This is a genomic window from Salinarimonas chemoclinalis (assembly GCF_041514305.1).
Classification (GTDB): domain Bacteria; phylum Pseudomonadota; class Alphaproteobacteria; order Rhizobiales; family Beijerinckiaceae; genus Salinarimonas; species Salinarimonas chemoclinalis.
Window position 1 is genome coordinate 619412 of record NZ_JBGMWH010000001.1, and the last position, 54579, is coordinate 673990.

Consider the following 54579-nt stretch of genomic DNA (forward strand, 5'->3'; position numbering starts at 1 on the left):
GGCACGACGTCCGTGGTGACTTCGGCTGGTGGAGACGCTGTCCTTTCCTGTAGGGGAAGGTGGCGCGAAGCGACGCGTTCCGCGAAGCGGAAAAGCACCGTGTCCGCTGCCGCCGTCGCTCTTCGGCTTCGCCGAACGCGCGTCCCGCGCGCCCCATCCGTCTCGGCTGCGCCGAGACACCTTCCCCTACAGGGAAGGACAGGGTTCGCCGGCGCTCTGCGCCCGCCTCCCGGGGACGGCTCGTCCGGAGCCGGGGGAAGCGCAGGACATGTGTTCATCGGCGAGCCGGGAGGGAGAGGGGAGACGCGGTGCGGCTCGCAGCGCGCGCTCGCGCCGAGCGACCGCCGGCTCAGCCCTCCTCGAGGTCGGTGTCGAGGATCGCCATCTGGAACTGGTACGACCGGTCCTCGTCCTCGTCGTCGAGGAAGAGCACGCCGATGAACTCGTCGCCGATGTAGACCTCGGCGGAATCGTCCTTCTTCGGGCGGGCGCGCACCGTGATCGCGTGGTTGGCGAAGGTGCGGCGCAGGTAGCTCTCGACTTTGGCCAGCTCGGATTTCGTCACGCGGGAACCTCGTCTCGTTTCATGGCGGTCGTCGCCCCGGCATGACACGGCGGGCGCCGCCGGGCAACCCGGCGGCTCACTCGGGCGAGAGGCTCTGCGCCAGGATCTGGTCCATCGTGCGCGAGGGCTCCGCGCAGCCCGCCTCGCCCACGACCTTGGCGGGCACGCCCGCCACGGTGGTGCAGGGCGGCACGTCCTTGAGCACGACGGAGCCCGCCGCCACCCGGGCGCAACGCCCCACCTCGATGTTGCCGAGGATTTTCGCGCCCGCGCCGATCAGCACGCCGCGGCGGATCTTCGGGTGGCGATCCCCGCCCTCCTTGCCGGTGCCGCCGAGCGTCACGTTCTGCAGCAGCGAGACGTCGTCCTCGACGACCGCGGTCATGCCCACGACGAGGCCGGTCGCGTGGTCGAGGAAGATGCCCCGGCCCATCCGGGCGTTGGGGTGGATGTCCGTCTGGAACACCTCGGAAGAGACGCTCTGCAGGTAGAGCGCGAAGTCGACGCGCCCCCGCGTCCACAGCCAGTGCGCGAGGCGGTGCGTCTGGATGGCGTGGAAGCCCTTGAAGTAGAGCATCGGCTCGATCAGCCGGGTGCAGGCGGGATCGCGGTCGGCGACCGCCAGTATGTCCGAGCGGAAGGACTGCCCGATGTCGGGGTCCTGCCGCAGCGCCTCGCGGTAGGTCTGCTCGATCAAGGTCGCCGACAGCGCCGGATGCGCGAGCCGCGCCGCGACGCGGTGGATCACGGCGCCCTCGAGCGACGAGTGGTTGAGGATGTTGGTGAGCAGGAAGTTCGTCAGCGACGGCTCCTCCCGCACTACGGCCTCGGCCTCGCGCCGCGCCCGCGCCCAAACCGGGTCGACGGTGCCGACGACGGGATCGATCTCGTTGGTCTTGACGCGCGGCTGGCTCATGCTCTCGCCCTCTAACCGGAGACGTTCCCCAGAGGTAGGAACGCCGCCGCCGGGAGGAACCCCCGGCGGGGAAGATCTTGCCAGAGCGGGAGCGGGGCGTCGAGGCGGGGGTGTGCCGGAGGGCGGGCGGCATCGTCATCCCGGATCGCCTTCGGCGTCCGGGATGACAGTCCCCGCCCCGAACGACCCTCAGTCGTCCTCCTCCTGCTCCTTCACCGACGACACCTGCCGCGAGACGTAGAGCTGCTCGCCCATCAGCTCCATCAGGTCGAACTGCGTCTCGACGAAGTCGATGTGCTCCTCCTCGTCCTTCAGGATCGAGCGGAACAGGTCGAAGGTGCCGAGATCCCCCGCGTCGCGGGCCTCCTTGGCGGCCTTGTCGTAGTACGCGCGCGCCTCGTTCTCCATCTTCAGCTGCGTCTCGAACATGGCGCGGATCGTGTCGTCCTGGCCGATCGGATCGAGGTCGTGCACGTTCGCCGTGCCCTCGAGAAACAGCAGCCGGTCGAGGAAGCGGTGGAAGTGGCCGCGTTCCTCCTCGATCTCCTCGCCCATGCGGTCGGCGAGCTGGTCCACGCCCCAGTCGCGCAGCTTGGCGGCCTGGAGCTCGTAGGTGTTCACCGTGGTCAGCTCCATCGTGATGGCACGCTGGAGGTGCTTCAGGGAAACGTCGGGACCTTTCATGGGGGCGCTCCTTCTCGGGTTCGGTCTCTCGCGAGGAGAACCCGAGCGGCGCGGGGCCGGTTCCGGAGCGTGGCCGGACGCGATGTCGCGTGCGGGCCCGCCCTACGTCAGGCCCCCGTCGACGACGAAGTCCTGGCTGGTGCAGCCGCGCGAGGCGTCGGAGGCGAGGAAGAGGGCCATCTCGGCGACGTCCTCCCCGTCGAGCGCCCGCGGCAGGCATTGCTGCGCGATGATCCGCGCCTCCTCGTCGGGCGAGATCCACAGCCGGCGCTGCTTCTCGGTGAGGATCGCGCCCGGCACGATGGCGTTGACGCGCACCCCGTCGCGTCCCCATTCGCGGGCGAGCTGTCGGGTGAGGCCGCGCACGGCGGATTTCGCGGTGGCGTAGGCGGTGAGGTCGGGCACGCCCAGCCGATACGAGGTCGAGCCCAGGTTGACGATGGAGCCGCCATGGGGCGGCTTCATGTGCCGACGGGCGGCCTTGGCCGCGAAGAACTGGTGCTTGAGGTTCACCGCCATCGCCGCGTCCCATGCGGCCTCGTCGACGGCATCGACCCCGGTGCGGCGGTCGTTGGCGGCGTTGTTGACGAGCACGTCGAGGCGACCGCCGATCGACGCGGCGTGGTCGACCGCCGCCTCGAGCGCGGGGATGTCGGTGACGTCGACGCGCAGGAACGCGACGCGCGCCCCCGTTTCGGCGGCGAGGCCCTCGGCCAGAGCGCGGCCGCGGGGCGCGTCGACGTCCACGAAGACGGTGGTCGCGCGCTGCCGCGCGAAGGCCGCGACGATGTCGGCGCCGATGCCCGTGGCGCCGCCCGAGACGAACACCGTCTTCTCCGCGAGGTCCGGGTAGCGGGCGAGGATGGCCATGGCGGCGGGCTCCGGGGCGGGGCGGCGGCGAGGACCGAGACGCTAGACGCGGGCGCCGCGATCGTCAAAGCTCCGGCCGAACGCGCCCATTCCGGAGGTCCCCCATGCGCACGCTCGAGGCCCGTCTCCTCGTCGAGACGGGCGCCTTCCTCGCCGAAGGCATCCAGTGGAACGCCGAGCAGGGACGGCTGTGGTGGACCGACATACACGGCCAGCTGCTGCTCTCCTGCGATGCCGAGGGCGGCGACCTGCGCAGCCTCGCTCTGCCCGAGCGGCTGACCGCTTTCGCCTTCGGCGAGAGCGGCCTCGTCCTCGCCGCCTTCGCGAGCGGGCTCTTCGTGCTCGATCCCGACAGCGGCGCGCGCCGGCGGCTCACCACGTTCGAGCCCGGCCTGCCGCAGACCCGCCTCAACGACGGGCGCTGCGATCCGTCCGGGGCCTTCGTGGTGGGCGGCATGGACGAGGTGGAACTCCAGCCCGTCTCCAGCGTGCTGCGCTTCGATGGCACGAGCGAGACCACGCTCGTCACCGGCATCGCCATCACCAACGCCATCGCCTTTCCCGAGGGCGGCGCCGCGATGTATCTCGCCGACAGCCCGACGCGCACGATCTGGCGCTATGCGCGCGACCAGGGCACCGGCGCCCTCGGCGAGCGGCAAGTCTTCGTGCAGGTGCCCGAGGGCGAGGGCGTCCCGGACGGCGCCTGCATCGACGCCGCCGGCGCGCTCTGGAACGCGCGCTTCGACGGCGGGCGTGTCGAGCGCCTCCTGCCCGACGGCGCGCCCGACATCCGGGTGAGCCTCCCCGTCTCGCAGGTGACCTGCTGCTGCTTCGGCGGGGAGAACCTCGACCGGCTCTACATCACCACGGCCCGCGAGGGCATGACGCCCGAGGCCTATTCCTGCGAGCCGCTCGCGGGTGGGATCTTCGTGTGCGACCTCGCGGGGGAGGCCATCCGCGGCCTGCCGGAGCGGCGATTCGCGGGGGCGTTGTCGCTGGAGGGGTGAGCGCCTGTCATCCGGCTGTCATCACACCGCGGGACACGGCGCGATCAACCGACGGGCGACACGGGAGAGACGATGGGCGGGCTCGATCTGCACGGGGTGACGAAGACGTTCGGTGCCACCCGGGCGGTGGACGACGTGAGCCTCGTCGTGGAGCCGGGCGCGTTCCTGGCGCTGCTCGGCCCGTCCGGCTGCGGCAAGACCACGCTCCTGCGCCTCGTCGCCGGCCTGGAGCGGCCGAGTGCGGGGCGCATCGCCATCGCCGGCCGAGTCGTCGCCGACGGCGGGCGTTTCGTCGAGGCCGAGGAGCGCGGGCTCGGCATGGTGTTCCAGTCCTACGCGCTGTGGCCCCACATGTCGGTCGCCGACAACGTGGCCTTCGGGCTGAAGGTGCGCCGGCTGCCCGCGGAGAAGCGCCGCCGGCGGGTCGCCGACGCCCTCGCCATGGTGGGCCTTTCCGATCTCGCCGACCGCAAGCCGGCCCAGCTCTCCGGCGGCCAGCGCCAGCGCGTCGCGCTCGCGCGCTGCCTCGCGCTCGAGCCGCCGCTCGTCCTCCTCGACGAGCCGCTCGCCAACCTCGACGCGCACCTGCGCGAGACCATGCAGCGCGAGTTCCGGCGGCTGCACGGGGAGACCGGCGCGACCTTCGTCATCGTCACCCACGACCAGGCCGAGGCGATGGCGCTCGCGGACACCATCGCCGTCATGCACGAGGGCCGCCTGCAGCAGGTCGCGACCCCGCACGACCTCTACGCCGCGCCGGCGACGGAGATGGTGGCGCGCTTCATCGGGCGCGGCGCGCTCGTGCCGGTCGCGATCCTGGAGTCCGCCCGCGAGGGCCGGCTGACCGTCTCGCTCGCCGGCCGCACGCTCCCCGCCCGGGGCACCGCGACGGCGCCGGGGCCGGGCCGCCTCGTCCTGCGCGCGGAGACGCTCGCCCTGAGCGACGCCGCCGACGCCGTGCCGGCCCGCGTCGTCGACGCGGTCTATCGCGGCGGCTTCCACACGCTGGAGATCGCCATCGACGGCATCGAGGGCGTGCTCGTCCAGGTCCAGTCCCGCGAGGCGCCGGAGCCCGGGACGCCGGTGGGGCTCGCGATCGCGGACGCGTGGGCGCTGCCGGCATGAGCGTCCGGGTCACGGCGATCTCCGGCTTCGGAGCGAAGGGGCCGGCCTGCTTCCTCGTCGAGATCGCCGGGGTGCGGCTGCTGCTCGATTGCGGCGAGGGGCCGGATCGCGGCCTGAGGCCCGACCTCGCCGGCATCGGGCCGATCGACGCCGTGCTCGTGAGCCACGGGCATGCCGATCACGTCGGCGCCCTGGAGCTCGTCGCGCCCGACGTCCCGCTCCACGCGACGAGGACCGTGATCGCGCTCGCCGGCCACCCGGCGCTCGCCCGCGCCCGCGACCTGCCGCTCGCGGGCGAGACGACGATCGCCGGCGTGCGCGTCGAGACGGGGCGGGCGAGCCATGCGCCGGGAGGGGTCTGGATGCGCCTCGGCGGCCCCGACGGTGTGCTCTACACCGGCGATTTCACCGCCGAGAGCCGGGCCTGGCGGCTCGACCCGATGCCCCCCGCCCGCATCGTGATCGCGGACGCCGCCTACGGCACCTGGGACCGGCCCCTCGCGGAAGCGGCGGCGCCGATCCTCGCGCGCGCCCGAGACGGCGTGCCGCTGCTGCTGCCGTGCCCCGCCGACGGCAGGGGCCTCGACATCGCGCTGGCGATCGGTGAAGGGGCGCGCGTGCGGCTGTGCCCGGCGCATCGGCGCGTGGCGGAGGTGGCGCTGGCGCAGGGTCTCCTGGCGGACGCCGGCTCGGCCGGCGCCGTCGTCCGCCTGCTCGATGCGCAGGCGACGCTCGCCGAGGGGAGCGCGCCGGACGGCGTGATGATCGCCGCCGGCCCCAACGCCGAGAGCGGGGTCGCGGGGGCGCTCTTCGCGCGAGCGGATCGCGCCGGAGCGCAGGCGATGGAGACGATCTTCACGGGTCACGTGGCGCGGGGCACGCCCGCGGCCGAAGCGGTGGCGCGCGGCCGCGCGCGCTTCCTGCGCTGGAACGTGCATCCGCGGCTCGCGGACCTGCGCGCGCTCTGCGTGGCCACGCGCCCGGAGCTGCTGATGCCCGCCTTCCTTCCGGCCGAGGCGGTGCCCGCCCTCGCGCGGGCGCTCGAAGGCGCGTCGCCCGGCCTGCGAATCGCCGACGGGGCGCGCATCGCCTTCGACCGAGCCTAGCCTTCCTCCCGCGCCGCAACCGCCGTGCCCGGCACGATCCGGTCGCTGGCGTGCAGGATCACGGTCTCGCCGGGCGCGAGGCCCGAAAGCACCTGGGCCGCGCGCATCGTGCGCTCGCCCAGCGTGACCGGGCGCACCCGCGCGACGCCGTCCTCCACCACGAACACGGCCCAGTCGCCTCCCTCGCGGAAGAGCGCGCCCAGCGGCACCTGGAGGACGCCGTCCTCCTGCCAGACGACGATGCGCGCCACCACGCGGTAGCGATGCCCGAGCTTGCCCTGCGCCGCCGCGGGATCGAGGAGCGCGAGCACGACGCGTACGCGTTGCTCCTGGATGCCCAGCGCCGAGACCTCGGTGAAGGCGGTGGGCTCGACCCGCACGACCCGCGCCTCGAGCGTCGGCTCGCCGCCCCAGTCGTCGATGATCGCGGGTGCGCCGGGCGCGACCCGCACCGCATCGCGGGACAGGAGGTCGACGACGACCTCGAGCCGGTCCGGATCGCCGACCTCGACGAGGGGCGTGCCGGGCTGGACCACCTGCTCGCTCTCGACGAGAACGGAGAGCACCCGCCCGCTCACCGGCGCGCGGACCTGGATGCAGCAGGTTGCGGAGGCGTCGCTCTCGCCGCCGGGCTGGATCAGGTTCGCCCGCGCGCTCTCGAGCTCGCGAACCCGCACCTCCCGCGTCGCCTCCGCGGAGGCGAGCGCGCTTTCGGCCGAGCGCACGGCGAGGCGGACCCGGTCGAGCTCGCGCGCGGAGATCGCCTCGCGGCGCGACAGCTCCTCGGCGCGGGCGAGATCGCTCTCTGCGAACTCCAGCTCGGCCGCCGCCTGGCTCACCTGCGCCTGCGCCAGCGACACCGCGGAGGCCGCGGCCTCCACGGCCGCCTCGGCGACGCGCTGTGAGCGCACGTCGAGGAAGGCGGGCGCCATCGGCTCGATCACGGCGAGGATGGTCTCACCCGCGACGACGACGTCGCCGACGCGCCGCGGCGAGCGCTGCAGCGTGCCGCCGGTGGGTGCGGAGACGGTGTAGACGTCCTCGATGCGCGCGATGCCCTCGTCCTCCACGTGCACCGCCATCGGCCCGGCGGCGATCACGGCGAGGTCTGCGGGGATCGGCCGGGGCCACAGGGCCCAGGCGCCGGCGACGGCGAGCGCGAGGAGTACGATCGCGACGAGGAGGCGCTTCATCCGGTCATTCTCGGGTCTTGAGGACGGCGATGAGGTCGAGCCGATCGATGCGCCGGCGCACGATCAGCCCGGAGGCGAGGGCGGCGCCCACGACGACGAGGCTCGCGTAGGCGAAGACCTCCCGGTTCACGACGAGGGGCACGCGGTAGAGCTCGCTCTCGAAGCCCGCGGCCATGGCGACCGCGAACCCCCAGCCGATCAGCCAGCCGAGCGGCTGGGCGAGCAGCACCAGGATGGCGAGCTCGGAGAGCAGGATCCAGGAGATCTCGGCCCTGGTGAAGCCGAGCACGCGCAGCGAGGCGAGTTCGCGGCCCTGCTCGGAGAGCGAGATGCGGGCGAAGTTGTAGACGACGCCGAAGGCGATGATCGCGGCGAGCCCCGCGTAGATCGACACCATCATCAGCAGGTTCTGCGCCAGCGTCTCGCGGAATTTGGCGAGCGAGACGCGCTGGAGCGCGACGAAGCTCGCGGCCGGGATGGCCTTGAGCTCCGCGAACAGATCCTCGCGCCGGCTTTCGTCGAGGGAGAGGTGGACGCCCGAGACGAGCGCGCCCTCGCGCATCAGGCGGTTGACGGTGCCGATGTCGGCGTAGGCCATCAGGCCGAGATAGCCCTCGACCACCATGGCGACGGGCATCTCGACCGTGCGCCGGTCCCCGGCCATCAGCTCGACCTCGACCACGTCCCCGGTCTCGACGCGCAGGATTGCGGCGAGCTGGTCGGAGAGGGCGAGCCCGGTCTCGGGCATGCGCACGGGGGCGAGGTCGCTGCCCAGCACGCGGCTGAGATCGGCATCCTCCGGCTTGCCGGTGATGGCGACCCGCCGCTCGACGTTGGCGGCGCGGATCTTGACGGGCACGGAGCGGTAGGGCTCCGCCGTCATGACCCCCGGCAGCCGGGCGATCTCCTGGACGGCGGAGGCCTCGCGCTCGCCGACGAAGGTGATCGTCGCGTCCTGCCGGTCGGAGCGGTGGAACTGCACGTCGATCATGAACTCGATCGAGCCGAAGGACCAGAACGAGCCCACCAGGATCGCGGTCGCGAGCGAGATGCCGACGAGCCCGCCGAGCGAGCGGCCGGGATAGCGCACGAGGTGGCGCATCGTCATGACGCCCGACTGCGGCATGCGCAGCGCCGCGTGCAGGCGATCGAGCAGCGTGCGCCGGTAGCGCGCCGGCGCCGGCGGCGTCATCGCCACTGCCGGCGCGAGCCGCACCACGCGGGTCACCGCGTCGAGCGCGCCGACGATCGCGGCCGCGAGCGTGACGCCGACCGCCACCAGGTAGACGGACGGGCTCATCTGGAAGATCAGGAAGGGGAAGTGGAAGAAGTCGCCGTACATCCGCGTCAGCCCCGTGCCGAGCCACGTCCCGGCCGCGGAGCCGAGCGCCGCGCCGATCAACGCGACGGCGGCGACGAACTTCAGGTAGTGCATCCCCACGGCGAGATTGGAGTAGCCGAGCGCCTTGAGGAGCCCGATCTGCTCGCGCTCGAGCGTGATCAGCCGCGCCAGCGTCATGTTGACGAGGAAGGCCGCCACCACGAGGAAGATCGGCGGCAGGATGCGGCTCATCGCCTCGAGCTGGGTCAGCTCCGCGTCGAGGAAGGCGTGGGAGAGCTGGTCCTTGCGCCCGTGCGCGCCCTCGCCGCCGTAGGGGGCGAGGATGCGGTCGATCTCCTCGATCACGGCGCTCTCGGAGGCGCCGCGCAGGAGCCGCACGCGCAGGTCGGAGAAGGCGCCCTCGAGGTCGTAGGCGGCGGCGAGCGCGGCGCGGGACATCCACACGACGCCGAAGCGTCGGTCGTCCGGCATCAGGTCCCAGGGCCCGAGCGCGTAGACGAACTCGGGCGAGAGCGCCGTGCCGACGATGACGAGCTCGCGCTTCACGCCGTTGAGGATCGCCTGGAAGGTCGAGCCGATCTCGTAGCCGTGCGCCTGGGCGAAGGGCTCGGACACGACGACCTCCCGCGTCGCCCCCGGCAGCGGCGTGCGGCCCGAGCGCAGGGTGATCAGGTCGAGGGTCTGCTCGCCCAGGTCCGGCAGCGAGACGAAGATCGCCGAGGCCGGCTCGGGGATGTCCGGCAGGTCGAGGAGCGCGATCTTGCCCACCCGGGTCTCCACCGCGAAGACGCCGTCGATCTCGGATATGCGCGCCGCGATGCGCTCGGGGGCCCGGGTGACGCCGGCGAAGACGTCGGAGAAGCGGTTGCGCTCGTAGTAGGCGGCGCGGGTCTCCGAGAGCGAGGCGTGGGCGCCCACACCCAGGATCAGCGTCGCGACCCCCGCCGCCATCACGAGCGCGATGGCGAGCGCCTGCGGCCACAGCCGCACGAGATCGCGCAGGAGCTTGCGGTCGAGGGCGCTCATCGAGGTTCGCTCCCGCTCACCAGCTGATCTCCTCCGGCCGCAGCCGCGCGGCGTTCGTCTCCACCGCCTGGATGCGCCCGTCGGCGAAGCGCACGATGCGGTGGGCGATCGCCGCGATGCCGGCGTTGTGGGTGATCACCAGCGTCGTCGCGCCGAAGGATTCGTTCACGCGGGTGAGTGCGTCGAGCACCTTCACCCCGGTCTTCGAATCGAGCGCGCCGGTGGGCTCGTCGCAGAGCAGCACCTCGGGGCGCTTGGCGATGGCGCGGGCGATGGCGACGCGCTGCTGCTCGCCGCCGGAGAGCTGGGCGGGGAAGTGGTCCATCCGGTCGCCGAGCCCGACGATGTCGAGCGCCTCCTCCGGGCGCATCGGGGCGCGGGCGATTTCGGTGACCAGCCGCACGTTCTCGCGCGCCGAGAGGCTCGGCACGAGGTTGTAGAACTGGAAGACGAAGCCGACGTGGTCGCGCCGGTAGGCGGTGAGTGCCGCGTCGCTGGAGCGGGCGAGATCCCGGTCCTGGAACCAGGCTTCGCCGGAGGTCGGCCGGTCGAGGCCGCCGACGATGTTGAGGAAGGTCGACTTGCCCGAGCCCGACGGGCCCAGCAGCACCACGAACTCGCCGGCCCGCGCCTCGAAATCGACCCCGCGCAGGGCGTGTACCTCGACCTCGCCGGTGCGGTACACCTTGGCGAGGGCGCGTGTGCGAAAGACGAGCGGGGGATCGGTCTCGACGTTCATGAATGGCGAGAAATACCGCTTTACGGGCTCTCGCAATGATCCTGATCAATGCGAGAGGCGCTTCTCGCGCGTTTCTCGCGCTTTTCTCCCGAAATCACAGTTTCGCCGTTTTCGCGCCCCGAGCGCGCCCCGATGGGCTGCGACCAATGATCATGCCTCGCTGGTTCGTGGTTTCGGTCTACCGGACACGTCAGCCCCCCAGCCCCCCGGTTCATCGGGGTCACGAACGCAAACAGTCAGAGGCGGGCCGTCCTTCGGGACGGCCCAATTTTTTCGTCCCCACGCCTTCGGGCTCCCGCCGCGCCGCGATCACTCCCCCTCGCCGCGGCCGTCGCGCTTCTCGAGCCGCAGCGCCTTGCGCCGGAGCGCGTCCATCAGCCGACGGCGCTCGAACATCGCGACGACGACGAGCGAGACGGCGAGTGGGATGAGGAGGTAGAGCACCCGGAACAGCACGAGCGCGGCGATCAGCTCGGCGTCCGGCACGTCCGGCATCGCGGAGACGAAGACGAGCTCGAACACGCCGAGCCCGCCGGGCGCGTGCGAGATCAGCGCCGCCGAGAACGAGGCCAGGAACACGGCGAGCACGACGAAGAAGCCGGGATTGGCCTCCCAAGGCAGCAGGAAGTAGACGATCGCCCCCGTGAAGAGCAGGTCGAGCGTCGAGGCGGCGAGCTGGCGCAGCGTCACCGCCGGGCGCGGGTACTCGAGCCGAAAGGCGCGGACCCGCAGCGGCGGCAGGCCCAGCAGCGAGCCGATCAGGTAGAGCGCCACGAGCGCGACGAGCACGGCGCCGACGGCCCGCGCCAGCGCCTCGATCTCCATGAAGCGCGGCAGCACGCCCGTGAGGCGCGCGAGCACGTGGGGCTCGAAGATCAGGACGAGGCCCGTCAGCAGCACGACGCCGAGCAGGAAGGTGAAGGTGCACAGCCCCACCAGCACGGCGATCTGGCTCGCGGTGAGCCCGCGCGAGGAATAGGCGCGGTAGCGCACCATCGCCCCCGAGAGCACGGAGGCGCCGATGTTGTGCGGGAGAGCGTAGGTGGTGAAGGAGGCCAGCGTGATGAACGTCCATGAGATGTGCGTCACGCCCAGATGCAGCAGCGCGATCCGGTCGTACCAGGCGAGCGCGGCGTAGCCCGCGATGGTGGCCGCCGCCGCGGCGGCGAGCTGCCAGGTCGCGATCGCGGCCATCGCGGCCAGAACGTCCTGAGCCGAGATCGACCGCAGCTCCTGGGCCAGAAGCCAGAACGAGAAGGCCACCGCGACGAGACCGACGACCGGCCAGACGTAGTCGAGCACGCGCTTCATCGGGAGCGCGCCCCCGCGCGGCGGGTCGCCCTCACAGCCCCTCGGCCTCGAGCCAGTCGACGAGGCGCCGGCCGAGAGTGTCCGCGCAGACGTCGAGCATGGGGAAGTGGCCCGACGGATCGAGCGTCTCGTGGCGGGCGGCGTGGTAGAAGGCCGTGCGCAGGGTGCAGGCGCGCCAGACGAGCCGGTCCTGCGCCGCGCCGACGACGAGGGTCGGCAGGCGGGTGAGGAAGGCCGAGAGAATGGGTCCCGGCACGTTGGCGGCACCGAGTGCGCGAGGCGCCTCGGGCGTCATCATCGCCGCGTATCGCCGCGCGCGGGCGGGCGGCAGGCCCTCCGAGAACAGGAGCGTGCGCGCCTCGCCGGCGATCGCGCCCGCCAGGGCCTCCGCTCGCGGCGCGGCCGCGCCGAGGAAGGCGTCGAGCCAGACGACCGGCTCGGTCAGCGCCGTGCGCAGGTTGACCGTGGCGAGCCCCTCGGGCGGCAGCGAGCAGACGAGGGCGAGCCCGCGCATCTGCGCGCGCCCGATCAGCCGCTGCGCGAGCAGCCCGCCGAGCGAGTGCGCCACGACGACCGGCGCCTGCGGCATGCGCTCCAGCGCGAACCGCACGTCGGCGAGGTAGTCCTCGAGCGTGGTCTCGCGCAGCCGGTCGCGCCCCTCCGAGCCGCCGTGGCCGCGCAGCGAGAGCGCGAGCGAGGCGCGCCCGCGCCGGGCGAGGAAGGGGCCGAGGTGCTCCGCCCACATCCAAGCACCGCCGAAGGCGCCGTGGATCAGGAGGAGCGGCGCGCCCACGCGCGGTCGGTCCGGTGCGGTCTCGACGAACTCCAGCGCCGGCCCGTCGGGCCGCGGCACGACGCGCGTCTGCACGGTGTAGCCGCCCTGCGGGCCGCCACGATCGGTGGGTGAGGCTTGGCTCGGCATGGCGCGTCGACCCTCCGCGGGTCCAGTGCGGTGCTGCGCTGCACGGGAGATAGCGTGTCGGCGTGGCGAAGTCATCAGGATCCGGACGCCCGATCGGCGCGATCACGCGAGGCCCGCGAGGGCCGCCATCAGCGGTCCCGCGAGCCAGAACACGCCGTGCGTGAAGGCGTGGGCGAGGATCGCGTGCTCGAGCGCATGGCGCCAGTAGAGCCAGCCGTAGAACGTGCCGAGCAGCGCGTTGATCGCGATCGTGCGCACGACGAGGACGAGGTTCGGCTCGACCGAGGCGGCGAGCGCCGGCAGGTGCGCCGCGCCGAAGACGAGCGCGACGACGACGATCACCCCCCACATCACTGCGGCGTCCCGCGGTGCCGCACGCCCGCGCGTGACGCGCAGCACGGCCCAGGCGAGCCCCGTCATCAGGCCGTAGCGCAGCATCAGCTCCTCGGTGACGCCCCCATAGAGCAGCGCCGACAGGCGCGGGACGAGCGCCAGGTCCGGCCCGGGCAGCCCCGCGAAGGCGTCCGGCGCCGCGATCCGGAACAGCACGTCGAGGACGAGCGCGACGAGGGCGAGCGCGGTCGTGAGCGCGAGCGTGCCGGCCACGTTCGGGAAGGCGACGAGCGGCGGCGGCTCGCCCCGCAGCCGCGCCGTGAGCCAGGAGCGTAGCCCCACCTTCTCCGACGCCGCGACGCCGATCGCGACGGCGACCGCCAGCAGCACCGCCGGCTGCGCCACGAGCAGCGCGAGCAGCACTGTGTCCGAGACCTGCGGCGCGCCCTCGACGGTACGGAGGGCGTCGAGCCCGATCCGCGCGGCCATGGCGAGGATGCCGAGGAAGCCGAGGGCGAACCAGGCGAGGAAGGGCAGAGCGAAGCGCATCGAGACGGACCCGGGTGGGGGAGGGGGACGAGGGCGGGCGGATCATGCGCCGAGCGAATTCGCCCGGCCCTCGGCAACGGCGACGATGTCGGCTCGGTTCGCGAGCTCCTCGAAGAGGGCCCGGTCGGCGCCGGTGAGCCAGACCTGGCCGCCGAGGCGCAGCAACGCATCGTAGAGGGCCGCGCGTCGGCGCGGGTCGAGGTGGGCGGCGACCTCGTCGAGGAGGACGAGGGGCGCGATGCCCGTCATCGTCGCGACGAGGCGCGCGTGCGCCAGCACGAGACCGACGAGGAGCGCCTTCTGCTCGCCGGTGGAGGCGAGGCCCGCGGGAATGTCCTTGGGCCCGTGGCGCACGGCGAGGTCGCTCGCCTGCGGCCCGACCAGCGTGCGCCCCGCCGCCCGGTCGCGGCCGCGGCCCTCGCGCAGGAGCGCGCGGTAGCGGTCCTCCGCATCGACCGCGGGGAGCGTGGCGACGAGATCGTCGATCTCGCCCTCGAGCCCGAGCCGGGCGAAGGGAAAGGGCGAGGCGGGGTCGTGCGTTTCGGCGACGAGGCCGTCGAGCCGCCCCACGGTCTCGCGCCGCGCCGCCGCCACCGCGACGCCGAGCTCGGCCGCCTCGCGCTCGACGGCATCGAGCCAGCGCCGCTCCCCGTTCTCCTCGAGCAGCCGGTTGCGGGTGCGCAATGCCCGCTCCAGCGCCGAGACCCGCGCGCCGTGCTCGGCGTCGACCGCGAGCACCAGCCGGTCGAGGAAGCGGCGCCGGTCGCCCGCCGGGCCGCGGAAGAGTGCGTCGAGATCCGGCGTCAGCCAGACGAGCCGCACGTGCTCGCCGAATGCGGCGGGCGAGGAGGCGGGCGCGCCGTCGATCCGGCAGACGCGCGCGCGCGCCTCGCCGGCGCCGGTCGTGGCGGTGCCGAGCCGATGCGTGCCCCATGCGCTCTCGATCGTCAGCGACGCCGAGAACCCCGGGGTGCCGTGCCGCGCCATGGCGGCGAACTCCGCCCGGCGCAGGCCGCGGCCGGGCGCGAACAGCGAGATCGCCTCGATCAGGTTGGTCTTGCCCGCGCCGTTCTCGCCCACGAGCGCCACGACCGACGATCGCGGCGCCAGGTCGAGCGTCGCCCAGGAACGGAAATCCTGCAGGAGGAGCCGCGCCACGCGCGGGCCGGCTCCCGTCTCGTCGGTCATGCTCGTCTCGCTCCCGCGCCGCCCGCGCCGGGAAGCGGGGGCCTCGCCCTCACACGCGCATCGGCATCAGAACGTAGAGCGCCGGCGCGCCTTCCTTGTCCTGGATCAGCGTCGGCGAGCCGGGATCGGCGAGCTTGAACAGCGCCGTGTCGCCGTCGAGCTGGCTCGTGATGTCGAGGAGGTAGCGGGCGTTGAAGCCGATGTCGAGCGGGCTCGCTTCGTACTCGACCTCCACCTCCTCGGTGGCGGACCCCGAGTCGGGGTTGTTGACGGACAGCGTCACCCGCCCGTCGGCGATGGCGAGCTTCACCGCGCGCCCGCGCTCGGACGAGATGGTGGAGACGCGGTCCACCGCCTTGGCGAACTGCTCGCGGTCGACGACGAGGGACTTGTCGTTGCCCGACGGGATGACGCGCTGATAGTCCGGGAAGGTGCCGTCGATCAGCTTCGAGGTGAGCACCACCGAATCGAACGTCACGCGGATCTTGGCCGGCGACAGCTCGACGCGGATGAGCTCGCCGCCCTCCTCGACCAGCTTGAGGATCTCGGCGACCGCCTTGCGCGGCACGATCACGCCGGGCATGCCCGCCGCGCCCTCGGGCGCGGGCATCTGGGCGCGCGCGAGGCGGTGCCCGTCGGTGGCGACCGCGCGCAGCACGCTCTCGCCCTCGCTCTCGATCGTGTGGAAGTAGATGCCGTTGAGGTAGTAACGCGTCTCCTCGGTGGAGATCGCGAACTGCGTCTTCTCCACGAGCTTGCGCAGGTCGCCCGGCTTGACCGCGAAGGCGACGCTCATCTCGCCGGCGGCGAGATCGGGGAAGTCGGTCTCCGGCAGCGTCTGGAGCGTGAACTTCGAGCGGCCCGAGCGCAGCACCATCTGCCCCGCCTCGCCGGTCGCCTCCAGCGAGACCTGCGCGCCGTCGGGCAGCTTGCGCACGATGTCGTAGATCACGTGCGCCGGCACCGTGGTGGCGCCCGGTTGCGTGACGTCGGCGCGGATCGTCTCGGTCACCTCGATGTCGAGGTCCGTCGCCTTGAGGCCGAGACCCTCGCCGTCGGCGCGCACGAGCACGTTCGACAGGATCGGGATCGTCGAGCGCCGCTCGACGACGCGATGGACGTGACCCAGCGCCTTCAGCAGGGAGGCGCGCTCGACGGTGACCTTCATGGCGAAACCCGATTGTCGGCAATGGCCCACGCGCCGCCGACGGCGGCGCGGGCGCGGAAAGCAGGGAGGGCAGATTGGCGAAGCCGTCGCGTTAACGCAAGCGCCGCGATGGCGCGATGCACAGGCGCGACAGGACGAGCCGCGCCGCCTGGGACGAGCGATCGGGAACTCCCCTCTTCCGTCCGGCCCCCTGTCCTTCCCCTACAGGGAAGGACGACGGTTCTACCACGCGCCGCAGGATCCATGCTTCGGCGCGATGAGCCGCAGATGGTTGAATCGACCACCTCATCCGGGAGAGGGGAGACCGGCTGCGGCCTTCATGGGTGTCGAGATCCGTCAACCTTCCAGAATCGCCAGAAGCCCCCGCGCCCCGGCCAGCAGGAAGGCGGCGTCCGACGCCGTCGCCACGAGGTCGAAGCCCTTCGCCTTGAACCCCACGGCACGCGCGGCGTCGTAGGCGTAGATCCCGATGCGCTTGCCGGCGGCGCGGGTGCGCGCCAGCGCGTGGTCGAGCGCCGCGTCGACGGCCGCCGACGCGGGGGCGACGCCCGCGCCGTCCGAGAGTGCGACCGAGAGGTCGGCGGGACCCATGAAGACGCCGTCGAGCCCCTCCACCGCCAGGATCTCGTCGATCGCGTCGAGCGCGGCGCGGGTCTCGATCATGGCGAAGGCGAGCGTCTCCGCATTGGCGCGGGCGAAGTAGCCCGGCGTGTCGAGCCCGGTCAGCGCGAGCGCCGTCGAAGGTCCCCAGGAGCGGCTGCCGACGGGTGGATACTTCGTGTGCGCGACGAGGGCGCGGGCGTCGGCGACCGAGCCGATCATCGGCGCGATGATTCCCGCCGCGCCGGCGTCGAGCAGGCGCGAGGCGGTGGCGAAGCCGCCGACGGGCACGCGCACCAGCGTGGGCATGCCGCGCGCCGCGACGAGCGGGATCGTGCGCGCCGCGTCGGCGAACTCCACGAGCCCGTGCTGCATGTCGAGCGTGATCGCCTCGAACGCCTCCTGCGCCAGCAATTGCGCGATCACCGGCTCGGGCAGGGCGCACCAGGCGGAGACGACGGGGGTGCCCGCGCGCAGGCGCTCGGCAAGGCGGAACGGGGCGGGTGGGCTGTCGGGCACGGGGACGCTCCTGCGGCGAGAGGTCGCGAAACCTATCCCGCCTCGCACACGAAAAGGAAGCCGTGCACATGTGTCGCCCGTATGCGCCTGGACGCGCGCGCCCTCGCGAAGCTTTGACTTGCGCGGGCGCGGTTCCGGTCCGACCGTGCCGCACCCTCGAGAGGAGACGCCTCATGCTGATCAAGCGACCCCGCGGCTGGGAGTTGCCGGAGAGCGCCGCGACGCCGGAGCGGGTCTGGCTGAGCCGGCGCAGCCTGATGCTGGGCGGCGCCGGGCTGATCGGGGCGGCGACGCTGCCGGGCCTCGCCCGCGCGCAGGCCGCCGACCCGACCGCCGATCTCTACCCCGCCCCGCGCAACGAATCCTTCGTGCTCGACCGGCCCGTGACGGATGAATCGATCGCCGCGAACTACAACAATTTCTACGAGTTCGGCTCCTCCAAGCGCGTCGCCGCGGCGGCGCAGGCGCTGCGGACGCGCCCCTGGACGGTCGTGATCGACGGGCTCGTCGAGGAGGAGCGCACGCTCGATTTCGACGACCTGATCCGCACGATGACGCTCGAGGAGCGGCTCTATCGCCTGCGCTGCGTCGAGACCTGGGCGATGGCGGTGCCGTGGACGGGCTTCCCGCTCGCCGACCTCGTCGCCATGGCGCGTCCGCTCTCCTCGGCGCGCTATCTGCGCTTCGAGACCTTCCTCGACCCCGAGGTGGCGCGCGGGCAGCGCCAGACGTGGTACAGCTGGCCCTACGTCGAGGGCGTCACCATGGCGGAGGCCACGAACGAGCTCGCCTTCCTGGTGACGGGCGTCTACGGCAAGCCGCTGGCGAACCAGTTCGGCGCCCCCTTGCGCCTGGCGCTGCCGTGGAAGTACGGCTTCAAGTCGATCAAGTCGATCGTGCGGATCAGTTTCACCGCCGAGCGGCCGGTGTCGTTCTGGGAGCGGCAGGGGCCGACGGAATACGGCTTCTGGGCCAACGTGAACCCCGAGGTGCCCCATCCGCGCTGGAGCCAGGCGCGCGAGCGCATGCTCGGCACCGACGAGGAATTCCCGACGCAGCTGTTCAACGGCTACGGCGAGTGGGTGGCGGGGCTCTACGCGGCGATGGAGGACGAGCCGCTCTTCATGTGAGGACGGCGCGCGGCCTAGGCGACGCGCAGAAAAAAGGCCGCTTCCGACATGCGGAAGCGGCCGTGAAGTTTGTCGAGCTTCGACTGGGAGTGTCGAAACCCTCCAGAGGGGAACGGCCGAAATGGAACACCGCCGGGAGGACTAGCGGCTCCATCGCCTTCAGCCACTGCCGATATGGAGGGCACGGTGCCTTTTTGCAATGCACACCGATGAGACACACCCTTGCATCCGTTGCATGTCTCCCGCGGCGGATGGGCGCAATCCGCTCGCAACGTGCATTGCTCCCCGGCTCTTGGTTGTCGAAGCGTAGGGTACGCACGTTCCACGGGGGTCAGTAGGCCCAGCGCTGAGCCTTCGAGACGAGGAAGTCGCGGAACACCTGCACGCGCGCGACCTGGCGCATCTCCTCGGCGTAGACGAGGTACGAGTCGAGCGAGGGCATCTCGACGTCGCGCAGGATCTGCTCGAGGCCGTTGTTCTGGTCGGCGACGTAGTCCGGCAGCACTGCGATGCCGGCACCGCTCTCCACGGCGGTCTTCAGCCCGGATATGTTGTTGATCACGCAGTGATAGGGTCTCGGGTTGCGCACGTCTCGCCCGGCGGTGGAGAGCCAGTGCACCGCGAGCAGGTACGAGGGCTGGTCGCCGCCGAAGGCGAGGAGGCGGTGCGAATCGAGATCCGCCAGCGTCTTGGGCTCGCCGAACTGCTTGATGTAGCTCGTCGAGGCGTAGATGTGGAAGTGCACCGTGAAGAGCCGCCGTTGGATCAGGTCCGGCTGGGTGGGCTGGCGCAGGCGGATCGCGACGTCCGCCTCGCGCATGGCGAGATCGAGCTCCTCGTTCGACAGGATGAGCTCCACGCGGATGTCGGGGTAGAGGTCGAAGAACTCGGGCAGGCGCTGCGTCAGCCACAGCGAGCCGAGCCCGACCGTCGTCGTCACCTTGAGATCGCCCGAAGGGCGCTCGGCGGTGTCGGTGAGGCGTGCGCGCGTGGTCTCGAGGCGCATCTTCATGTCGCGTGCGGCGCGGAAGAGCAGGTCGCCCTGCTCGGTCAGCAGGAGCCCGCGCGCGTGCCGGTGGAAGAGCGGCGCCCGCAGGTCGCGCTCGAGCGCGCTGATCTGGCGGCTCACCGCGGACTGGCTCAGCCCGAGATCCTCCCCGGCCCGCGTGAACGATCCCGCCTCCGCGACGGTGAAGAAGATCCTGATCTTGTCCCAGTCCAACGCCACGCCCTCCGGCGGCCGCCGCCGGCCGTCGGCGCGGGGAACACGGCTGCCCAGTTCGGCGCCATTGTCACGATTCGGAAGCGCCGCCGCAAGGGGAGGCTTGCGCGGGGTGCATGGGAAGGGTTGCCGAGCGGTGTAGACGCCCGGCGAGAGTCTCAGATCGCCGCCGCCGGGTCGCGCGTCTCGCCGTCCTCCGCGGGCACGTCCGCCTCGTGGCGCCGCCTGCCCCGCAGGCCGTCGCGGCGCAGGCGGCGGCCGCCGTCGAGGAGGGCGTCCGCCAGCGCGCGCACGGGGGCGAGCATGCGCTCGGCGTCGCCCATGCGCTCCATCGTGCGCTCGCCGCGCTTCAGCTCGCGGTCGAGGCGGGCCATGGTGCGGGCGAGGTCGGCGCCGTCGTCGTCGTACCAGGTCTCCATCACGTTGGCGAAGACGAGCACCGCGCCCTGGATGCGTACGGGCCCGAGCGAATCCTCCGTCGGGATGCCCGCCGCCACCAGCATGAAGCGCTGGGAGTTGAGCGCCACGCGGTTGAGCGCGGCGAGCGTCAGCGGGTCGCGGCGCACCGCGAAATTGATGCGCCTGAGCGCCGTCTTGTAGGGCGTCAGCGCATCGATCCGGCGCATGTAGACGTCGAACAGCCGCTCGCGCGCGGGCTCGTCCGCGAGTTCGTCGGTCGTGCCGTCCAGCACCTCGATGTCGATCCGGCGGGCGAAGGCGGCGAGCACCGCGCCCTTGGAGGGGAAAGCCTCGCGGAAGCGCGCGAGCGTGATGCCCGCGGTCTCGACGATGTCGCCGATCTCGATGTCGTCCCAGGGGCGCTCTGCGGCGAGCGCCATCAGGGCGTCGATGATCGCCTCGCGGTCGGGCTTGTTCGCGGCGTCGGGCATCTCGTCCTCCTCGGGCTCGTTGCGCAAGATAACGCACGAGCCGCCGCATGGAAGCGTCGGGACGCCGCAGAACACGCTGGAGGGAGCTCACGGCCCGCGATCGATGCGGATGGTCTTCGTGCGCGCGGTCTCACCGCGCACGATCGCGAGCGCCGAGCGCGGCAGGCCGAGCGCCTCGGCGAGGAGCGCGATCACGGCGGCGTTGGCCTTGCCGTCCTCCGGCGCCGCGGTGACGGCGACGCGCAGCGCGAGGCCCCCGTCGGTGTCCCGCTCGGCCGTGATCCGGGCCGCGGACGCCTTGGGCGTGACGCGCACGACGAGCGTGTTCCCGACCTCCTCCGCCCAGGGTGCGCGGCGCCTCGCCATCTCGAGCCTCCGTGCGGCGCAGGCGGTCGACCACGCCTCAAGCCCGCGCGGTGGTCGTCGCCCCCGTCTTCCCCCGCACCGCGACGTAGATCGCCGGGATGACGAGCACCGTCAACAGCGTGGACGAGATCAGCCCGAACAGGAGCGAGATCGCGAGGCCCTGGAAGATCGGGTCGAACAGGATCACGCCCGCGCCGATCATCGCCGCCACCGCGGTGAGCAGGATCGGCTTGAAGCGCACCGCGCCGGCCTCGATCAGCACGTCGACGAGCGTCCGCTCGCCGGGGTCGGCGTGGCGGATGAAGTCGATGAGCAGGATCGAGTTGCGCACGATGATGCCGGCGAGCGCGATGAAGCCGATCATCGAGGTGGCCGAGAACGGCGCGCCGAACAGCCAGTGCCCGAACACGATGCCGATCAGCGTCAACGGCACGGGTGTCAGCACCACGAGCGGCGCCTTGAACGAGCCGAACTGCGCGACGACGAGGATGTAGATCGCGAGAAGCGCCACCGCGAAGGCAGCGCCCATGTCCCGGAACGTGACGTACGTCACCTCCCACTCCCCGTCCCAGAGCAGGACGGGAGCGCTGTCGTCCAGCGGTTGGCCGGCATAGGCGACGGTGGGCTTCGGGAGATCGCCCCAGTCCATGGCGTCGAGCCGGTCCTGGACCGCCAGCATGCCGTAGAGCGGGGCCTCGAAGGCGCCGGCGAGTTCGGCCGTCACCATTTCGGCGGGGCGGCCGTTGCGGCGGAAGATCGGGAATGAGGCGCGCTCGTTCACGATCGCGACCACGTCGCCGAGCTCGACCACGCCCCGGTCGCCCGGCAGCAGGTTCGTCGGGATCGGCGTCGTCAGCGAGGCCTCCCCCACCTGCCGCTCGGCCTCGGGCCGCGCCAGCACGATCGGGATCGGCGCGCGGCCTTCGCCGCGATGCGAGTAGCCGACGACCTGCCGGCCGAAGAGCGCGCCGATCGTGTCGAAGACGTCGCGCTGCTCCACGCCGTGGAACTCGAGCGCGTCGTCGACGAGGGCGAGGCGCACGCGCTCCGGCGGCACGCCGAACGAATCGTCGACGTCGACGACGAAGGGCACCGCCTCGAAGGCTTCGCGCACCCGCGCCGCCACCGCGCGCCGGGTTTCGGCGTCCGGGCCGTAGATCTCCGCCAGCAGCGTCGCCAGCACCGGCGGCCCCGGGGGCGGCTCGACGACCTTGACCGTCGTGCCCGCGGGGACCGCGACGGCGGCGAGCCGCTCGCGGATCTCGAGCGCGATCGCGTGGCTGGCGCGGTCGCGGTGCTCCTTCGGGCCGAGGTTGACCTGGATGTCTCCCATCTGCGGCTCGGCGCGGACATAGGTGTGCCGCACGAGACCGTTGAAGTCGAAGGGCGCGGCGGTCCCGGCATGGGTCTGCATGCCGACGATCTCGTCCATGCCGGCGAGCGCCCGGGCGAGCGTGGAGAGGACGCGGTTCGTCTCCTCGACGCTCGCGCCCTCGGGCAGGTCGACGACGACGGACAGGGTCGACTTGTCGTCGAAGGGGAGCAGCTTCACCGTGACGTCGCGGGTGTAGAACGGCGCGAGCGAGACGACGGTGGCGACGCCGACGAGCGCGAGGAACAGGATCGCCCGGGCGCGGCTCGCCAGCAGCGGCCGGGCGACCGCGGCGTAGCCGCGCCCCAAGGCACCGCCATGGTGGGAGGCGCCGTGTTCCGGCGCGTCGTGGCCGCCGTCATGCGCGCGGCCGAGCTTCACCATCAGCCAGGGCGTGACCATCACCGCGACGAAGAACGAGAAGATCATCGCCGCCGAGGCCACCGCCGGGATCGGGCTCATGTAGGGGCCCATCAGCCCGGAGACGAAGAGCATCGGCAGCAGCGCCGCCACCACGGTCAGCGTCGCCACGATGGTGGGGTTGCCCACCTCCGCCACGGCGTCGATCGCGGCCTTCGCCTTGCCGCGGCCGTCGCGCATGCCCCAATGCCGGGCGATGTTCTCGATGACGACGATGGCGTCGTCGACGAGGATGCCGATGGCGAAGATCAGCGCGAACAGGCTCACGCGGTTGAGCGTGTACCCCATCAGGTTCGCCGCGAAGAGCGTGAGCAGGATCGTCACCGGAATGACGATCGCCACGACCAGCGCCTCGCGCACGCCGATCGCGAGGCCCACGAGCAGGATGATCGAGACCGTGGCGAGCCCGAGGTGGAAGAGCAGCTCGTTCGCCTTCTCGTTCGCCGTCTCGCCGTAGTCGCGGGTGACGCGCACGGCCACGCCCTCGGGGATCAGCGTGCCCCGGAGGCTCTCGACGCGCGCGATCACGGCATGGGCGATGTCGACCGCGTTGGCGCCGGGGCGCTTGGCGACGGCGAGGGACACCGCCGGCGCGGCCGCGATCTCCCCCGCCCCGTCGCGGGCGAGGTCGAAGACCCGTGTCTGCGTGGCATCGAACGCGTAGCCGATGTCGGCGACGTCGCGGACGTAGACCGGCCGGCCGTCACGGGTGGTGACGAGCAGGTCGCCGATCTCGGCTGGGCTCGACAGCGTCTCGCCGGCGACGAGCGCGAGTTGATCGCCGTCGACGCGCACGCGGCCGACGGGGAAGGCGCGGTTCGCGCCCTCGAGCTCGGCCGTGAGCTGCTGGAGCGTGACGCCCATCGCGGCCAGCCGCGCGGGATCGGGCGCGACACGGATCTCGACCGGCCGCTCGCCGACGAGGTAGGTGAGCCCGACGTCCTCGATCTTGGAGACCTCGACACGCACCTCGCGCCCGATGCGCGTGAGGTCGCTCGCCGTGACGCGGTCGGCGGCCTCCGGCTCGGGCGTCAGCGTCAGTACCACGATCGCCACGTCGTCGATGCCGCGCCCGACGATGAGCGGCTCGGGGATGCCGACGGGAATGCGGTCCATGTTGGCGCGCACCTTCTCGTGCACGCGCAGGATCGCGTCGTCGGCATCGGTGCCGACCGCGAAGCGGGCGGTGACCATGGCGCCGTCGTCCACGGTCTGGGAATAGACGTGCTCGACGCCGTCGATCGACTTGACGATCGTCTCGAGCGGCTCGGTGACGAGCTTCACCGCGTCCTCCGCGCGCAGGCCCGCGGCCTGGAGGTGGATGTCCACCATGGGCACGGAGATCTGCGGCTCCTCCTCGCGCGGCAGCGTGACCAGCGCGACGAGGCCGAGCGCCAGCGAGGCGAGCAGAAGGAGCGGCGTCAGCGGCGAGCCGATGAACGCGCGGGTGAGGCCGCCCGCGATGCCGAGCGTCTGGGGCTTGGTACTCATTGCGCGACCTCGTCGCCGGCGCGCAGGCCGGACACGATCTCGACGGCGCCGCCGGGGAGGCGCTCGCCGAGGAGAACGACGACCTCGCGCGGTCCGCCCGGGCTGGCGAGTGTCACGAAATCGATGCCGCCGCGGGTCTCGACGGCATCCGACGGGACGGCGAGCGTCTCGCGTGTGGCGACGGGGACCTCCACCAGCATGCGCGCGCCGACGAAGAAGCCGCCGATGTCCGCGACCTCCACGTCCGCCTGCACGCGGCCGTTCTCGATCTGCGGGTAGACCTTGGCGATGACGCCCCGCCGGGCTCCGTCGTCAGACGCGATGGAGACGCCGGCGCCCTCCTCGAGCAGGTCCGCGTGGCGCTCGGGCAGCGAGAGCCGCAGGAAGAGCCCGCCGCCGGCGATAATCACGACCGTCTCGCCGGGCATGACGACGGAGCCCGGCGTCGCGTGCGCCGCGACGACGCGGCCGGCGATCGGCGCCACGACCGCGCCTTCCGCCGCCTGCTGGTCGAGGACCGCCCGGTCGGCCTCGGCGGCGGCGATCCCGCTCTCGACGACGCGGACCTGCGTGCGAAGCTGGTCGACGCGCTGCGGCGTGGAGACGCCGCGCGAGACCAGCTCGTCGGCCCGCCCGAGCTCGGTGCGGGCGTTGTCGAACTCCGCCTGGAGCGCGCGCAGCCGCGCCTCGAGCGCGTCGCGCTGGAGCGCGATCTTCTCGTCGACGACGCGGCCGATCCGTTGGCCGGCCGCGACGACGTCGCCCTCCTCGACGTCGCGCGCGACGAGGGTGCCGCCGATCCGCGCCCGCGCCGGCGCACGCTGGCGCGCCTCGACCGTGCCGTAGACCGCCTTGGTCTCGACGATGGTGACCGGGGCGAGCGGCGCGGCGAGGGCTCCGCCCGTCGCTTCGGCGAGCGCCACGACGAAGGCTACGGCGAGCGCCGCCGCGGGCGGCGACGGGAGGAAGGGACGGTGCATGGCGGGCCTCGACTCTCAATAAGTTAGATAGTTCTAATATAAAACATCGGCTCGCCGTTCAAGTGCCGCAGGGTCCGTGTGAATGCGAAGCCGCTTGCCCGGCCCGGGGCGGTCGGCTATGCAGAGTGAGTTAGTAGACCGAATTTCAATCCGGGGGATGATCGGCGCCTCGGCGCCGTGCGGCACGACCGAGCGGAAGCCCAGGGCGGTCCATCGCCCCGCGTGCGGAGACGGGCTCCCACGCCCAGGTTCTTCTCGAAAGACTCGGGCGAGAGCCTCGCTCGATCGTACGGAGGACCAGCGAATGTCGTGGCTTCTGCCGCGCGTGCGCGCGTCCATCAGCTGGCAGGTGGTGCGGAAGGCGAGATGGACGCTCGCCTTCCGCCTGGCCATAGGCAGGTAACGAAAGGAGGGGGGAGGGGAGACCCTCCCTCCTCACTCCGTCCTCGAGATAGCATATCCGTCGGCTGCCGCAACATCGCCCCGCCGGCACGTCCCCTTGCGCGACGTGCATTCGCGCGACCTTTCGCCCGTCGCGCGGCTCCGCTAATCTCGGCGGCTCGCGCACGTTCCGGGAGCCCCTCCGCGCATGGTCGACATCGCCACCCGCGTCTACAATCACACCTGGAAGATCGATCCGATCGTCCGGTCCGTGCTCGACACCGACTTCTACAAGCTCCTGATGGCGCAGACGATCTTCCGTCGGCATCGGGACGTGCGGGTCACCTTCGGCATCCAGAACCGCACCACGTCGGTGCGCATCGCGGACCTGGTCGACGAGGGCGAGCTGCGTGAGCAGCTCGATCACGTGCGCTCGCTCTCGCTCACGCGCGGGGAATCCACCTGGCTGCGCGGCAACACGTTCTACGGCGTGCGGCAGATGTTCTCGCCGGACTTCATCGCCTGGCTCGAGGGCTTCCGTTTCCCGGACTACCATCTCGAGAAGCACGACGGGCAGTACGTGCTGACCTTCGAGGGACCGTGGATCGAGACCACGATGTGGGAGATCCCGGCGCTGGCCATCCTCAACGAGCTGCGCTCGAAGGGGGTGACGCGCTCGAAGGGCAAGTTCGAGCTCCAGGTGCTCTACGCCCGCGCGATGACGCGGGTGTGGGAGAAGATCCAGGCGTTGAAGCAGCTGCCGAACCTCTCGGTCGCCGATTTCGGCACGCGCCGGCGCCACGGCTTCCTGTGGCAGGACTGGTGCGTGCAGGCGATGACCGAAGGGCTGGGCCCCTCCTTCTCGGGCACCTCGAACTGCCTCATCGCCCTGCGGCGCGAGGTCGAGGCGGTAGGCACGAACGCCCACGAGCTGCCGATGGTCTACACCGCGCTCGCCGCCGAGGACGACGAGGCGGCGATGGCGCGCGCGCCCTACGACGTCCTCGCCGACTGGATGCAGGACTACGGCGGCAACCTGCGCATCATCCTGCCCGACACCTACGGCACGACGCAGTTCCTGGCGAACGCCCCCGACTGGGTTGCGTCCTGGACCGGCATCCGCATCGACTCGAAGGAGCCGATCGAGGGCGGGGAGGAGGCGATCCGCTGGTGGGAGGCGCGCGGCCAGAACCCGCGCGAGAAGCTCGCCATCTTCTCCGACGGGCTCGACATCGAGCCGATCATCCGCATCCACCGGCGCTTCAACGGCCGCATGCGCCTGGGCTTCGGCTGGGGGACGCTCTTGACGAACGACTTCCGCGGCTTCGTCGCCGACGATCGGCTGGACCCGATCTCGATCGTCTGCAAGGTCGTGTCGGTGAACGGGCACCCGGCGGTGAAGCTCTCGGACAACCCGACGAAGGCGATCGGCCCGCCCGAGGAGGTCGAGCGCTACAGGCGCGTGTTCCACACCGAGCGGCAGGTGGCGCAGCCGGTGCTCGTGTAGGCACGGCTGCCGCTCAGCGCAGGCCCGCGAGCCGCGCGAGCAGGCCCTGGAGCGTCGCGAGCAGCGCGGCGAGTTCCGCCTCCAGGGCGGCGAGTTCGCCCGCGGCGGCCGCCCCGGCGTTCGCGGCGCTCGGCATGCGCGCGACCGCCGCACCGACCCAGCCGAGCTTCTGCATCGCGTCGGTGAGCCGCGCCAGCATCATCGCGAGCCGCGCCGAAGACCCCCGCACGTCGGCCTCGCGGGCGATCACCGCGAGCTCCCCGGAGATCTGTGCGAGCACGCTCGCCAGATGGCGGGCGGTGGCCAGCTCGATCCCAGAGATCGTCGCGAGCAGCGCCGTGATCCGCGCGATCGTCGTGCGCGCGTCGGCGATGGCGCGCGCCGTGTGCGTGATCTGCGCGCCCACCAGCGCCGCCGAGAACCCGTGGGACGCCGCCGGTTCGGTCGCTGCGGGTTCGGGAGGGCGTACCGTCTCCAACGTCTGCATGGTCTCGCTCCCTCCTGCGGGCAGGAAACAATATCGGATTATGCTGTATGCGTAGAGATGATGCAAACGACATGAGCCGAGGCTTGCGGCCCGTCCCGCGCGCCGCCGCCGCGACACTCGCGGCGCCGCGCCGCACCATTGCCTTGAACCGAGCGCCACCTCGTTGCGTAGACGCCTATCGAGTGCGCAGGGAGCCAACGGGCATGGACGTCCTGGTCGGACGAATGGGAGAAGACGAGCCGGAATCGGCCGCGAGGAGGTCTGCGGGCGACCCGCTGCCGCGGACGCTGGCGGCGCTCGCCGGCGGCCTCGTGGTGCTCGTCGGGCTCGGCGCCGCGGTCGCGACGATCGCCGCGCCGTCCGCCCTCGCCGTGGCGACCGCGCTCGGGCTCTACGCCGCCATCGCCGTCGTGGTGGCGGCGCGGGTGCGCCCCTACCATCCTCATGCACTATTCGGCGCGGCGAACGGCGTCACCCTCGTGCGGGCGGCGATCAACTGCCTGCTCGCCGGCATGCTCGTCGATGTCGAGCGCCTCACGGCGCCGGGGACGCCGCTCGGCCTCGTCGTCCTGGCCCTGGCCCTCGGGTCGCTGGCGCTCGACGGGTTCGACGGCTTCTTCGCCCGGCGCCTGCGGCTCGAATCGCGCTTCGGTGCGCGCTTCGACGTCGAGGTCGACGGGCTCCTGCTGACGCTGCTCTCGGTCGCCGCCTGGCGCCTCGACAAGGCGGGCGCCTGGGTGCTGCTGATCGGGGCGACCTACTACCTCTTCCTCGCGGCCCGGCGCATGCTGCCCTGGCTCGAGGGGCCGCTCGCACCCTCGTTCCGGCGCAAGGCCGTTTGCGTGCTCCAGGGCGCGATCCTCATCGCGCTGATGCTGCCCGGAGTCCAGCCGCCCGCGAGCGAGGCGATCGCGGCGGTGGCCCTCGTGGCGCTGGCCTGGTCCTTCGGCGTGGACATCCGCGACCTCTGGCGCGTGCACCGCCTCAGCGACGCCGGCGCAGCCCGAGGAGAGCGAGGCCCGGCAGGCTCCCCGCGAGGCTCGTCAGGCCATACAGGATCGCGACCGCGAGGGCGTGGGACGCATTGACGCCCGCCAGCGGGAGCAGAGCCGCCGCCGCGCCCTCGCGAACGCCCCAGCCGCCGATCGAGACGGGGATGAGCATGGCGGCGAGCACCAGCGGCGCGAGCGCGATCCAGGCCAGCGCCGGGAGCGCGATGCCGAGCGCCGCGCCGGCCAGGGCGAAGACGCACACGTAGCTCGCCACGATCGACAGCGACAGCAGGAGCTGCGGCAGCCAGATGCCGCGCGCCCAGAACACGCGGGCGATGTCCGGCCCGAGGTCGGCGAGGGCCTCCCGGATACCCCTCGGCCCGATCCGGCTCGCGGCGACGATCGCGAGGGCGATCGCCGCGGCCACCGCGAACGGGATCGCGATCAGGAGGCCGATCCCGTCCGGCGTGGCGCGCGAGAGAGCGAACGGCGCGAGCGCGAGGCCCGTCGCCGCCACCGCGAAGAACACGACCTGGCCCGCCGCGCGCTCGAGCACCACCGAGCGCACCACCGGGCGCCAGCGCGGCGATCCGTCGGCGGCGCGGTCGCGGTTGCGCACGGCGCGGATGGCGTCGCCGGCGACGCCGCCGGGCAGGACCTGGTTGAGGAAGCTCGCGACGTAGTACTCGCGCACGGCGGTCCCCATCGTCAGCGGCACGCCGAGCCGCCCGGCGGTGATGCGCCAGCGCACCCCCGAGAGCACGATCTGCGCCTGGACCAGCACGAGGCCCAGCACGAGCGGCCCCGGCGTGGCGCGCCCGAGCGCGGCCAGCGTCTCGCGCCCGTCGACGAGCCGGAACACGAGCACCATCAGCGCGACGAGGGCGAGCGCCCGCAGGCCGACCCGCACGCGCCTGTCACGCAGGAGGCCCCCGACGCGTCCCCCGAGAGCCGAGCCGCCTTCCTCGTGGACAGGCGCCGGCTCGCGCGGCGGATGGGTCGTCGGGTGATCGGCCATGGGAAAGTTCGTCTCGTCGGGGCGGGGTGGAAAGGAGATACGGCCGATCGTCGTTGAATGATGTGTTTCATCGTGCTAGCGAAATGAAACACATCGATCGGGAGCCGGCGGAGCCGGATCGTCGCGCATGATCTCTTCTTCCTCGACACGCGTCCTGCACCGGACGCTCTCGCATACCTATCCCGTCGCCGTCTCGGGGGAAGGGATCACCATCCGCGACCGCGAGGGGCGCGGCTACATCGACGCCAGCGGCGGCGCGGCGGTCTCCTGCCTCGGCCACGGCCATCCGGAGGTCGGGGCCGCGATGAAGCGCCAGATCGACGCGCTCTCCTACGCCCACACCAGCTTCTTCACCACCGAGGTGGCCGAGGCGCTCGCCGCCCGGCTGGTCGCCGACGCGCCCGAAGGCCTCTCCCACACGTACTTCGTTTCCGGCGGATCGGAGGCGATGGAGGCGGCGCTGAAGATGGCGCGGCAATATTTCGTCGAGACCGGCGAGCCGCAGCGGCGCGTCTTCGTCGCGCGGCGCCAGTCCTACCACGGCAACACGCTGGGCGCGCTCGCGGTCGGCGGCAACGCATGGCGCCGCGCCCAGTTCGCGCCGCTGCTGGTGGAGGCCCACCACGTCTCCCCCACCTACGCCTATCGCGACCGGCGCGCGGACGAGACCCTCGAGGCCTACGGCGCGCGCCTCGCCGACGAGCTCGAGGAGACGCTCCTGCGGATCGGCCCGCAGAGCGTCATCGGCTTCGTCGCCGAGACGGTGGGCGGGGCGACCGCGGGCGCGCTGGAGCCGCCGCCGGGCTACTTCGCGCGGGTGCGCGAGATCTGCGATCGGCACGGCGTGCTGCTGATCCTCGACGAGGTGATGTGCGGCATGGGCCGCACGGGGACGCTGCACGCCTGCGCGCAGGAGGGCGTCGCCCCCGACCTGATGGCGATCGCCAAGGGCATGGGCGGCGGCTATGCACCGATCGGCGCGACGCTCGTCTCCGAGCGGATCGTGCGCGCCTTCGAGGCGGGCTCGGGCCTGTTCCAGCACGGCCACACCTATCTCGGCCACGCCGTCGCCTGCGCCGCCGCGCTGGCGGTGCAGACCATCATCGCGCGCGACGGGCTCCTCGCCAACGTCCGCGCCATGGGTGCCGCGCTGCGCGAGGACCTCGTGGCCCGCTTCGGCGCGCACCCGCACGTCGGCGACATCCGCGGGCGCGGCCTGTTCCAGGCGATCGAGCTGGTGGCCGACCGCGGCACGAAGGAGCCCTTCGACCCCGCCCGCAAGCTCCACGCCCGCATCAAGCGCGAGGCGATGGCGCGGGGGCTGATGGTCTACCCGATGGGCGGCACGATCGACGGCCGGCGCGGCGACCACGTGCTCCTGGCACCGCCCTACATCGTGACCCGCCCCGACGTGACGGAGATCGTCGACCGGCTCGGCGCGGCGGTGGACGCTGCGCTTCCTTCCCCGTAGGGGAAGGTGGATCGCGCGCAGCGCGAGACGGATGGGGCGCGCGAAGCGCGTTCGGCGAAGCCGAAACAACCCGGCGCGCAGCGGACACGGTGCTCTTCCGCTTCGCGGAACGCGTCGCTTTCGCGCCGCGCCCCATCCGTCACCGGCTTCGCCGGCGACACCTTCCCCTACAGGGAAGGAGATCGCCGGCATCGGCCCCTTCGCTCGCCGTCCTGGCGACACGCGTGCCGGCGCCTGTCCTTCCCTGTAGGGGAAGGTGGATCGGCGCCGAAGGCGACGAGACGGATGGGGCGCGCGAAGCGCGTTCGGCGCAGCCGAAACACGACGGTGCCCGCGGACACGTCGGCTTCCGCTTCGCGGAACGCGTCGCTCGCGCGCCGCGCCCCATCCGTCACCGGCTTCGCCGGCGACACCTTCCCCTACAGGGAAGGACGGGATTCGGTGAGGCGGGCGAAGATCGTGTCCATGACGACGTCGAGGTCGCGGTCGACCTGGTGGTTCCAGAAGCGGGCGACGCGGAAGCCGCGCTCGGCCAGCCGGGCGTCGCGCACCGCGTCCCGGGCGGCGTGCGCGTCGAGCCCGTGCTGCCCGCCGTCCACCTCGACGACGAGGCGCGCCTTCAGGCAGGCGAAGTCGACGACGTACGGCCCGATGGGCACCTGCCGCCGGAAGCCGAACCCCGCCGGCCGCAGGCGCCGCAGCCGGACCCAAAGCGCCGCCTCCTGCCGCGTCAGGCGCTTGCGCAGCGCGCGTGCGACCTCGATGGGGACGGTCGTGCCGGGGCGCTTGTGGTAGCCGCGGATCATCGTGGGGCATCCGTTTCGAACGAACCACGAACATGCTGGACGATCCCGGGCCGTCTCGGCATCCGCAAGACTGCGGGTGTACGAAATTTCATCCCCGGATGGTGCAGCCGATCTCCTTCCCTGTAGGGGAAGGTGGCGCCGCGCGAGAGCGCGGTGACGGATGGGGCGCGCCGGCAGGCGGGTTCCGCGCAGCGGAACCCTGGCGCCGGCCCCGCCCTGCGCCCGCCGATTTCGGCTGCGCCGAACACGCGTCCCGCGCGCCCCATCCGTCTCGCCGCTCCGCGACGATCCACCTTCCCCTACAGGGAAGGAAAGGTGCGGGGCTCGGTGAGGCGGGCGTAGATCGTGTCCATGACGGAGGCGAGCTCGCGGTCGACCTGATGGTTCCAGAAGCGGGCGACGAGAAAACCCCGCTCCGCCAGCCGGGCGTCCCGCACGCCGTCCCTGGCGAGGTGCGCGTCGAACCCGTGCTGCGCGCCGTCCACCTCGACGACGAGGCGCGCCTTCAGGCAGGCGAAGTCGACCACGTAGGGGCCGATGGGCGCCTGCCGGCGAAAGGTGAAGCCCGCCGGGCGCAGGCGGCGCAGCGCGACCCAGAGCTTCGCCTCCTGCGGCGTCATGCGCTTGCGCAGCGCGCGGGGGACCTCCGTGGGGACGGACGTGCGGGGGCGCTTGTGGTAGCCGCTGATCATCGTGTGACATCCGTTCCGAACGAAGCGGGAACAGACTGCACGATCTCGAGCCGCCCCTGCATCCGGAAGACTGCGGGTGTATGAAGATACATGCCCGAGTAGAACGCTTTCCTTCCCTGTAGGGGAAGGTGGCTCGGCGAAGCCGAAACGGATGGGGCACGCCGTCAGGCGTGTTCCGCGAAGCGGAAACCCCGCGCCGCATCTCGACCGGCCCCGCCCTTCCCCGCCCGATTTCGGCTCCGCCGAACACGCCTCCGGCGTGCCCCATCCGTCTCGCCGCTCCGCGGCGATCCAGCTTGCCCTACAGGGAAGGAGAGGGCCGCGGCGCGGGGCGGCGGTCGGCACCGCAAAGAGAATCGCTCTCGGCGAAGTCGACGGGAACTGGTTCGGACCTACCGGCCTTGACAGCGGCAAGACACAAACTTAAGTTGCTAAAGTGGCAAACGCTATGCGGGCTGGGGCAGCTGATGTCGTTTTTTACACAAGAACAAATGGGATCGTTATCGATCGAGAGAATGGTCTTTCATGTCGTAGGACCGCACCTAACTGCTCCAATCTTGCTTGAGGAACTGAATCCTCCTGTTCATACAAATTTCTTCCTTGAGCGAGTGAAAAGTGCTGTTGAATCCAGTCGTTTTCTTTTTCAAGATCATTCCGATTTTCTTGAGCAAATGCGAATTATCGAAAATGACGACAGTCAATTCTCTGCTGTAAGCCGAACTTTGGCAGGGAGATTTCAAAGCCAACACGAGAAGAAGAGTACAAAAGATGGTGTGTTTCTCCTTTTCCAGCTTTTTGACGGCGCTGAGTACACGTTTGCAGTTATCAAGTATGATCACGACCAGGTTATTGGCTATGAGATCGAGGACGACGAAGGGAAAAAGCGAGCGATTTTGCGTGAGTTGCGGGATACATTTGTAAAGAAGAAGGAAGCGATGCAGAAGACGGCTCTGATTCGGCTGTCAGAGAATGCTGGGGTCGTGCATGCGAGAGATCGCGGGAAGAAGGATGGTGGAATCGCGGATTACTTTCGTGATTTCCTCGGAGTTCGTCGCGAATACACAGAGTCCGAGTTGACAAAGAGATTGGACGCTGCGGCGCGTGAGACTTATGCGAAACATCGGGAGAGCCTGCCTAATGATGTAAAAAAAGACTTTGGGCGCCGGGTCTACAACCATTTGGCGGGTGGTGGCAGCTTCAACGATGAAGATCTACCGGCGTTTTTAAATGATGTTTTTTCGGCTGCGGCGGTTTCAGACGAGCTAGTAGAGACTTTCAAGGGAGCCTTGAAGAGGAACAAGATCGACGGCGAAACTTTTCAGTTTGATACACGCGAAGTTCCTGAGCCAACGCATCGGAAAATTGTAACTAGGGAGGGAATCAAAATCACCTACGATAGACGGTATGAGGACCGCGTAACAGAAATCGAAAGAGACGGTGAGATCATTTTCGAGATACGAACAGCTGGCCTAGCTTACGATGACCGCGTCGCTGAAAAAGATTCTGGCCGCTAGCCGCTGCCTGTCTGCCACGACAGACGTACCGCTCATCGAAGATGAGAGTCGTCTTGACGTGGTAGGCTCGCTTGGTAATCCCAAGGCCCGCAGCCTCTGGGGCGAGATCGCTCGCTCCGAGAGAGAATGGGTTCCGTTCTGTGCGGTCAAGTTTTATTATCAAATTGATAACGACGAGATTGACATACACGACGTAGCTGCCGAGACGATCGAGTCTGAAATCCTAGTTCAGATATCGAAAAAGAGTGCAGAAAAATCTTGTTTCTTTACGGCTGATGGGTTCATAAAGCACTTGGATCGAAGCCGAATCCTGCAATTTTGTAATTATCAAGTTGTCGAATGTGCCAGTGGTTTTAGAACATTAGCCTTTTCTGTCCAAGAATGGGCTGAAGAAGCGACGGCGGAGACGCGCGGAGCGGAAAACTTGACCGAGCCTCTAATCGACGCCCGTCGGTTAGTAAAGGATCTTTCCACGGGAAGCCTTGTGCCCGACGACTGTCGCAAGTGGCTCCTTGTGAATCAACCCGGCGAAATTTGCGCTACGTTCCAGCGTTGGCGATTGTTTGCACAACGCGCATTGCTCTGTTCTCTCGCAACTGAGGTCAACGGGGATTCCGCGACGGTTGAGCTCACGTTTCAGGGGCCAGTTAAGAGGACATTAAGCTTTTCGTCTACCGCCGACGAAATCGCGATCGACGCATTCTACCAGCTAACCGAATGTGCTCGCTGGGTGCTACTCCCGGAGCGCGAGCGCGAGCTTCGACACACGCTGCTCGCCAACGAATTCGCCAGACACGGTATTGGTTCTAGAACATATGGAGAACTTATCAGCGAGCATGCGCGTTCGGTACTTGAGGCTGCCCGTCTTAGCTACCGTGCGCACGTCCTTGGTCAGAGCAAGGAGACGCTCAAGTCGATCTCCGACCTTCGCAAGGCCGTAGCAGACGAGATTGGAAAGGTAGCAGAGCAAACACGAGCCTTATCCGTGACTCTGTGGGCAGATTTCACAGTTGCACTTGCAGTGATAGCACTTCGCTATTTTGCTTTCGCTCGTACAGATCTGCCAATTCCTCAAAGTGCGCGTCTGTTTATAGGTCTTGTTGGCGTCTACCTAATCACTCATGTCGCAATAAGAATTTGGAGTAATTGGCAGAATTTTCTCGCATTGGACGAAACAATACGTATATGGCACTCTCGTATATATTCGTTCCTCACTCAAAGTGAATTCGAGGATTTGGTGAAAAACCCAATCGATCGAACGAAAGAAACCTATAGTGTAACGGCTGTCTATGTTGGACTAATGTACGTAATCCTTTCCGTCTTTGTGCTTGCATTTGCGCTGGCTTAGCTCACCCTCTCTTCCCCTTCCGCCCCCTGTACTTCGGCGCCTGCCCCGGCCGCCCCTCCATGCTCCGCCCCGCCGGGCGCACATACGCCCCCGCCCCCAGCGGCGTCTCGCGATAAGACCCCGGCCCCATCTCCCCCGGCACCGGCTTCGCCACGCGCGATCCGCCGCGCGAACCCGAAGGCCGCCCCCCGCGCGCGTCCCCGGCGCCGTACTTCCCAGCCCCCGCCTCGATGTCGCCCTGCCGGGCCATCGGGTCGTCGCCGATCATCAGCTCCGTCTCCTGCAGCCGCTTGAGCTCGTCCCTCAGCCGGGCGGCCTCCTCGAACTCCAGGTTGGCGGCGGCCTCGCGCATGCGCTTCTCCAGGTCTGCCGTGATGGACTTGAGGTTGTGCCCCACGGTGCGGCCGGCGTCCGCCAGGCCGACGTCCACCCGCACGTGGTCGCGCTCGTAGACGCTCTCCAGGATGTCGCCGATGGCGCGCTTGACGCTCTCGGGCGTGATCCCGTGCTCGGCATTGTAGGCGAGCTGCTTCTCGCGGCGGCGCTCGGTCTCGGCCATGGCGCGTTCCATGGAGCCGGTGATCCGGTCCGCGTAGAGCAGGCAGCGGCCGTCGACGTTGCGGGCGGCGCGGCCGATGGTCTGGATCAGCGAGGTCTCGGAGCGCAGAAAACCCTCCTTGTCGGCGTCGAGGATGGCCACCAGCGCGCATTCGGGGATGTCGAGGCCCTCGCGCAGCAGGTTGATGCCCACCAGCACGTCGAAGGCGCCCAGCCGCAGGTCGCGGATGATCTCGATGCGCTCCAGCGTGTCGATGTCGGAGTGCATGTAGCGCACCCGCACCCCGTTCTCGTGCAGGTACTCGGTGAGGTCCTCCGCCATCCGCTTGGTCAGCACCGTGGCGAGCGTCCGGTAGCCGCGGCGCGCCATGTCCTTGACCTCGCCGAGCAGGTCGTCGACCTGGGTCTTGGCCGGGCGCACCTCCACCACCGGGTCGATCAGCCCGGTGGGGCGGATGACCTGCTCGACGAAGACGCCGCCGGTGCGCTCCATCTCCCAGCCGCCGGGCGTGGCGGAGACGTGCACCGATTGCGGGCGCATGGCGTCCCACTCCTCGAAGCGCATCGGCCGGTTGTCCATGCAGGACGGCAGGCGGAAGCCGTACTCGGCCAGCGTCGCCTTGCGACGGAAGTCGCCGCGGTACATGCCGCCGATCTGCGGGATGGTGACGTGGCTCTCGTCGGTGAAGACCAGCGCGTTGTCCGGCAGATACTCGAACAGGGTCGGCGGCGGCTCGCCGGGGCGGCGCCCGGTGAGGTAGCGCGAGTAGTTCTCGATGCCGTTGCAGGCGCCGGTGGCCTCGATCATCTCCAGGTCGAACTGGGTGCGCTGCTCGAGCCGCTGCGCCTCCAGCAGGCGACCCATCCTGTTGAGCTCGTCGAGCCGCTGCTTCAGCTCGGTCTTGATGCCCTTGATCGCCTGCTGCAGCGTGGGCCGCGGCGTGACGTAGTGGGAGTTGGCGTAGATCTTCACCGCCTCGAGGTCGGCGGTCTTGTGGCCGGTGAGCGGGTCGAATTCCTGGATGGTCTCGACCTCGTCCCCGAAGAGCCCGATGCGCCAGCCGCGGTCTTCCAGGTGAGCCGGGAAGAGCTCGATCACGTCGCCGCGGACGCGGAACGTGCCGCGGGTGAAGTCCGACTGGATGCGCTTGTATTGCAGCGCCACGAGATCGGCGATCAGCTGGCGCTGCTCGATGCGCTCGCCCGCCTTCACGCTGAAGGACATGGCGGTGTAGGTCTCCACCGAGCCGATGCCGTAGATGCACGAGACGGAGGCGACGATGATGACGTCGTCGCGCTCGAGCAAAGCACGCGTGGCCGAGTGGCGCATGCGGTCGATCTGCTCGTTGATGGAGCTCTCCTTCTCGATGAACGTGTCCGAGCGCGGGACGTAGGCCTCCGGCTGGTAATAGTCGTAGTAGGAGACGAAGTATTCCACCGCGTTGTCGGGGAAGAAGGACTTGAACTCGCCGTAGAGCTGCGCCGCCAGCGTCTTGTTCGGCGCCAGGATCAGCGCCGGGCGCTGCGTCTCCTCGATCACCTTGGCCATGGTGAAGGTCTTGCCCGAGCCGGTGACGCCGAGCAGCACCTGGTCGCGCTCCTGCGCCCGCACGCCCGCGACCAGCTCCCTGATCGCGGCGGGCTGGTCGCCGGCCGGCTCGAAGTCCGACTTCATCACGAAGGGGCGGCCGCCCTCGGACTTCTCCGGCCGGGCGGGGCGGTGCGGGGTCCACAGCTCGCCGTTCTTGAACAGCGGGTTGCCGGAGGTGAGCAGATCCTCGAGCGCCTGCACGGTGGCGGAGACGCCGCCGACCATGTCCTCCGGCGGGGGCATTTCGGAGGGCTTTTTCGGCCGCTTCCGCGGCGGCCCGTCGGGGCGCTCCGCGAGATCGCGCGCGGCGGGCGAGGCGACGCCGGGGTCGAGCTCGCCGACGAAGCCGGTCTCGAACCCGCGCTGGGGCGCTTCGGCGAAGCCCGAGAGTCCGGAAGAGCCGGCCGAATCACCGCTCTTCTTCTTCGAGAGCGCCGGGTTCAGCAGCTCCGCCAGATGCTCGTCGAGCGGCTTCAGCTCGGGTTTCTGCGCCCTCGGCCGCGCGCCCTTGCGCGCGGGCGCGCCGGTATCGGAAGTCGGAGCGTTGGGGGAGGATTTCGGGGATCGCGCCATGGCCGCAATATGGGCGGAGTCGCCGCGATGGGAAAGGGTCCGCTCAGAACGGCAGGGCCGCGAGCCAGCTCGCCGGCACGAAGGCCTCGAACGCCGCGCCGAGGCCGAGCGCCAGGCCCGCGATCAGGCCGATCGCGATCAGGCCCACCGTCACGCCCGCGCCGACGAAGGCGCCGTCGCGCTCGATCATGCCGAAGCCCATCAGCACGATGGCGATCGCCGGCGGCGTGTTGCCGACGATCGGGATCGGCAGCGCCATGATGGCGGCCAGCACGAGAATCAGCACCCCGAGCGGACGGCGGGCGCGCAGGCGGGTGAAGGAGACGGCGCGCGGGCGCGACCAGCGCTCGATGCGCCGCAGCTTCGGCACCGTCCAGGCGACGACCCGCCTCATGAAGGCCGTCTGGATGGTCCGGCGCCGGAGCCTGTGCGGCAGGCGCAGCGTGCGCCGTAGGAGCACGAACTGGACCGCGACGGACGCGATCAGCAGGCCCGCGACGGTGGAGAAGCCCGGCGGCGTCGGGATCAGCATCGGCGCCGCGAACAGGATCAGCAGGATCCCGAATGCCCGCGCCCGCAGCCGCGCGACGATCTCGCCGAGCGTGATCGTCTCGTCCATCTCGTGCGCGACGAGCCGCTCGAGGATCTCCGAGGTGCGCTGCACGGGACCGGCCGGGGGTGCGAGTTCGGGCCCCCTCACATAGGGGGGCACCCGCCCGCGCGCCAGCGGCTCAGTGCAGCGTGACGATGCCGTCCACCGCCTTGAACTCCGCCGGGCGGATCAGCCCCTGGTGCGCCACCGTGACCGAGTGGAGCGGGCCGTCCAGCTCGCGGCGCCAGAAGGCGAGGAAGTCGTTGAGCTCCGGAAAGGTCGGAGCGCGGTCCCAGTCCTGCCAGACGTAGGTCTGGAGGATGCCGGGGTGGTCCGGCAGCCGGTAGAGAATCCGGGCGGTGGTCAGGCCGTAGCCTTCGAGCTGCTTCGCGAACGCGGTCGACGCCATGCCGGGGGCCTCCATGCGTGTGACGACGATCGCCGGCCCCGCACAGGTGGCACTCCCGACGCGGACGCCGGCTCGTTCATGATGCCACAGCGGGAAGCGGGCGCAAGCCCGAGAAAGGAGATTCATGCATGATATCAAGGTGTTGGCAGCATGTCGGTCGGGCTGCTGCCACGCTCGGGCCGTAGGCTGCTGGCAGTCGGCCGCAGCGAGTGCCAAAATTTTCGTCGCCCCCTCTTGAAGCGCGGCCATGGCCGGATTACCTCCGCGCTCGGGCGGGTGCGGCGCGTCATCCGCGCGCACCCGCCGCGTGAGGATCATGACGATCTCGCATCATTCGGAGACTGAGAAGCCATGAAGTTCCGTCCCCTGCACGACCGGGTGGTCGTTCGCCGCATCGAGGCCGATACCAAGACGGCCGGCGGCATCATCATCCCCGACACCGCCAAGGAGAAGCCCCAGCAGGGCGAGGTGGTGGCGGTCGGCCCGGGCGCCCGCGACGAGAAGGGCGAGGTGGTCGCGCTCGAGGTGAAGGCCGGCGACCGCGTGCTCTTCGGCAAGTGGTCGGGCACCGAGGTGCGCATCGACGGCGAGGACCTCCTGATCATGAAGGAGTCCGACATCATGGGCGTGCTCGACGCCGCCGAGGCGGCGAAGAAGGCCGCCTGATCCCCCCGAACATCAACGTCATGTCTCTTTCGGAGTGACGACAATGGCTGCCAAGGACGTCAAGTTTTCCGCCGACGCGCGCGAGAAGATGCTGCGCGGCGTCGACATCCTCGCCGATGCGGTGAAGGTCACGCTCGGCCCGAAGGGCCGCAACGTCGTGATCGAGAAGTCGTTCGGCGCGCCCCGAATCACCAAGGACGGCATCACCGTCGCCAAGGAGATCGAGCTTTCCGACAAGTTCGAGAACATGGGCGCCCAGATGGTGCGCGAAGTCGCGTCGAAGACGAACGACCTCGCCGGCGACGGCACGACGACGGCGACCGTGCTCGCCCAGGCCATCGTGAAGGAGGGCGCCAAGGCGGTGGCCGCCGGCATGAACCCGATGGACCTCAAGCGCGGCATCGACATGGCCGTCGAGGCGATCGTGGCGGACCTGAAGAAGAACGCCCGCAAGATCGCCAACAACGACGAAATCGCCCAGGTCGGCACGATCTCGGCAAACGGCGACGCCGAGATCGGTCGCTTCCTCGCCGAGGCCATGGCGAAGGTCGGCAACGAGGGCGTCATCACGGTGGAGGAGGCCAAGAGCCTCGAGACCGAGCTCGACATCGTCGAGGGCATGCAGTTCGACCGCGGCTATCTCTCGCCCTACTTCGTGACCAACGCCGAGAAGATGCGCGTCGAGCTCGAGGACGCCTACGTCCTCATCCACGAGAAGAAGCTCTCGAACCTCCAGGAACTGCTGCCCGTGCTCGAGGCGGTGGTGCAGTCGGGCAAGCCGCTCGTCATCATCGCCGAGGACGTCGAGGGCGAGGCGCTCGCCACGCTCGTCGTCAACAAGCTGCGCGGCGGCCTCAAGATCGCGGCGGTGAAGGCGCCCGGCTTCGGCGATCGCCGCAAGGCCATGCTGCAGGACATCGCGATCCTCACCGGCGGCACGGCGATCAGCGAGGACCTGGGCATCAAGCTCGACAAGGTCACGCTGAACATGCTCGGCCGCGCCAAGAAGGTCGTGATCGAGAAGGAGAACACCACGATCGTCGACGGCGCCGGCTCCAAGGCCGAGATCGAGGCGCGCGTCGCCCAGATCAAGGCGCAGATCGAGGAGACCACCTCCGACTACGATCGCGAGAAGCTCCAGGAGCGCCTCGCCAAGCTCGCGGGCGGCGTGGCGGTGATCCGCGTGGGCGGCGCCACCGAGGTCGAGGTGAAGGAGCGCAAGGATCGCGTCGACGACGCGATGCACGCCACCAAGGCCGCGGTCGAGGAGGGCATCCTGCCGGGCGGCGGCGTGGCGCTGCTGCGCGCGGTCGAGGCGCTGGCCGGCCTCGCGCCCGCCAACGACGACCAGAAGACCGGCATCGAGATCGTGCGCCGCGCGATCCAGGCGCCGGCGCGCCAGATCGCGCTCAACGCGGGCGAGGACGGCTCGGTGATCGTCGGCAAGGTGCTCGAGAACGGCGACTACGGCTTCGGCTTCAACGCGCAGACGAGCCAGTACGGCGACATGTTCTCCTTCGGCGTGATCGACCCGGCGAAGGTCGTGCGCACGGCGCTGCAGGACGCCGCCTCCGTGGCGGGCCTCCTCGTCACCACCGAGGCGATGATCGCCGAGAAGCCCAAGAAGGCCGCCCCGGCTCCCGCCGGCGCGCCGGACATGGACTTCTGAGGTCGACGACGCATCGATGGTGCGTGGAATCGAGAAGGGGCCGTCCGCGGGAGCGAACGGCCGCTTCTTCCATGTTCCGTCGGCGGATCGGTCGTCAGGCGGCGTTGCCGCCGCCACTGCGGCGGGCCATGAACTGGTCGAACTCGGCGCGGTCCTTGGCCTGGCGCAGCTCCTCGAGGAACGACATGAACGCGTCGCGTTCCTCCTCGAGGCGCTTGAGGGTCTCGGCGCGATAGCTGTCGAAGGCGGCGTTGCCCGTCGCACCCGACACGGCGTGCCGGTTCTTCCGGCCCCAGGCCTTGCATGCCATCCGCTTGCTCCCGATCATGTAGAGAAGAAGGCCCAAGCCGATGGGCCAGAAGACGATGAACCCCGCCACGATGGCGGCGATCCAGGCGCCTTTTCCGCGTTCGTCGAGCCAGTCGCGACAGCGGACGATCCAGTCCGTCGCCGCGCTCATGCTCATGGTCGTGGTCTGCATGGCGATCCTCTTGATGTGAATGTTATTCACATTCACATAGATGGGCCACCAGTCCCGAACTGTCAAGCCGATGGTGGCGATTTCTCCGAGCCTCCCGTTCGCGCGTTCAGGGGATGAGACCGAGGCCGCGCAGGTAGATGGCGGTGCCGCTCTCCAGCATCTCCTCGGCGGAGTAGGGCGCGCGTGCGCCCGGGCGGCCGCGTCCGAACAGTTCGACGACGCCGTGGCTGAAGGCCCAGATGTGGTTCGCGACCATGCCCGCCGGCGGGCGCTTAGCCGCGGGCAGATGCGCGGAGAGCCGCTCGGCCGACAGCCGCAGGACCGCCATCGCCCGGTCCGCCATTCGGTTCAGCTGCGCGTTGGCGGAGATCGCCACGCCCGATTCGAACATGGCGATGTAGTAGCCCGGGTTCGAGCGGGCGAAGTCGAGATAGGCGTTCCCCGCCGCCGTGAAGGCTTTGAGCGGCGCGTTCTCGCCGCCCTCGGTGGCGCTCTCCAACCGCTCCGCGAAGAGCGTGAAGCCCTGGAGCGCCACCGCCTCGATCAGCTCCTCGCGCCCGGCGAAATGCCGGTAGGGCGCCGCGGGGCTCACCCCCGCCGCGCGCGCCGCCTCCGCCATGGTGAAGCCGAGCGGACCCTTCTCCTCGATCAGCACCCGCGCGGCCTCGACCAGCGCCTCGCGCAGGTTGCCGTGGTGGTAGGTCTTGCGCCGCACCGCCTCGGGCGGCTCGCTCGGATCGGTGTCCATCGCATCGAGGTAGAGCCTGCCGGTCTCCCCGGCAAGCACGGCCTCCGGCACCCCGCCGTGCTGCGGCGCGAGAGCCTCTCGACCGGCCGTCATCGGCGTGATACGGACCCACGCCAACTCAGGGCCGCGGGCGCGTGACGCGCCGCGCTGCCGTTCCCGCCGCGAGGGAGTTGGATCCATGGCCCGATTGATCGAAGACCGACTGACCGAGGGCCTGACCTTCGACGACGTCCTGCTGCGCCCCGCCCATTCCGAGGTGCTGCCCTCGCAGGTGGACGTGCGCACCCGGCTCACCAGCCGGATCCGCCTCAACCTGCCGATCGTCGCCTCGGCGATGGACACGGTCACCGAGGGCCGGATGGCGATCGCCATGGCCCAGATGGGCGGTATCGGCGTCATCCACCGTAACCTCGAGCCCGACGAGCAGGCCAAGCAGGTGCGCCTCGTCAAGAAGTACGAGTCGGGCATGGTGATGGACCCGATCACCATCCACCCCGACGAGACGCTGGCCGACGCGCTCGAGCTGATGAAGCGCAACCACATCTCCGGCATTCCGGTGGTGGAGCGCGGGCCCTCCGGCCGCAAGGGCAAGCTCGTCGGCATCCTCACGAACCGGGACGTGCGATTCGCCGACCGCATGGACCAGCCGGTCTCCGAGCTGATGACCAAGGACCGGCTGATCACGGTCCGCGAGGACGTCTCCCAGGACGAGGCGCGTCGCCTGCTGCACCAGTTCCGCATCGAGAAGCTGCTCGTCGTCGACGACCATTACCGCTGCACCGGGCTGATCACGGTCAAGGACATCGAGAAGCAGGTCGCCTTCCCCGACGCCGCCAAGGACGCGCAGGGGCGGCTCCTCTGCGCGGCGGCGACGACCACGGGCGACGCCGGGTTCGAGCGCTCCGAGCGCCTGGTCGAGGCGGGCTGCGACGTCATCGTGGTCGACACCGCCCACGGTCACTCGGCGGGCGTGCTCGCCTCCGTGTCGCGGGTGAAGACGCTCTCCAACCACGTACAGGTCGTCGCCGGCAACGTGGCGACCTACGACGGCGCGCGCGCGCTGATCGACGCGGGCGCGGACGCGGTGAAGGTCGGCATCGGGCCGGGTTCGATCTGCACGACCCGCATCGTCGCGGGCGTCGGCGTGCCCCAGCTCACCGCGGTGATGGACGCGGTGCGCGCCGCCGAGAGCACGGGCACGCCGGTGATCGCCGACGGCGGCATCAAGTTCTCCGGGGACGTCGCCAAGGCGCTGGCGGCGGGCGCGTCGACGGTGATGGTCGGCTCGCTGCTGGCGGGTACCGAGGAGGCGCCGGGCGAGGTGTTCCTCTACCAGGGCCGCTCCTACAAGGCCTATCGCGGCATGGGCTCGGTCGGCGCCATGGCGCGGGGCTCGGCGGACCGCTACTTCCAGCAGGACATCAAGGACCAGATGAAGCTCGTGCCGGAAGGCGTCGAGGGGCAGGTGCCCTACAAGGGGCCGGTCTACGCCGTCGTGCACCAGCTCGCCGGCGGCCTGCGCGCGGCCATGGGCTACACGGGTGCGCGCACGCTGGACGACTTCGCCGCGCGCGCCGAGTTCGTGCGCATCACCAACGCCGGCCTTCGCGAGAGCCACGTTCACGACGTGTCCATCACCCGCGAGAGCCCGAACTATCCCTCGCGCACATGAGCGAGGGCGCCGTCTCGGCGGGGGTGCTCCTCGTCCCGGTTCTCGTCCTCGTCGCCATGACCTTCGCCCTGCTCCTGTGGAGCGGCCGGATGCGGTTTTCCGCCGTCGGGCGCGGCGAGGTGAAGATGCGCGACATCGCCCTGCGCGAGCCGAACTGGCCCGAGCGCATCACGCAGATCGGCAATTGCTACCAGAACCAGCTGGAGCTGCCGGTGCTGTTCTACGTCCTCGTCGCGTTCGTGCTGGTCACGGGGGAGGGGACCCGCGTCGACCTGGTGTTCGCCTGGGCCTTCGTCGCGGCGCGGATCGCCCACGCGGCGGTGTTCGTGACCTCGAACGACGTGAGGAAGCGCGGGCCGATCTTCGTCGTGGGGCTGGGGGTGCTGGCGCTCCACTGGGCGTGGTTCGCGGCGGGCCTGTACGCATTCTGATTGGCGCGGCGCTTGCGATCGGAGGCGGCGTCGCTCACGGTCGTCGGACCCGGGAGGATCGGGAAACGGCTCGAAACAAAGGCCGGGGCTCATCGGCGAGAGGTGCGCATCGCGCCGGGCGCCACCGTCGAAGGTTTCCGCCATGCGCTACGCGCTCGTGTTTCTCGTCCTCGCCCTCGGCGCTTGCGCCGCGCAGGAGGGCCCCGCCGTGAGCCATGTCTGCGTCACGGCGCCTTCGGGCCTGGTGGAATGTTCGGAGCGTCCCTGAGCCTCCGCAGCCTGCGCCCGTGGCCGAACAGCGCGAGACCGATCGCGCCCACCACGACCACGAAGGCCAGCATTTCTCCATGGAACCGGGGCAGTACACGGTTGCAGCCCATCGTGTTGAAGGCGCAGCCGTAGAGATCCAGCATCCACGCCCCGCCGATGCCGAGCACGATCACCGCGACACCGGCCAGTTGAAAAGCCACGCTCTTCATGGGCTACCGTCTCTCGAAGGCGAGATGGCCGACGCCGAGGTCCAGCTCGATCCGCCCGGGCTGGCCGTCGTCCCAGCTTTCGACGAGGACGTCGACGCCGGGCGAGGTCAGGCGCAGGCCCTGCGGATCGTCGGGCAGGGACCACGTCTGGTCGCTGTCGCGGAAGGGGAGGGGCTGGTCGAACAGGCCCGCGCCGCCCGGCAGAAACACCGCGATGCCCCGACGGGGCCCGGTGCCCGCGATGAAATCGAGCTCCACCCAGTGCAGCGCGGGGCGACCCAGGATGTCCAGTTCGAAACCGATCTCCAGCAGGAGCGCGTCATGCCGGCGGAACAGGCTGTCGAGCCGGACGCGGCGGGGGCTGCGCGTGACGGGGGCGGTCAGGGCGAAGCGGCCGTCGGCGCCGGTGACCAGCACGCGCCCGGCCGCGGGGGCGCGGGGGGTGGGGTCACTGCCCAGGACGACACGCAGGCTGCGCCCCGCCAGCGGCTGGCCGGCGCCGTCGTGCAGGAGACCGGTGAGATGCAGGGTCTCCTCGGCGGTGCCCGTGCCGGGAAGCACGAGGACGAGCAACGCCACGGCGGCGAGGCGGCGCAGCAGGGCCATGAGAGCTTCGGCGTTCGGCATCGCGGGCCCCCAACCGTCGGGAACCCGAGCGTGGCAGCGCGCCCGTTGGAAAGCAAGCGTCGCGCGTGAGGAGAGGGACGCGACCGGAACGGCATCGCCTGCGACCCGGAGTGGAGCGAAGGCCGGGATACGACAGAACGCCGGCGGCCTATTCGCAGGTGCGTGTCCAGACGCTGGCGCCGTGGTCCCAGCACAGGCCGGCGGCTTCCTTGAGTTCGTAGATCACGTCCAGCGACTGGCTGGGTGTTCCGGGGTCGCAGGTCAACCGCGCCACCGGCACGTCGCCTCGCAGGACATCGACGCCGCCCGTGCGGCCCTCGGTCGCCTCGGGGTCGCGCTCGACGCTCGTCCAGACCTCGTACACGTAGCCCTCGTTCGGAAAAGCGACGGTCTCCCACATGCTCCGGCCGACCCCGGGCCAGGGGGTGAAGTCCACGGTGGTCAGCGGCTGCGACAGCACGAGTTCGGGCTTTCCCGGCGGGCCGAAGCCGTAGACGAGCGCTCCGTCGGAGTGGCAGAGGCGCAGCGTCCTGCCCTCGATGCTGCAGGAAAAGACCTCCTCCCCGCCCGGACAGGCGGCTGCGGCGGGCAGAGGGAGCAGAGCGAGAACGAGGACGAGCGGGCGCATCGGGCTCTCCTGTCGCGAGCCCACTCTCCCGAGAGGCCCGCGTCCTACCTGGCGTGTCGCCGCGCGAGCCGCGCGGGCGCGTGCCGTTCCGGCGATCGGCGGCGCCTCGGGGAGAACTCCGCCTCACCGCGGCCGACGCCACGCGCGTCAGGGCGCCAGAACCTCCAGCGGGTCGTTCGGGCCCCCACCGATGCCGCGATCCGCTCCGAAGCAGATGCAGCTGCCGTCGGCCAGGTCGTCGCAGCCCGTCCCACCCATGAAGCCGCACAGACGGCAGCAATCCGTGGTCGGCGGCGGAGGCGGGGGAACCGGGGGCTTCGGCTTCTTCTTCTTGCGCGCGGCGCGGACGTAGTCCTCGTTCTTGGAGAGGGCGAACAGGACCTCGCCGGTCTTCTCCGACACGACGAACACGGTCTGGAACGGTGACGCGTCAACGGCCTTCAACCCCTCCGCGATCGTCCGCGACGACGCGATGCCGAGCACGGAGAACGCCTTCGACCGCTTGCGGCCGCGGTCGGACAGGCCGATCTTCAGCTCGCGGAACTCGTCGCAGACGATGTGGTGGTACTGATGAGCCTTGTGCTTCTCCAGTGCCTTCATCTCGGCGTCGGTCATGATGGAGCCCCCCTCGAACGTCGTCGCCGGTTCGGCACCCCCGCAGGAGGATCCCGGGGCCGTACTGTCCGCCGGCTGCAGGCGACAATCAAGTATTTTGTCTCTGAAGCCGGCGCGCGCACGTCTCGGGTGTGCCCGATCGGCCGTGTCCCGTCCGTGCGCAGTGCGGTCCGCGCCGGCTCGAAACGCGCAGACGGCCTGAGAGACGACCCGGGAGACGAGCGCGCCGAGACCGATCGACGACGTTCGACGTGGCGGCCGGCGGTCGCCCAGAGCCTCACCGCCCCGTCTCCACCACGTTCCCCAGATGGTCGAGCCGCCCCAGCGGTCCCGGCCGCCATTCGTGCACGGCGAGCAGTTCGAGGACGACCTCGCCGGCCGCGTCGAACTGCACGGGACCCAGCGCCGTGTCGACGGGTGCCTCGCGCAGGCGTGCGGCGATCGCTTCGCCGTCCGACGGGCCGACGGCGTTCGCCGCGGCGGCGATCGCCTCGACGGCGGCGTAGGCGCGCAGCGCCATCGGGTGGAGCGTCTCGATCACGTCCTCCTGCGCCAGGATCGGCACGACGCTCGCCGGCGCGGCCGTGGGACCGGACGCCTCCGCCTCCCCCGCGGCTCCCGCGGCGGTCGCCTCTGCGAGGATCGCTCCCGCGATCGTCGTCGCGGCCGGGTTGTCCGCGGTGTCGGCGGAGGCGGTCATCAGCGTGCCCCCGGCGATCGCCGGGTCGAGTTCGGCGAAGACGGGGGCGACGATGGCGTCGGTCGCCACCAGCACCGCCCGCGAGCCCGCCGCACGCAGGTCACGCAGCAGGATCGCGGCCTCCGGCGCGAGGCCGCCGAAATAGACGAAGCCCGGCTCGGCCGCGGCGACGCGCCCGGCGAGGCCGCGATAGTTCGGCTCGGCGGCGTCGAGCCCCTCGTAGAAGACGTCGACGATCCCGGCCGCGTCGAGCGCGGCGCGGGCGATGTCCGCGACGCCCTTCCCGAAGCCGGACTTGTCGTGCACGATCGCGACGCGCGCATTCGGGTCGCGCGCGGCGATGTGGCGGGCGGCGAGCCGCCCTTGCGCCGAATCGGAGGGCGCGAGGCGCAGCACGTTCCAGGCCGCGCCGTCTGTGAGCCGGGGCTCGCCGACGGCGGGCGTGATCATCGGCACGCCGGCCTGCGCGTAGATCGGCGCGGCCTCCAGCGAGGGGCCGGCGGTGACGTGGCCGATCACGGCGACGAGGTCGGGCACCTCGGCGACGAGCGCGCCCGCCACGGTGCGGGCGCGGGCGGGATCGCCGACGTCGTCGCGTACCAGGATCTCCACGGGCTCGCCGCGAATCCCGCCGCGGGCGTTGATCGCCTCCGCGGCGCGGCCGGCGCCCGTCGCGAGCATCGCGCCGAAGGCGGCGAGCGGGCCGGTCTGGGGGCCGACGACCGCGATCGGCGCCTGCGCGAGCGCCGCCGCGGGCGCGACGAGCGCCGCGAGCAGGGAGGCGGCGAGGGCGGCGAGGGCCGGCTGCTGGAGCGTCATCGCGATTGGTTCCCTTCCGCTGGGCATTTCCTCGTCGAGAATGCCGTCTCATTGACCGAGATCAAGGCCCGATGGGGCCCGTTCCAGGAATGGTGCCGCCAAGGCCCGGACCAGATCGTCCGGGCGCGTATCAGTCACGGCAGCATCTCGAGGGGATTTCCATGGCCTCCATCGGCGCATCGCCGGTCGCTCCGGGCAAGAGGATGACGCTCGGCGAAGGGGGGAGCGCGCTCGCGTTCGCGGCGCTCGCGCTCCTCTCCATCGTCGTCGCCGCCAAAGCCTGGGAAGCGGCCTACGCCTTCCACGCCTACCTGTTCGCGGCGGGCTCCGTCGCGGCGGTGTTCGCGATCATGAACCGCTACAACGATCGCCCCGCGACGCTGCCGCCGCAGGAGATCGACGGCAAGCCCAACTACAACATGGGTCCCGTCAAGTTCGCCACCGTGGCGGCGATGGTCTGGGGCATCGCCGGATTCACGGTCGGCGTGCTGATCGCCTTCCAGCTGGCGTACCCGGCGCTGAACTTCGACGTCGCCTGGCTGAACTTCGGCCGCATGCGCCCGCTCCACACCTCGGCCGTGATCTTCGCCTTCGGCGGAAACGTGCTGCTGGCGACCTCGCTCTACGTCGTGCAGCGCACGAGCCGCGCGCGGCTCGCCGGCGACATCACGCCGTGGTTCGTCGTTGTGGGCTACAACTTCTTCATCCTGATCGCCGGCACGGGCTACCTCCTCGGCATCACCCAGTCGAAGGAATACGCCGAGCCCGAGTGGTACGCCGACCTGTTCCTCACGGTCGTGTGGGTCGCCTACCTGCTGATGTTCATGCTCACGCTGCGCAAGCGCAAGGAGCCGCACATCTACGTGGCGAACTGGTTCTACCTCGCCTTCATCGTCACGATCGCCATCCTGCATCTGGGCAACAACGCCGTGATCCCGGTGTCGCTGTTCTCGGCGAAGTCCTACCAGGTCTGGTCGGGCGTGCAGGACGCGATGGTGCAATGGTGGTACGGCCACAACGCGGTCGGCTTCTTCCTCACCGCGGGCTTCCTGGCGATCATGTACTACTTCGTGCCCAAGCGGGCCGAGCGGCCGGTGTATTCCTACCGGCTGTCGATCATCCACTTCTGGGCGCTGATCTTCCTCTACATCTGGGCCGGCCCGCACCATCTCCACTACACGGCGCTTCCGGACTGGACGCAGACGCTCGGCATGGTGTTCTCGATCATGCTGTGGATGCCCTCCTGGGGTGGCATGATCAACGGCCTGATGACGCTCTCGGGCGCCTGGGACAAGCTGCGGACCGACCCGGTGCTGCGCCTGATGGTCGTCTCCATCGCCTTCTACGGCATGTCGACCTTCGAAGGCCCGATGATGTCGATCAAGGTCGTGAACTCGCTCTCGCACTACACCGACTGGACGGTGGGCCACGTGCACTCGGGCGCGCTCGGCTGGGTGGCCTACATCTCCTTCGGCGCGATCTACTGCCTCGTGCCCTGGCTGTGGAACCGCGAGCGGCTCTACTCGCTGAAGCTGGTCAACTGGCACTTCTGGATCTCGACGCTGGGCATCGTGCTGTACATCTCCTCCATGTGGGTCGCCGGCATCATGCAGGGCCTGATGTGGCGGGCGTACACCGCGCTGGGCTTCCTCGAGTACTCGTTCATCGAGACCTCCGAGGCGATGCACCCCTACTACGTCATCCGCGGCCTGGGCGGGGTCCTGTTCCTCGCGGGCGCACTCATCATGGTCTACAACCTGGTCATGACCGTTCGCGCGGTGAAGCCGGTCGTCGAGGCCGAGCCGAAGTCGCCGCTCGTCGCGGCCGAGTAAGGGGAGGGGCGGAACATGTCTCTCTGGAACAAGCACGCAGTCTTCGAGAAGAATTCGGTCGTCCTGGTGGCCGGCATCATCGGCGTCGTCGCGATCGGCGGCATCGTCGAGATCGCGCCGCTCTTCTATCTCAAGAACACGATCGAGGAGGTGGAGGGCATGCGGCCCTACAGCCCCCTCGAGCTCGCCGGACGCAACATCTACATCCGCGAGGGCTGCTACAACTGCCACAGCCAGATGGTGCGTCCGCTGCGCGACGAAGTCGAGCGCTACGGCCACTACTCGCTCGCTGCCGAGTCGATGTACGACAAGCCCTTCCAATGGGGCTCGAAGCGCACGGGGCCCGACCTCGCGCGCGTCGGCGGCAAGTACTCGGACGCCTGGCACGTGGCGCACCTCGTCGACCCGCGCTCGGTCGTGCCGGCCTCGATCATGCCGGGCTATCCCTTCCTGTTCGAGACGCCGCTCGCGTTCGAGACGATCGGCACCGACCTCGCCGTTCAAGCGGCGATGGGCGTGCCCTACACGCGAGAGATGATCGAGAACGCCCGCACGGACGTGATCATCCAGGCCACCATGGACGATCCCGACCAGGCGGGCCTGCTCGAGCGATACCCGAAGGCGCAGGCGCGCTCGTTCTCGGGCCGCTCCGACGGGGTCATCACCGAGGGCGACGCGCTCGTCGCCTACCTGCAGACGCTGGGCACGCTGGTCGACTTCTCGACCTACGACGGCCAGGCGAACGTGCGCTGAGGAGGCCGCCATGGAGACCTATTCGCTTCTCGCCTCCTTCGCGCAGACCGGCGGGCTCCTGATCTTCATCTTCGGGTTCCTGCTCGTCATCGCCTACGCGCTCATGCCGTCCAACCGCTCGACCTTCGACAAGGCCGCGCGGACGCCGATCGAAGAGGATTGAGGTCATGGCCCAGAACAAGCAGAACATCGACAAGGTGACTGGGGTCTCGACCACGGGCCACGAGTGGGACGGCATCACCGAGCTCAACAATCCGCTGCCGCGGTGGTGGCTGTACATCTTCTACGCGACGATCGCCTGGTCGTTCCTCTACGTGCTGCTCTATCCCGCGATTCCGCTCGTCAACTCGGCCACGGGCGGCATCCTCGGCTGGAATTCGCGATCTGCGGTGGTGGGCGACCTCGAGCGGCTGGACGCCTCCCGCGGCGGCGACATCGCGGCGCTCCGCGACGTCGAACTCGCCTCGATCGAGGAGAACCCGCAGCTCCTCGCCTTCGCCCAGGCCTACGGGCGCGCCGCCTTCGGCGACAATTGCTCGGCCTGCCACGGCGCGGGCGGCGGCGGGGCGGTCGGCTTCCCCAACCTCGTCGACGACGATTGGCTGTGGGGCGGCACGCTGGAGGCGATCCAGCACACCATCACCTACGGCATCCGCTCGACGCCGATGGACACCCGCTTCGGCGACATGCCCGCCTTCGTGCGCGACGGCTGGTTCGGTCGCGAGGACGCGCTCGTGCTGACCGACTACGTCCGCCACATCGCGGGCCTCGAGACACCCGCGGGCTTCGACCCCGCCGCGGGCGCCGAGCTCTTCGCCGTCAATTGCGCCGCCTGCCACGGCGAGGCGGGCGAGGGCATCCAGGACATGGGCGCGCCCAACCTCACCGACGGCATCTGGCTCTACGGCTCGGACCGCGACGTGATCCTCGAGGGTCTCGTCAACGGTCGTGCCGGGATGATGCCGCACTTCGGCGAGCGCCTCGACGAGGCGACCGTGAAGGCGCTGGCGGTGTACGTGCACACGCTGGGCGGGGGCGAGTGAGCCGCGGCTGGTCGGCCGGATGACGACGACGAAAACGGCGGGCCCTTCGGGACCCGCCGTTTTCGTCTCGACCCTCCTCACTCCTGCACCGGCACGAGCCATCCGTCACCCGGCCCGCCGCCCGCGTCCCCGTCTGCTTCGCCCGCCTCCGCGAGCGCCTCGACGCTGACGCTCTCGGGCTCGGCGCGGTCCTCGCGCAGGCGCGGCGCGCGGGGCTGCCAGCCCTTCAGGTGCTGGCCCACGCGCTCGTAGAAGCTCGGCACGGCGGCCTCGAGCTCCGAGATGAACTTGTTGCGCTGGGCGAAGCGGGCGGCGAGGTCGCGCACCAGCAGGATCTCCATCGAGACGAGTTCGGGCGCATCGCGCCCGCCGGCGATCTCCTCCGGCTCCGCCCGCGCCTGCGTCAGCGGCGCCTGCCGGGAGGGCGCGCGGCCGACGTAGTGCAGCCGCACGTGCAGCCCGTCCGGCTCGCTCGCCTCGAGCTGTTTGAGCACCCAGCCGAGCCGCGCGCGGTTGCTCCGGCGATCCTCCGGCGCGCGCACCCGCATCGAGACGACGATGGCGCGCGCCCGCAGGTCGGCGCGAATTTCGATCGGCGCGGCCGCGTCGGGCACGCGCAGCCCGGCCGCGAGGCAATGCTCCTGGGACAGCCGCTCGGCGTCCGCCTTCAGCCGCGCCTCCGCGTCGGCGCGCTGCGTGCGCGGCACGACGGGCTCGACCTCGGCCGTCAGCTGGCGGCTGAGGATGAGGGAGAGATCGCGCACCTCCTGGTGCCAGGCGCCGACGGTCTCGCGGACGGCCTCCGCGCCCGCCGACATCGGCGCGCCCGCCTGCGCCTTCGCACAGAGATCGGGCCAGGACGCCGGCATCCGGTCGAAGCCCTTCACGCCCGTGCTCGGATGCGCGAGGAAGCGTACCAGCTCCGCGAGGATGAAGGCCTGGTCGGTGTCCGCCACGTCCTCGCCGTCGATCAGGAGCGTCGCCTGGGTCAGCACGTTCATCCAAGACCAGTGGTACAGGTCGACCTTCTTGCGCGCCGCCGCGGGCAGGGCGACGGGATGATGCGACGGCAGGGCCGCGAACTCGTTGGAGAGAGTCACCACGGCGTCGATGCCGTAGCGCCGCGCGACCTCGCAGTAGAGTTCGACCTGCGCCGGCGCGAGATCGGCGGCGCCGACCTTGGCCTCGACGAGCGCGGTCCAGCGCCGGGAGCCCACCTCCAGCACGAGCAGCCCGTCCGGCCGCGCGGCCTTCTCGCCGCGGCCCATCGGGAAGCTCAGCTCCGTATAGGCCGCGATCCGCGCCCGGCTGCCCACGCGCTGGCCCAGGCTCGCCATCATGACGCGCCCGAACTCGTGCACGCTGGCGAGGCAGGCGAGGAGGATCGAGGTGGCGCGGCCCTCCTTCGACGTCTCCGCCAGAACCGGGAACAGCCGTGCGCGATGGCTCTCCTTCAGTACGCTCTCCAGATCACCCATCCCTCTCGCCCCTTCCGCGTGCGTCGCCCCGTGCGGTCCGTCCAGATTGCAGAACCTTCCGATGGCGATCAACCCCATCCGTCGCGAGGGAGAGACGCCGCCTTGCGCGCCGGCGGTTCGTGCACCATTTCTCACGACGAGACAGGCGCGCCCCGACCGGCGCGCGGCCCCTCGTCCGCCCGGGAGCGAGCGCTCCGGGGCGTTTGACCTCGCGCGGCCGCGGGTTTAAAGCCAGAGCGCAATTTCGGCACCGCCGCCCGCGGGGCGTGGCGGTGGGTTTCGCTGATCAGAGGATGACCGTATGGCGAAAGAGGAGCTGATTACCTTCGAGGGCGTCGTGACCGAGGTTCTCCCCGATGCGAAGTTCCGGGTCGAGCTCGAGAACGGCCACGAGGTGATCGCCTACACCGCCGGCAAGATGCGCAAGTTCCGCATCAAGACCATCGCCGGGGACCGCGTCACCGTCGAGATGTCGCCCTACGATCTCGACAAGGGACGTCTCGTGTTCCGGCACAAGGACGACCGCGGGCCCGTCGGCCCCCGCCCGGGCGGCTCGCGCCCCGGCGGCCCACGCCGGCGGTGACGCCGGCGCTCCGGGGATGCTGGCCCGGGGGCCCGGGACGGGGTATCATCGCCGGGATGCGCGAGGAGGTCGGGATGGACGACGTGACCACTCTGACGGTCGAACTCGATCCGGAGCTGCGCGACGCCTTTCTCGGCGCGGCAGCGATCGACGACGTGCCCCCGGACGAGGTCCTGCGCGCGCTGGTCCGCGGCTACGTCGAGGAGAAGCGCGGCGAGCGCGAGCCCCCGACGCCCGAGTACGAGGCGTTCCTGCGGCGCAAGGTCGAGATCGCGATGGCGTCCTACCGGGCGGGAGACGTTATCTCCAACGAGGATGTCGAGGCCGAGTTCGCCGAGCGACGGCGCGGGCTCGGCGTCGATCGTACGTGATCGTCCGCTGG

The 54579-nt window shown here is 70.4% G+C and carries 52 protein-coding genes; 19 read left to right on the plus strand and 33 right to left on the minus strand.

Translation table 11 applies throughout. The features are described from left to right. Positions 1-349: 349 nt before the first annotated feature. The 4 genes from AB9M23_RS02790 to AB9M23_RS02805 form a co-directional block, all read right to left on the minus strand. Entirely contained in the window at positions 350-565 is a 216-nt protein-coding gene (locus AB9M23_RS02790) for a DUF3126 family protein (protein WP_372422268.1), read from the minus strand. Positions 566-641: 76 nt separating this feature from the next. Next, positions 642-1481 carry a serine O-acetyltransferase gene (gene cysE / locus AB9M23_RS02795; protein WP_372422269.1) on the minus strand — a complete coding sequence of 280 codons (840 nt, stop codon included), beginning with the start codon at positions 1479-1481 and terminating at the stop codon, positions 642-644. A 189-nt stretch (positions 1482-1670) separates the two neighbouring features. Then, positions 1671-2165, minus strand: coding sequence for a ferritin-like domain-containing protein (locus AB9M23_RS02800; protein ID WP_372422270.1), 495 nt, complete (start codon positions 2163-2165; stop codon positions 1671-1673). A gap of 102 nt (positions 2166-2267) precedes the next feature. Beyond that, positions 2268-3035, minus strand: coding sequence for an SDR family NAD(P)-dependent oxidoreductase (locus tag AB9M23_RS02805; RefSeq protein ID WP_372422271.1), 768 nt, complete (start codon positions 3033-3035; stop codon positions 2268-2270). A 104-nt stretch (positions 3036-3139) separates the two neighbouring features. Here AB9M23_RS02805 and AB9M23_RS02810 point away from each other — a divergent pair, with 104 nt between their 5' ends. The 3 genes from AB9M23_RS02810 to AB9M23_RS02820 all read left to right on the plus strand — a co-directional run bounded on the left by AB9M23_RS02810 (position 3140) and on the right by AB9M23_RS02820 (position 6273). Then, a complete protein-coding gene (locus tag AB9M23_RS02810) occupies positions 3140-4042 on the plus strand; it encodes an SMP-30/gluconolactonase/LRE family protein (protein WP_372422272.1) in 903 nt (300 codons plus the stop codon). Between the two features lie 72 nt (positions 4043-4114). Beyond that, on the plus strand, positions 4115-5167 hold the full coding sequence (locus AB9M23_RS02815) for an ABC transporter ATP-binding protein (protein ID WP_372422274.1): 1053 nt from the start codon (positions 4115-4117) through the stop codon (positions 5165-5167). After that, a complete protein-coding gene (locus AB9M23_RS02820) occupies positions 5164-6273 on the plus strand; it encodes an MBL fold metallo-hydrolase (RefSeq protein WP_372422275.1) in 1110 nt (369 codons plus the stop codon). Before AB9M23_RS02815 ends, AB9M23_RS02820 begins: the two co-directional genes overlap by 4 nt. Here AB9M23_RS02820 and AB9M23_RS02825 read toward each other — a convergent pair. From AB9M23_RS02825 to AB9M23_RS02865, 9 genes are all read right to left on the minus strand, one after another. Then, on the minus strand, positions 6270-7466 hold the full coding sequence (locus AB9M23_RS02825) for an efflux RND transporter periplasmic adaptor subunit (protein WP_372422276.1): 1197 nt from the start codon (positions 7464-7466) through the stop codon (positions 6270-6272). The genes AB9M23_RS02820 and AB9M23_RS02825 overlap by 4 nt on opposite strands. Positions 7467-7470: 4 nt before the next feature. Beyond that, positions 7471-9834, minus strand: a complete 2364-nt coding sequence (locus AB9M23_RS02830; RefSeq protein ID WP_372422277.1) for an ABC transporter permease — start codon at positions 9832-9834, stop codon at positions 7471-7473. Positions 9835-9850: 16 nt separating this feature from the next. Continuing rightward, positions 9851-10573 carry an ABC transporter ATP-binding protein gene (locus tag AB9M23_RS02835; protein WP_372422278.1) on the minus strand — a complete coding sequence of 241 codons (723 nt, stop codon included), beginning with the start codon at positions 10571-10573 and terminating at the stop codon, positions 9851-9853. 309 nt (positions 10574-10882) lie between these two features. Next, positions 10883-11884 carry a putative bifunctional lysylphosphatidylglycerol flippase/synthetase gene (locus AB9M23_RS02840; RefSeq protein ID WP_372422280.1) on the minus strand — a complete coding sequence of 334 codons (1002 nt, stop codon included), beginning with the start codon at positions 11882-11884 and terminating at the stop codon, positions 10883-10885. 31 nt (positions 11885-11915) lie between these two features. Continuing rightward, positions 11916-12806, minus strand: a complete 891-nt coding sequence (locus AB9M23_RS02845) for an alpha/beta fold hydrolase (protein ID WP_372422282.1) — start codon at positions 12804-12806, stop codon at positions 11916-11918. Positions 12807-12908: 102 nt separating this feature from the next. Next, positions 12909-13688: a CPBP family glutamic-type intramembrane protease gene (locus AB9M23_RS02850; RefSeq protein ID WP_372422284.1), complete on the minus strand. Its 780-nt coding sequence runs from the start codon at positions 13686-13688 to the stop codon at positions 12909-12911. A gap of 42 nt (positions 13689-13730) precedes the next feature. Beyond that, complete coding sequence (recF, locus tag AB9M23_RS02855; RefSeq protein WP_372422286.1) at positions 13731-14876, minus strand: DNA replication/repair protein RecF; 1146 nt, start codon at positions 14874-14876, stop codon at positions 13731-13733. Between the two features lie 49 nt (positions 14877-14925). Further along, the gene (gene dnaN, locus AB9M23_RS02860) at positions 14926-16044 is read right to left on the minus strand and encodes a DNA polymerase III subunit beta (protein ID WP_372422288.1); all 1119 of its coding nucleotides are present in this window, start codon (positions 16042-16044) and stop codon (positions 14926-14928) included. Positions 16045-16380: 336 nt separating this feature from the next. Next, complete coding sequence (locus tag AB9M23_RS02865; RefSeq protein ID WP_372422289.1) at positions 16381-17163, minus strand: HpcH/HpaI aldolase family protein; 783 nt, start codon at positions 17161-17163, stop codon at positions 16381-16383. Between the two features lie 173 nt (positions 17164-17336). On the opposite strand from AB9M23_RS02865, the gene msrP reads away from it, so the two are divergent. Next, the gene (gene msrP / locus AB9M23_RS02870) at positions 17337-18293 is read left to right on the plus strand and encodes a protein-methionine-sulfoxide reductase catalytic subunit MsrP (RefSeq protein WP_372422291.1); all 957 of its coding nucleotides are present in this window, start codon (positions 17337-17339) and stop codon (positions 18291-18293) included. Positions 18294-18624: 331 nt separating this feature from the next. Here msrP and AB9M23_RS02875 read toward each other — a convergent pair whose 3' ends face one another. The 5 genes from AB9M23_RS02875 to AB9M23_RS02895 all read right to left on the minus strand — a co-directional run bounded on the left by AB9M23_RS02875 (position 18625) and on the right by AB9M23_RS02895 (position 25034). After that, positions 18625-19515, minus strand: coding sequence for a LysR family transcriptional regulator (locus tag AB9M23_RS02875; protein WP_372422293.1), 891 nt, complete (start codon positions 19513-19515; stop codon positions 18625-18627). A 158-nt stretch (positions 19516-19673) separates the two neighbouring features. Then, a complete protein-coding gene (locus AB9M23_RS02880) occupies positions 19674-20405 on the minus strand; it encodes a TetR/AcrR family transcriptional regulator (protein ID WP_372422295.1) in 732 nt (243 codons plus the stop codon). A gap of 87 nt (positions 20406-20492) precedes the next feature. Continuing rightward, positions 20493-20771 (minus strand): DUF167 domain-containing protein, encoded by a 279-nt coding sequence (locus tag AB9M23_RS02885; RefSeq protein ID WP_372422297.1) that lies wholly within the window; start codon positions 20769-20771, stop codon positions 20493-20495. A gap of 37 nt (positions 20772-20808) precedes the next feature. After that, a complete protein-coding gene (locus AB9M23_RS02890) occupies positions 20809-24054 on the minus strand; it encodes an efflux RND transporter permease subunit (RefSeq protein WP_372422299.1) in 3246 nt (1081 codons plus the stop codon). Then, positions 24051-25034, minus strand: a complete 984-nt coding sequence (locus AB9M23_RS02895) for an efflux RND transporter periplasmic adaptor subunit (protein WP_372422301.1) — start codon at positions 25032-25034, stop codon at positions 24051-24053. The genes AB9M23_RS02890 and AB9M23_RS02895 overlap by 4 nt, the downstream gene beginning before the upstream one ends. 589 nt (positions 25035-25623) lie before the next feature. Here AB9M23_RS02895 and pncB point away from each other — a divergent pair. After that, positions 25624-26922, plus strand: a complete 1299-nt coding sequence (gene pncB / locus AB9M23_RS02900; protein WP_372422303.1) for a nicotinate phosphoribosyltransferase — start codon at positions 25624-25626, stop codon at positions 26920-26922. A gap of 13 nt (positions 26923-26935) precedes the next feature. Here the strand turns inward: pncB and AB9M23_RS02905 are convergent, their stop codons facing one another. Beyond that, positions 26936-27409 carry a hypothetical protein gene (locus tag AB9M23_RS02905; protein ID WP_372422305.1) on the minus strand — a complete coding sequence of 158 codons (474 nt, stop codon included), beginning with the start codon at positions 27407-27409 and terminating at the stop codon, positions 26936-26938. Between the two features lie 203 nt (positions 27410-27612). Between AB9M23_RS02905 and AB9M23_RS02910 the strand changes: the two genes are divergently transcribed. Further along, the gene (locus tag AB9M23_RS02910) at positions 27613-28497 is read left to right on the plus strand and encodes a CDP-alcohol phosphatidyltransferase family protein (RefSeq protein WP_372422306.1); all 885 of its coding nucleotides are present in this window, start codon (positions 27613-27615) and stop codon (positions 28495-28497) included. Here AB9M23_RS02910 and AB9M23_RS02915 read toward each other — a convergent pair. Next, entirely contained in the window at positions 28394-29419 is a 1026-nt protein-coding gene (locus tag AB9M23_RS02915; protein ID WP_372422308.1) for a lysylphosphatidylglycerol synthase transmembrane domain-containing protein, read from the minus strand. The genes AB9M23_RS02910 and AB9M23_RS02915 overlap by 104 nt on opposite strands. 127 nt (positions 29420-29546) lie before the next feature. On the opposite strand from AB9M23_RS02915, the gene AB9M23_RS02920 reads away from it, so the two are divergent. Further along, the gene (locus tag AB9M23_RS02920) at positions 29547-30890 is read left to right on the plus strand and encodes an aspartate aminotransferase family protein (protein WP_372422310.1); all 1344 of its coding nucleotides are present in this window, start codon (positions 29547-29549) and stop codon (positions 30888-30890) included. Between the two features lie 419 nt (positions 30891-31309). On the opposite strand, the gene AB9M23_RS02925 is transcribed toward AB9M23_RS02920, so the two are convergent. Together AB9M23_RS02925 and AB9M23_RS02930 are read right to left on the minus strand one after the other, a co-directional pair. Next, the gene (locus AB9M23_RS02925) at positions 31310-31696 is read right to left on the minus strand and encodes an endonuclease domain-containing protein (protein WP_372422312.1); all 387 of its coding nucleotides are present in this window, start codon (positions 31694-31696) and stop codon (positions 31310-31312) included. A 299-nt stretch (positions 31697-31995) separates the two neighbouring features. Next, positions 31996-32388: an endonuclease domain-containing protein gene (locus AB9M23_RS02930; protein ID WP_372422314.1), complete on the minus strand. Its 393-nt coding sequence runs from the start codon at positions 32386-32388 to the stop codon at positions 31996-31998. Positions 32389-32789: 401 nt separating this feature from the next. On the opposite strand from AB9M23_RS02930, the gene AB9M23_RS02935 reads away from it, so the two are divergent. Both AB9M23_RS02935 and AB9M23_RS02940 read left to right on the plus strand, forming a co-directional pair. After that, on the plus strand, positions 32790-33902 hold the full coding sequence (locus tag AB9M23_RS02935; protein WP_372422316.1) for a nucleoid-associated protein: 1113 nt from the start codon (positions 32790-32792) through the stop codon (positions 33900-33902). Then, entirely contained in the window at positions 33868-35250 is a 1383-nt protein-coding gene (locus AB9M23_RS02940) for a hypothetical protein (protein WP_372422317.1), read from the plus strand. Before AB9M23_RS02935 ends, AB9M23_RS02940 begins: the two co-directional genes overlap by 35 nt. A 1-nt stretch (position 35251) precedes the next feature. Here AB9M23_RS02940 and uvrB read toward each other — a convergent pair whose 3' ends face one another. The 3 genes from uvrB to AB9M23_RS02955 form a co-directional block, all read right to left on the minus strand. Then, positions 35252-37972, minus strand: a complete 2721-nt coding sequence (gene uvrB, locus AB9M23_RS02945) for an excinuclease ABC subunit UvrB (RefSeq protein ID WP_372422319.1) — start codon at positions 37970-37972, stop codon at positions 35252-35254. Positions 37973-38015: 43 nt separating this feature from the next. Further along, positions 38016-38636, minus strand: coding sequence for an exopolysaccharide biosynthesis protein (locus tag AB9M23_RS02950; protein ID WP_372422321.1), 621 nt, complete (start codon positions 38634-38636; stop codon positions 38016-38018). A gap of 67 nt (positions 38637-38703) precedes the next feature. Beyond that, a complete protein-coding gene (locus AB9M23_RS02955) occupies positions 38704-38973 on the minus strand; it encodes an usg protein (protein ID WP_372422322.1) in 270 nt (89 codons plus the stop codon). Positions 38974-39324: 351 nt separating this feature from the next. Between AB9M23_RS02955 and groES the strand changes: the two genes are divergently transcribed. Together groES and groL are read left to right on the plus strand one after the other, a co-directional pair. After that, positions 39325-39639 (plus strand): co-chaperone GroES, encoded by a 315-nt coding sequence (groES, locus tag AB9M23_RS02960; protein ID WP_372422324.1) that lies wholly within the window; start codon positions 39325-39327, stop codon positions 39637-39639. 43 nt (positions 39640-39682) lie between these two features. Then, the gene (groL, locus tag AB9M23_RS02965) at positions 39683-41308 is read left to right on the plus strand and encodes a chaperonin GroEL (RefSeq protein ID WP_372422326.1); all 1626 of its coding nucleotides are present in this window, start codon (positions 39683-39685) and stop codon (positions 41306-41308) included. Between the two features lie 94 nt (positions 41309-41402). Here the strand turns inward: groL and AB9M23_RS02970 are convergent, their stop codons facing one another. Together AB9M23_RS02970 and AB9M23_RS02975 are read right to left on the minus strand one after the other, a co-directional pair. Continuing rightward, a complete protein-coding gene (locus tag AB9M23_RS02970) occupies positions 41403-41789 on the minus strand; it encodes a DUF2852 domain-containing protein (RefSeq protein ID WP_372422328.1) in 387 nt (128 codons plus the stop codon). A gap of 106 nt (positions 41790-41895) precedes the next feature. Next, positions 41896-42630 (minus strand): TetR/AcrR family transcriptional regulator, encoded by a 735-nt coding sequence (locus AB9M23_RS02975; RefSeq protein WP_372422329.1) that lies wholly within the window; start codon positions 42628-42630, stop codon positions 41896-41898. A gap of 85 nt (positions 42631-42715) precedes the next feature. On the opposite strand from AB9M23_RS02975, the gene guaB reads away from it, so the two are divergent. Further along, positions 42716-44209, plus strand: coding sequence for an IMP dehydrogenase (gene guaB / locus AB9M23_RS02980; protein ID WP_372422331.1), 1494 nt, complete (start codon positions 42716-42718; stop codon positions 44207-44209). After that, positions 44206-44640 carry an MAPEG family protein gene (locus tag AB9M23_RS02985; protein ID WP_372422332.1) on the plus strand — a complete coding sequence of 145 codons (435 nt, stop codon included), beginning with the start codon at positions 44206-44208 and terminating at the stop codon, positions 44638-44640. The genes guaB and AB9M23_RS02985 overlap by 4 nt, the downstream gene beginning before the upstream one ends. Positions 44641-44864: 224 nt before the next feature. Here AB9M23_RS02985 and AB9M23_RS02990 read toward each other — a convergent pair whose 3' ends face one another. The 5 genes from AB9M23_RS02990 to AB9M23_RS03010 all read right to left on the minus strand — a co-directional run bounded on the left by AB9M23_RS02990 (position 44865) and on the right by AB9M23_RS03010 (position 48508). Beyond that, on the minus strand, positions 44865-45119 hold the full coding sequence (locus tag AB9M23_RS02990) for a hypothetical protein (protein ID WP_372422334.1): 255 nt from the start codon (positions 45117-45119) through the stop codon (positions 44865-44867). A gap of 3 nt (positions 45120-45122) precedes the next feature. Next, the gene (locus tag AB9M23_RS02995) at positions 45123-45725 is read right to left on the minus strand and encodes a hypothetical protein (RefSeq protein ID WP_372422336.1); all 603 of its coding nucleotides are present in this window, start codon (positions 45723-45725) and stop codon (positions 45123-45125) included. Positions 45726-45894: 169 nt separating this feature from the next. Further along, positions 45895-46374: a hypothetical protein gene (locus AB9M23_RS03000; protein WP_372422338.1), complete on the minus strand. Its 480-nt coding sequence runs from the start codon at positions 46372-46374 to the stop codon at positions 45895-45897. 147 nt (positions 46375-46521) lie between these two features. Then, on the minus strand, positions 46522-46989 hold the full coding sequence (locus tag AB9M23_RS03005) for a hypothetical protein (RefSeq protein WP_372422340.1): 468 nt from the start codon (positions 46987-46989) through the stop codon (positions 46522-46524). A gap of 277 nt (positions 46990-47266) precedes the next feature. Beyond that, positions 47267-48508, minus strand: coding sequence for a branched-chain amino acid ABC transporter substrate-binding protein (locus AB9M23_RS03010; protein ID WP_372422342.1), 1242 nt, complete (start codon positions 48506-48508; stop codon positions 47267-47269). Positions 48509-48711: 203 nt separating this feature from the next. On the opposite strand from AB9M23_RS03010, the gene ccoN reads away from it, so the two are divergent. From ccoN to ccoP, 4 genes are read left to right on the plus strand one after another with little or no spacing between them, the layout of a single operon-like run. After that, positions 48712-50340 carry a cytochrome-c oxidase, cbb3-type subunit I gene (gene ccoN / locus AB9M23_RS03015; protein ID WP_372422622.1) on the plus strand — a complete coding sequence of 543 codons (1629 nt, stop codon included), beginning with the start codon at positions 48712-48714 and terminating at the stop codon, positions 50338-50340. A gap of 15 nt (positions 50341-50355) precedes the next feature. Beyond that, complete coding sequence (gene ccoO / locus AB9M23_RS03020) at positions 50356-51093, plus strand: cytochrome-c oxidase, cbb3-type subunit II (protein WP_372422344.1); 738 nt, start codon at positions 50356-50358, stop codon at positions 51091-51093. A gap of 10 nt (positions 51094-51103) precedes the next feature. Further along, positions 51104-51256 (plus strand): cbb3-type cytochrome c oxidase subunit 3, encoded by a 153-nt coding sequence (locus AB9M23_RS03025; RefSeq protein ID WP_029029263.1) that lies wholly within the window; start codon positions 51104-51106, stop codon positions 51254-51256. 4 nt (positions 51257-51260) lie between these two features. Further along, entirely contained in the window at positions 51261-52136 is an 876-nt protein-coding gene (gene ccoP, locus AB9M23_RS03030) for a cytochrome-c oxidase, cbb3-type subunit III (protein WP_372422346.1), read from the plus strand. Between the two features lie 77 nt (positions 52137-52213). Here ccoP and AB9M23_RS03035 read toward each other — a convergent pair whose 3' ends face one another. After that, on the minus strand, positions 52214-53614 hold the full coding sequence (locus AB9M23_RS03035) for a hypothetical protein (RefSeq protein WP_372422348.1): 1401 nt from the start codon (positions 53612-53614) through the stop codon (positions 52214-52216). Positions 53615-53915: 301 nt separating this feature from the next. On the opposite strand from AB9M23_RS03035, the gene infA reads away from it, so the two are divergent. Both infA and AB9M23_RS03045 read left to right on the plus strand, forming a co-directional pair. Beyond that, positions 53916-54197 (plus strand): translation initiation factor IF-1, encoded by a 282-nt coding sequence (gene infA, locus AB9M23_RS03040; RefSeq protein ID WP_029029259.1) that lies wholly within the window; start codon positions 53916-53918, stop codon positions 54195-54197. A gap of 74 nt (positions 54198-54271) precedes the next feature. Further along, on the plus strand, positions 54272-54568 hold the full coding sequence (locus AB9M23_RS03045; protein WP_372422350.1) for a ribbon-helix-helix protein: 297 nt from the start codon (positions 54272-54274) through the stop codon (positions 54566-54568). Positions 54569-54579: the final 11 nt, after the last annotated feature.

Excerpts from the sequence above, each read along its gene's own strand:
- cysE (WP_372422269.1), bottom strand. The coding sequence starts at position 1,481 with ATGAGCCAGCCGCGCGTCAAGACCAACGAGATCGATCCCGTCGTCGGC.
- AB9M23_RS02800 (WP_372422270.1), bottom strand. The coding sequence starts at position 2,165 with ATGAAAGGTCCCGACGTTTCCCTGAAGCACCTCCAGCGTGCCATCACG.
- AB9M23_RS02805 (WP_372422271.1), bottom strand. The coding sequence starts at position 3,035 with ATGGCCATCCTCGCCCGCTACCCGGACCTCGCGGAGAAGACGGTGTTC.
- AB9M23_RS02810 (WP_372422272.1), top strand. The coding sequence starts at position 3,140 with ATGCGCACGCTCGAGGCCCGTCTCCTCGTCGAGACGGGCGCCTTCCTC.
- AB9M23_RS02815 (WP_372422274.1), top strand. The coding sequence starts at position 4,115 with ATGGGCGGGCTCGATCTGCACGGGGTGACGAAGACGTTCGGTGCCACC.
- AB9M23_RS02820 (WP_372422275.1), top strand. The coding sequence starts at position 5,164 with ATGAGCGTCCGGGTCACGGCGATCTCCGGCTTCGGAGCGAAGGGGCCG.
- AB9M23_RS02825 (WP_372422276.1), bottom strand. The coding sequence starts at position 7,466 with ATGAAGCGCCTCCTCGTCGCGATCGTACTCCTCGCGCTCGCCGTCGCC.
- AB9M23_RS02830 (WP_372422277.1), bottom strand. The coding sequence starts at position 9,834 with ATGAGCGCCCTCGACCGCAAGCTCCTGCGCGATCTCGTGCGGCTGTGG.
- AB9M23_RS02835 (WP_372422278.1), bottom strand. The coding sequence starts at position 10,573 with ATGAACGTCGAGACCGATCCCCCGCTCGTCTTTCGCACACGCGCCCTC.
- AB9M23_RS02840 (WP_372422280.1), bottom strand. The coding sequence starts at position 11,884 with ATGAAGCGCGTGCTCGACTACGTCTGGCCGGTCGTCGGTCTCGTCGCG.
- AB9M23_RS02845 (WP_372422282.1), bottom strand. The coding sequence starts at position 12,806 with ATGCCGAGCCAAGCCTCACCCACCGATCGTGGCGGCCCGCAGGGCGGC.
- AB9M23_RS02850 (WP_372422284.1), bottom strand. The coding sequence starts at position 13,688 with ATGCGCTTCGCTCTGCCCTTCCTCGCCTGGTTCGCCCTCGGCTTCCTC.
- recF (WP_372422286.1), bottom strand. The coding sequence starts at position 14,876 with ATGACCGACGAGACGGGAGCCGGCCCGCGCGTGGCGCGGCTCCTCCTG.
- dnaN (WP_372422288.1), bottom strand. The coding sequence starts at position 16,044 with ATGAAGGTCACCGTCGAGCGCGCCTCCCTGCTGAAGGCGCTGGGTCAC.
- msrP (WP_372422291.1), top strand. The coding sequence starts at position 17,337 with ATGCTGATCAAGCGACCCCGCGGCTGGGAGTTGCCGGAGAGCGCCGCG.
- AB9M23_RS02880 (WP_372422295.1), bottom strand. The coding sequence starts at position 20,405 with ATGCCCGACGCCGCGAACAAGCCCGACCGCGAGGCGATCATCGACGCC.
- AB9M23_RS02885 (WP_372422297.1), bottom strand. The coding sequence starts at position 20,771 with ATGGCGAGGCGCCGCGCACCCTGGGCGGAGGAGGTCGGGAACACGCTC.
- AB9M23_RS02890 (WP_372422299.1), bottom strand. The coding sequence starts at position 24,054 with ATGAGTACCAAGCCCCAGACGCTCGGCATCGCGGGCGGCCTCACCCGC.
- AB9M23_RS02895 (WP_372422301.1), bottom strand. The coding sequence starts at position 25,034 with ATGCACCGTCCCTTCCTCCCGTCGCCGCCCGCGGCGGCGCTCGCCGTA.
- pncB (WP_372422303.1), top strand. The coding sequence starts at position 25,624 with ATGGTCGACATCGCCACCCGCGTCTACAATCACACCTGGAAGATCGAT.
- AB9M23_RS02905 (WP_372422305.1), bottom strand. The coding sequence starts at position 27,409 with ATGCAGACGTTGGAGACGGTACGCCCTCCCGAACCCGCAGCGACCGAA.
- AB9M23_RS02910 (WP_372422306.1), top strand. The coding sequence starts at position 27,613 with ATGGACGTCCTGGTCGGACGAATGGGAGAAGACGAGCCGGAATCGGCC.
- AB9M23_RS02915 (WP_372422308.1), bottom strand. The coding sequence starts at position 29,419 with ATGGCCGATCACCCGACGACCCATCCGCCGCGCGAGCCGGCGCCTGTC.
- AB9M23_RS02920 (WP_372422310.1), top strand. The coding sequence starts at position 29,547 with ATGATCTCTTCTTCCTCGACACGCGTCCTGCACCGGACGCTCTCGCAT.
- AB9M23_RS02925 (WP_372422312.1), bottom strand. The coding sequence starts at position 31,696 with ATGATCCGCGGCTACCACAAGCGCCCCGGCACGACCGTCCCCATCGAG.
- AB9M23_RS02930 (WP_372422314.1), bottom strand. The coding sequence starts at position 32,388 with ATGATCAGCGGCTACCACAAGCGCCCCCGCACGTCCGTCCCCACGGAG.
- AB9M23_RS02940 (WP_372422317.1), top strand. The coding sequence starts at position 33,868 with ATGACCGCGTCGCTGAAAAAGATTCTGGCCGCTAGCCGCTGCCTGTCT.
- uvrB (WP_372422319.1), bottom strand. The coding sequence starts at position 37,972 with ATGGCGCGATCCCCGAAATCCTCCCCCAACGCTCCGACTTCCGATACC.
- AB9M23_RS02955 (WP_372422322.1), bottom strand. The coding sequence starts at position 38,973 with ATGGCGTCGACCGCGTTCGCGAAGCAGCTCGAAGGCTACGGCCTGACC.
- groES (WP_372422324.1), top strand. The coding sequence starts at position 39,325 with ATGAAGTTCCGTCCCCTGCACGACCGGGTGGTCGTTCGCCGCATCGAG.
- groL (WP_372422326.1), top strand. The coding sequence starts at position 39,683 with ATGGCTGCCAAGGACGTCAAGTTTTCCGCCGACGCGCGCGAGAAGATG.
- AB9M23_RS02970 (WP_372422328.1), bottom strand. The coding sequence starts at position 41,789 with ATGCAGACCACGACCATGAGCATGAGCGCGGCGACGGACTGGATCGTC.
- AB9M23_RS02975 (WP_372422329.1), bottom strand. The coding sequence starts at position 42,630 with ATGACGGCCGGTCGAGAGGCTCTCGCGCCGCAGCACGGCGGGGTGCCG.
- guaB (WP_372422331.1), top strand. The coding sequence starts at position 42,716 with ATGGCCCGATTGATCGAAGACCGACTGACCGAGGGCCTGACCTTCGAC.
- AB9M23_RS02985 (WP_372422332.1), top strand. The coding sequence starts at position 44,206 with ATGAGCGAGGGCGCCGTCTCGGCGGGGGTGCTCCTCGTCCCGGTTCTC.
- AB9M23_RS02990 (WP_372422334.1), bottom strand. The coding sequence starts at position 45,119 with ATGAAGAGCGTGGCTTTTCAACTGGCCGGTGTCGCGGTGATCGTGCTC.
- AB9M23_RS02995 (WP_372422336.1), bottom strand. The coding sequence starts at position 45,725 with ATGGCCCTGCTGCGCCGCCTCGCCGCCGTGGCGTTGCTCGTCCTCGTG.
- AB9M23_RS03000 (WP_372422338.1), bottom strand. The coding sequence starts at position 46,374 with ATGCGCCCGCTCGTCCTCGTTCTCGCTCTGCTCCCTCTGCCCGCCGCA.
- AB9M23_RS03005 (WP_372422340.1), bottom strand. The coding sequence starts at position 46,989 with ATGACCGACGCCGAGATGAAGGCACTGGAGAAGCACAAGGCTCATCAG.
- AB9M23_RS03010 (WP_372422342.1), bottom strand. The coding sequence starts at position 48,508 with ATGACGCTCCAGCAGCCGGCCCTCGCCGCCCTCGCCGCCTCCCTGCTC.
- ccoN (WP_372422622.1), top strand. The coding sequence starts at position 48,712 with ATGACGCTCGGCGAAGGGGGGAGCGCGCTCGCGTTCGCGGCGCTCGCG.
- ccoO (WP_372422344.1), top strand. The coding sequence starts at position 50,356 with ATGTCTCTCTGGAACAAGCACGCAGTCTTCGAGAAGAATTCGGTCGTC.
- AB9M23_RS03025 (WP_029029263.1), top strand. The coding sequence starts at position 51,104 with ATGGAGACCTATTCGCTTCTCGCCTCCTTCGCGCAGACCGGCGGGCTC.
- ccoP (WP_372422346.1), top strand. The coding sequence starts at position 51,261 with ATGGCCCAGAACAAGCAGAACATCGACAAGGTGACTGGGGTCTCGACC.
- AB9M23_RS03035 (WP_372422348.1), bottom strand. The coding sequence starts at position 53,614 with ATGGGTGATCTGGAGAGCGTACTGAAGGAGAGCCATCGCGCACGGCTG.
- infA (WP_029029259.1), top strand. The coding sequence starts at position 53,916 with ATGGCGAAAGAGGAGCTGATTACCTTCGAGGGCGTCGTGACCGAGGTT.
- AB9M23_RS03045 (WP_372422350.1), top strand. The coding sequence starts at position 54,272 with ATGGACGACGTGACCACTCTGACGGTCGAACTCGATCCGGAGCTGCGC.